The sequence below is a fragment of the Bradyrhizobium viridifuturi genome (assembly GCF_001238275.1).
Taxonomy (GTDB): domain Bacteria; phylum Pseudomonadota; class Alphaproteobacteria; order Rhizobiales; family Xanthobacteraceae; genus Bradyrhizobium; species Bradyrhizobium viridifuturi.
Genome location: NZ_LGTB01000021.1, coordinates 54,782 through 111,912 on the forward strand (window position 1 = coordinate 54,782; position 57,131 = coordinate 111,912).

Annotated in this window: 49 protein-coding genes, 1 tRNA gene and 3 pseudogenes (2 of these 53 running past the window's edge); 33 read left to right on the forward strand and 20 right to left on the reverse strand. The window is 64.3% G+C overall.

The window, feature by feature from the left end:
• Positions 1–220 carry the 5' portion of a hypothetical protein gene (locus ALC15_RS20015; protein ID WP_050628737.1) on the reverse strand. Its footprint begins 122 nt before the window's first position, so 220 of the gene's 342 nt are visible here — the first part of the coding sequence; it begins with the start codon at positions 218–220; its stop codon lies beyond the left edge, outside the window.
• A gap of 210 nt (positions 221–430) precedes the next feature.
• On the opposite strand from ALC15_RS20015, the gene ALC15_RS20020 reads away from it, so the two are divergent.
• Entirely contained in the window at positions 431–961 is a 531-nt protein-coding gene (locus ALC15_RS20020; protein WP_050628738.1) for a dienelactone hydrolase family protein, read from the forward strand.
• Positions 934–1,188, forward strand: a complete 255-nt coding sequence (locus tag ALC15_RS46360) for an alpha/beta hydrolase family protein (protein WP_050628739.1) — start codon at positions 934–936, stop codon at positions 1,186–1,188. Before ALC15_RS20020 ends, ALC15_RS46360 begins: the two co-directional genes overlap by 28 nt.
• A 3-nt stretch (positions 1,189–1,191) precedes the next feature.
• On the opposite strand, the gene ALC15_RS20030 is transcribed toward ALC15_RS46360, so the two are convergent.
• Together ALC15_RS20030 and ALC15_RS42025 are read right to left on the reverse strand one after the other, a co-directional pair.
• Complete coding sequence (locus ALC15_RS20030) at positions 1,192–2,304, reverse strand: helix-turn-helix transcriptional regulator (protein ID WP_050628740.1); 1,113 nt, start codon at positions 2,302–2,304, stop codon at positions 1,192–1,194.
• A gap of 115 nt (positions 2,305–2,419) precedes the next feature.
• On the reverse strand, positions 2,420–2,809 hold the full coding sequence (locus ALC15_RS42025; protein WP_244486167.1) for a TfoX/Sxy family protein: 390 nt from the start codon (positions 2,807–2,809) through the stop codon (positions 2,420–2,422).
• A 434-nt stretch (positions 2,810–3,243) separates the two neighbouring features.
• On the opposite strand from ALC15_RS42025, the gene ALC15_RS20040 reads away from it, so the two are divergent.
• From ALC15_RS20040 to greA, 4 genes are all read left to right on the forward strand, one after another.
• Positions 3,244–4,377 carry an alpha/beta hydrolase gene (locus tag ALC15_RS20040; RefSeq protein ID WP_050628742.1) on the forward strand — a complete coding sequence of 378 codons (1,134 nt, stop codon included), beginning with the start codon at positions 3,244–3,246 and terminating at the stop codon, positions 4,375–4,377.
• 277 nt (positions 4,378–4,654) lie between these two features.
• On the forward strand, positions 4,655–5,890 hold the full coding sequence (locus ALC15_RS20045; protein ID WP_244486168.1) for an efflux RND transporter periplasmic adaptor subunit: 1,236 nt from the start codon (positions 4,655–4,657) through the stop codon (positions 5,888–5,890).
• Positions 5,887–9,033 (forward strand): efflux RND transporter permease subunit, encoded by a 3,147-nt coding sequence (locus ALC15_RS20050; RefSeq protein ID WP_050628743.1) that lies wholly within the window; start codon positions 5,887–5,889, stop codon positions 9,031–9,033. The genes ALC15_RS20045 and ALC15_RS20050 overlap by 4 nt, the downstream gene beginning before the upstream one ends.
• Before the next feature lie 78 nt (positions 9,034–9,111).
• On the forward strand, positions 9,112–9,594 hold the full coding sequence (gene greA / locus ALC15_RS20055; protein ID WP_050628744.1) for a transcription elongation factor GreA: 483 nt from the start codon (positions 9,112–9,114) through the stop codon (positions 9,592–9,594).
• 17 nt (positions 9,595–9,611) lie between these two features.
• Here the strand turns inward: greA and ALC15_RS20060 are convergent, their stop codons facing one another.
• Positions 9,612–10,250, reverse strand: a complete 639-nt coding sequence (locus ALC15_RS20060; RefSeq protein ID WP_050628745.1) for a GntR family transcriptional regulator — start codon at positions 10,248–10,250, stop codon at positions 9,612–9,614.
• 123 nt (positions 10,251–10,373) lie between these two features.
• Between ALC15_RS20060 and bioB the strand changes: the two genes are divergently transcribed.
• The 4 genes from bioB to ALC15_RS20080 all read left to right on the forward strand — a co-directional run bounded on the left by bioB (position 10,374) and on the right by ALC15_RS20080 (position 14,478).
• Positions 10,374–11,369, forward strand: coding sequence for a biotin synthase BioB (gene bioB, locus ALC15_RS20065; RefSeq protein WP_050628746.1), 996 nt, complete (start codon positions 10,374–10,376; stop codon positions 11,367–11,369).
• 66 nt (positions 11,370–11,435) lie between these two features.
• Positions 11,436–12,590, forward strand: coding sequence for an 8-amino-7-oxononanoate synthase (locus ALC15_RS20070; RefSeq protein WP_050628747.1), 1,155 nt, complete (start codon positions 11,436–11,438; stop codon positions 12,588–12,590).
• A complete protein-coding gene (gene bioD / locus ALC15_RS20075; protein ID WP_050628748.1) occupies positions 12,587–13,219 on the forward strand; it encodes a dethiobiotin synthase in 633 nt (210 codons plus the stop codon). Before ALC15_RS20070 ends, bioD begins: the two co-directional genes overlap by 4 nt.
• Positions 13,216–14,478: an adenosylmethionine--8-amino-7-oxononanoate transaminase gene (locus ALC15_RS20080; protein WP_050628749.1), complete on the forward strand. Its 1,263-nt coding sequence runs from the start codon at positions 13,216–13,218 to the stop codon at positions 14,476–14,478. The genes bioD and ALC15_RS20080 overlap by 4 nt, the downstream gene beginning before the upstream one ends.
• Before the next feature lie 87 nt (positions 14,479–14,565).
• On the opposite strand, the gene ALC15_RS45175 is transcribed toward ALC15_RS20080, so the two are convergent.
• A complete protein-coding gene (locus ALC15_RS45175; RefSeq protein ID WP_050628750.1) occupies positions 14,566–15,894 on the reverse strand; it encodes a YXWGXW repeat-containing protein in 1,329 nt (442 codons plus the stop codon).
• 448 nt (positions 15,895–16,342) lie between these two features.
• Here ALC15_RS45175 and ALC15_RS20090 point away from each other — a divergent pair, with 448 nt between their 5' ends.
• The gene (locus ALC15_RS20090) at positions 16,343–17,752 is read left to right on the forward strand and encodes an MFS transporter (RefSeq protein ID WP_050628751.1); all 1,410 of its coding nucleotides are present in this window, start codon (positions 16,343–16,345) and stop codon (positions 17,750–17,752) included.
• On the opposite strand, the gene ALC15_RS20095 is transcribed toward ALC15_RS20090, so the two are convergent.
• Complete coding sequence (locus ALC15_RS20095; RefSeq protein WP_050628752.1) at positions 17,749–18,651, reverse strand: LysR family transcriptional regulator; 903 nt, start codon at positions 18,649–18,651, stop codon at positions 17,749–17,751. The two genes, ALC15_RS20090 and ALC15_RS20095, sit on opposite strands and share 4 nt — an antisense overlap.
• A 93-nt stretch (positions 18,652–18,744) precedes the next feature.
• Here ALC15_RS20095 and ALC15_RS20100 point away from each other — a divergent pair, with 93 nt between their 5' ends.
• From ALC15_RS20100 to ALC15_RS20115, 5 genes are all read left to right on the forward strand, one after another.
• Positions 18,745–19,446, forward strand: coding sequence for a haloacid dehalogenase type II (locus ALC15_RS20100; protein WP_050628803.1), 702 nt, complete (start codon positions 18,745–18,747; stop codon positions 19,444–19,446).
• Positions 19,433–19,723, forward strand: a complete 291-nt coding sequence (locus ALC15_RS47230; protein ID WP_283806281.1) for a CoA transferase — start codon at positions 19,433–19,435, stop codon at positions 19,721–19,723. Before ALC15_RS20100 ends, ALC15_RS47230 begins: the two co-directional genes overlap by 14 nt.
• Positions 19,720–20,670: a CaiB/BaiF CoA transferase family protein gene (locus ALC15_RS20105; RefSeq protein WP_283806282.1), complete on the forward strand. Its 951-nt coding sequence runs from the start codon at positions 19,720–19,722 to the stop codon at positions 20,668–20,670. Before ALC15_RS47230 ends, ALC15_RS20105 begins: the two co-directional genes overlap by 4 nt.
• An 8-nt stretch (positions 20,671–20,678) precedes the next feature.
• Positions 20,679–21,101 (forward strand): PaaI family thioesterase, encoded by a 423-nt coding sequence (locus ALC15_RS20110; RefSeq protein WP_063781849.1) that lies wholly within the window; start codon positions 20,679–20,681, stop codon positions 21,099–21,101.
• 169 nt (positions 21,102–21,270) lie between these two features.
• Positions 21,271–21,642 carry a hypothetical protein gene (locus tag ALC15_RS20115; protein WP_128089539.1) on the forward strand — a complete coding sequence of 124 codons (372 nt, stop codon included), beginning with the start codon at positions 21,271–21,273 and terminating at the stop codon, positions 21,640–21,642.
• 48 nt (positions 21,643–21,690) lie between these two features.
• Here the strand turns inward: ALC15_RS20115 and ALC15_RS20120 are convergent, their stop codons facing one another.
• From ALC15_RS20120 to ALC15_RS20135, 4 genes are all read right to left on the reverse strand, one after another.
• A complete protein-coding gene (locus tag ALC15_RS20120) occupies positions 21,691–23,634 on the reverse strand; it encodes a serine hydrolase domain-containing protein (RefSeq protein WP_050628754.1) in 1,944 nt (647 codons plus the stop codon).
• A 103-nt stretch (positions 23,635–23,737) separates the two neighbouring features.
• Positions 23,738–24,865 (reverse strand): helix-turn-helix domain-containing protein, encoded by a 1,128-nt coding sequence (locus ALC15_RS20125; RefSeq protein ID WP_244486169.1) that lies wholly within the window; start codon positions 24,863–24,865, stop codon positions 23,738–23,740.
• 129 nt (positions 24,866–24,994) lie between these two features.
• Positions 24,995–25,198 carry a hypothetical protein gene (locus tag ALC15_RS20130; protein WP_050628756.1) on the reverse strand — a complete coding sequence of 68 codons (204 nt, stop codon included), beginning with the start codon at positions 25,196–25,198 and terminating at the stop codon, positions 24,995–24,997.
• A gap of 269 nt (positions 25,199–25,467) precedes the next feature.
• Positions 25,468–25,544: transfer RNA gene (locus ALC15_RS20135), tRNA-Arg, on the reverse strand.
• 130 nt (positions 25,545–25,674) lie between these two features.
• Between ALC15_RS20135 and ALC15_RS20140 the strand changes: the two genes are divergently transcribed.
• The 3 genes and pseudogenes from ALC15_RS20140 to ALC15_RS20150 all read left to right on the forward strand — a co-directional run bounded on the left by ALC15_RS20140 (position 25,675) and on the right by ALC15_RS20150 (position 28,398).
• On the forward strand, positions 25,675–26,754 hold the full coding sequence (locus tag ALC15_RS20140) for an LLM class flavin-dependent oxidoreductase (RefSeq protein WP_050628757.1): 1,080 nt from the start codon (positions 25,675–25,677) through the stop codon (positions 26,752–26,754).
• A gap of 115 nt (positions 26,755–26,869) precedes the next feature.
• Positions 26,870–27,906: pseudogene (locus ALC15_RS20145) on the forward strand (alpha/beta hydrolase).
• A 234-nt stretch (positions 27,907–28,140) separates the two neighbouring features.
• The gene (locus ALC15_RS20150) at positions 28,141–28,398 is read left to right on the forward strand and encodes a GCG_CRPN prefix-to-repeats domain-containing protein (protein WP_244486170.1); all 258 of its coding nucleotides are present in this window, start codon (positions 28,141–28,143) and stop codon (positions 28,396–28,398) included.
• A gap of 82 nt (positions 28,399–28,480) precedes the next feature.
• Here ALC15_RS20150 and ALC15_RS20155 read toward each other — a convergent pair whose 3' ends face one another.
• A complete protein-coding gene (locus ALC15_RS20155; RefSeq protein ID WP_063781850.1) occupies positions 28,481–29,479 on the reverse strand; it encodes a helix-turn-helix domain-containing protein in 999 nt (332 codons plus the stop codon).
• A 300-nt stretch (positions 29,480–29,779) separates the two neighbouring features.
• Here ALC15_RS20155 and ALC15_RS20160 point away from each other — a divergent pair, with 300 nt between their 5' ends.
• From ALC15_RS20160 to ALC15_RS20170, 3 genes are all read left to right on the forward strand, one after another.
• Positions 29,780–31,483, forward strand: coding sequence for an adenylate/guanylate cyclase domain-containing protein (locus tag ALC15_RS20160; protein ID WP_050628760.1), 1,704 nt, complete (start codon positions 29,780–29,782; stop codon positions 31,481–31,483).
• A 116-nt stretch (positions 31,484–31,599) separates the two neighbouring features.
• Positions 31,600–33,393 carry a sulfatase family protein gene (locus tag ALC15_RS20165; protein ID WP_050628761.1) on the forward strand — a complete coding sequence of 598 codons (1,794 nt, stop codon included), beginning with the start codon at positions 31,600–31,602 and terminating at the stop codon, positions 33,391–33,393.
• 100 nt (positions 33,394–33,493) lie between these two features.
• Positions 33,494–34,477 (forward strand): SphA family protein, encoded by a 984-nt coding sequence (locus tag ALC15_RS20170; RefSeq protein ID WP_347336304.1) that lies wholly within the window; start codon positions 33,494–33,496, stop codon positions 34,475–34,477.
• Positions 34,478–34,522: 45 nt separating this feature from the next.
• On the opposite strand, the gene ALC15_RS20175 is transcribed toward ALC15_RS20170, so the two are convergent.
• Positions 34,523–34,927 (reverse strand): YccF domain-containing protein, encoded by a 405-nt coding sequence (locus tag ALC15_RS20175; protein WP_050628763.1) that lies wholly within the window; start codon positions 34,925–34,927, stop codon positions 34,523–34,525.
• Between the two features lie 147 nt (positions 34,928–35,074).
• Here ALC15_RS20175 and ALC15_RS20180 point away from each other — a divergent pair, with 147 nt between their 5' ends.
• Positions 35,075–35,680 (forward strand): carboxymuconolactone decarboxylase family protein, encoded by a 606-nt coding sequence (locus tag ALC15_RS20180; protein ID WP_430649182.1) that lies wholly within the window; start codon positions 35,075–35,077, stop codon positions 35,678–35,680.
• 232 nt (positions 35,681–35,912) lie between these two features.
• Here ALC15_RS20180 and ALC15_RS20185 read toward each other — a convergent pair whose 3' ends face one another.
• Both ALC15_RS20185 and ALC15_RS20190 read right to left on the reverse strand, forming a co-directional pair.
• Positions 35,913–37,685 carry an EAL domain-containing protein gene (locus ALC15_RS20185; protein ID WP_050628765.1) on the reverse strand — a complete coding sequence of 591 codons (1,773 nt, stop codon included), beginning with the start codon at positions 37,683–37,685 and terminating at the stop codon, positions 35,913–35,915.
• 204 nt (positions 37,686–37,889) lie between these two features.
• A complete protein-coding gene (locus tag ALC15_RS20190; protein ID WP_050628766.1) occupies positions 37,890–38,852 on the reverse strand; it encodes a sensor histidine kinase in 963 nt (320 codons plus the stop codon).
• Positions 38,853–39,031: 179 nt separating this feature from the next.
• On the opposite strand from ALC15_RS20190, the gene ALC15_RS20195 reads away from it, so the two are divergent.
• From ALC15_RS20195 to ALC15_RS20205, 3 genes are all read left to right on the forward strand, one after another.
• The gene (locus tag ALC15_RS20195; RefSeq protein WP_050628767.1) at positions 39,032–39,871 is read left to right on the forward strand and encodes an SDR family NAD(P)-dependent oxidoreductase; all 840 of its coding nucleotides are present in this window, start codon (positions 39,032–39,034) and stop codon (positions 39,869–39,871) included.
• Positions 39,872–40,025: 154 nt separating this feature from the next.
• Positions 40,026–41,045: an adenylate/guanylate cyclase domain-containing protein gene (locus tag ALC15_RS20200; protein ID WP_050628768.1), complete on the forward strand. Its 1,020-nt coding sequence runs from the start codon at positions 40,026–40,028 to the stop codon at positions 41,043–41,045.
• Positions 41,046–41,219: 174 nt separating this feature from the next.
• The gene (locus ALC15_RS20205; RefSeq protein ID WP_050628769.1) at positions 41,220–41,813 is read left to right on the forward strand and encodes a hypothetical protein; all 594 of its coding nucleotides are present in this window, start codon (positions 41,220–41,222) and stop codon (positions 41,811–41,813) included.
• A 183-nt stretch (positions 41,814–41,996) separates the two neighbouring features.
• Here ALC15_RS20205 and ALC15_RS20210 read toward each other — a convergent pair whose 3' ends face one another.
• Positions 41,997–43,238: an LLM class flavin-dependent oxidoreductase gene (locus ALC15_RS20210; RefSeq protein WP_050628770.1), complete on the reverse strand. Its 1,242-nt coding sequence runs from the start codon at positions 43,236–43,238 to the stop codon at positions 41,997–41,999.
• 298 nt (positions 43,239–43,536) lie between these two features.
• On the opposite strand from ALC15_RS20210, the gene ALC15_RS20215 reads away from it, so the two are divergent.
• Together ALC15_RS20215 and ALC15_RS20220 are read left to right on the forward strand one after the other, a co-directional pair.
• Positions 43,537–44,943, forward strand: coding sequence for an MFS transporter (locus ALC15_RS20215; RefSeq protein ID WP_050628771.1), 1,407 nt, complete (start codon positions 43,537–43,539; stop codon positions 44,941–44,943).
• A 220-nt stretch (positions 44,944–45,163) separates the two neighbouring features.
• Positions 45,164–46,369, forward strand: a complete 1,206-nt coding sequence (locus ALC15_RS20220; protein WP_050628805.1) for an extracellular catalytic domain type 1 short-chain-length polyhydroxyalkanoate depolymerase — start codon at positions 45,164–45,166, stop codon at positions 46,367–46,369.
• Between the two features lie 27 nt (positions 46,370–46,396).
• Here the strand turns inward: ALC15_RS20220 and ALC15_RS20225 are convergent, their stop codons facing one another.
• A complete protein-coding gene (locus tag ALC15_RS20225) occupies positions 46,397–47,062 on the reverse strand; it encodes an MBL fold metallo-hydrolase (RefSeq protein ID WP_050628772.1) in 666 nt (221 codons plus the stop codon).
• A 175-nt stretch (positions 47,063–47,237) separates the two neighbouring features.
• Here ALC15_RS20225 and ALC15_RS20230 point away from each other — a divergent pair, with 175 nt between their 5' ends.
• Positions 47,238–48,050 (forward strand): RMD1 family protein, encoded by an 813-nt coding sequence (locus ALC15_RS20230; protein WP_050628806.1) that lies wholly within the window; start codon positions 47,238–47,240, stop codon positions 48,048–48,050.
• 95 nt (positions 48,051–48,145) lie between these two features.
• A pseudogene (locus ALC15_RS20235) lies at positions 48,146–49,752 on the forward strand (alpha-amylase family glycosyl hydrolase).
• Here the strand turns inward: ALC15_RS20235 and ALC15_RS20240 are convergent.
• The gene (locus ALC15_RS20240) at positions 49,749–51,440 is read right to left on the reverse strand and encodes an alpha-amylase family protein (RefSeq protein ID WP_050628773.1); all 1,692 of its coding nucleotides are present in this window, start codon (positions 51,438–51,440) and stop codon (positions 49,749–49,751) included. The pseudogene ALC15_RS20235 and the gene ALC15_RS20240 sit on opposite strands and share 4 nt — an antisense overlap.
• 110 nt (positions 51,441–51,550) lie before the next feature.
• A complete protein-coding gene (locus ALC15_RS20245; RefSeq protein ID WP_050628774.1) occupies positions 51,551–52,669 on the reverse strand; it encodes a vWA domain-containing protein in 1,119 nt (372 codons plus the stop codon).
• 148 nt (positions 52,670–52,817) lie between these two features.
• Between ALC15_RS20245 and ALC15_RS20250 the strand changes: the two genes are divergently transcribed.
• Complete coding sequence (locus ALC15_RS20250) at positions 52,818–53,300, forward strand: MmcB family DNA repair protein (RefSeq protein ID WP_050628775.1); 483 nt, start codon at positions 52,818–52,820, stop codon at positions 53,298–53,300.
• A 176-nt stretch (positions 53,301–53,476) separates the two neighbouring features.
• Here the strand turns inward: ALC15_RS20250 and ALC15_RS20255 are convergent, their stop codons facing one another.
• Positions 53,477–54,031, reverse strand: a complete 555-nt coding sequence (locus ALC15_RS20255; protein WP_021077587.1) for an ActR/PrrA/RegA family redox response regulator transcription factor — start codon at positions 54,029–54,031, stop codon at positions 53,477–53,479.
• Between the two features lie 119 nt (positions 54,032–54,150).
• Positions 54,151–55,469 (reverse strand): annotated as a pseudogene (locus ALC15_RS20260) (ActS/PrrB/RegB family redox-sensitive histidine kinase).
• Between the two features lie 106 nt (positions 55,470–55,575).
• Between ALC15_RS20260 and ALC15_RS20265 the strand changes: the two are divergent.
• Positions 55,576–56,382, forward strand: coding sequence for an ABC transporter ATP-binding protein (locus ALC15_RS20265; protein WP_050628776.1), 807 nt, complete (start codon positions 55,576–55,578; stop codon positions 56,380–56,382).
• Positions 56,379–57,131 carry the 5' portion of an ABC transporter permease gene (locus tag ALC15_RS20270; protein WP_050628777.1) on the forward strand. It continues 72 nt past the right edge of the window, so the window shows 753 of its 825 coding nt (coding positions 1–753); the start codon lies at positions 56,379–56,381; the stop codon falls past the right edge of the window. Before ALC15_RS20265 ends, ALC15_RS20270 begins: the two co-directional genes overlap by 4 nt.

Sequence of the window (57,131 nt, forward strand, 5' to 3'; positions counted from 1 at the left end):
CGGCGTTCTCGGCCGAATTCTGCAACCGCTTGGCGGTCGCGGTCGCGTTTAGAATCGTGCTCTTGGCGAGGTGGCGGAAGCGCGCCTTGGTGTCCTTGTCCTTGGCCTTGGCCGCGCGAGCGACCCAGACGGCCTGGCGCTTCTTGGCCGCCGCCATCACGGCCTTGGTCTGCGCTCTTGCGGTTTGCCGGATGACGGCGTCGAGGTCGGCTTCGGCCATTCAGATACACTCATTGACTGGACATGCGCCTGGCGGCGCAGGGAGGGGAATTATCACTAGCGTAACCGGCGCCGTTTGAACATGCCGATCCTTTCGCGACGTTGCGCCCGGCGGCCGGCTCGCCCGGTCGAGCGCTCTACCGGGCGCGCGGTTCGGCATGATATAGCAGCGCGGCCCGGCCCGAGCCGGCGCGATCCAATCGGGGGTTCGATGCAAGCAATCAGCCGACGCAGCCTGCTGGGCGGCCTCGCCCTGCTTTCGGTATCGCCTTCGCTGGCCGCCGAGACGCTGAGCGTCGATGCCGCCGAAGGTCCGGTCAAGCTCAACCGGTTTGCCTCCGGGCGCACCGGCAAGCGGCCGGCCGTGCTTGTCCTGCACGGCTCGCGCGGCTTCGATCTCAGGCCGCAGGCCTATGAACGCTACGCCAATGCGCTGACGGCGGACGGCATCGATGCCTGTTTCGTGCGCTACTACACGCCGGCCGACGAGCAGGCATTCGAGACGCTGCAGACGCGCGAGCGCCGCGAGGCCTATGAGACCGGGCGTTTTGACGCCTGGGCCGCGCGCGTCTCATCAGTGCTGTCAGCGGTGCTGGCGGGCGCGGACAGTTCCGGCCGCATCGGACTGCTCGGCTTTTCGCTTGGCGGTTACGTCGCCGCGGCGCGGCGGCGCGGGACGCGCGGGTGTCCGCGCTGGCGGTGCTTTATGGCGGCATGCCCGACAAGATCGCACCTCAGGTGAAACATCTGCCGCCGCTGATCGAGCTGCACGGTGAGGCCGACCGCAACGTGCCGCTTGCCAGCGGTGAGGAGCTTGTCAGGCTCGGCAAATCGGTCGGCGCCGCGGCGGAGATCGTGCGATATCCAGGCAAGGCGCACGGCTTCGACTTTGCGGACAATGATCCGATGACCAATGACGCGGTCAGCCGGGTGACCGGTTTCTTCCAGGCTCGTCTGAATGCGGCTTGAAGCCTAGTCCCCGGACGAACCCGGCGGCACCTTGGCGCCGGCGAGCAGTCCGGCGAGCTCGACCTGGCGGCCGAGCCCGGTCTTCGCCAGCACGGCCTTGAGCTGGTTGCGCACCGTTTCGCGGGAGATCCCGAATGCGACGGCGATCGCCTCGACGGTTCGTCCCTCGCCGATGCCGCGCGCAACGCGTGCCTCGGCGGGCGTCAGGTCGAACAGGCCTTGCAGCACTTCAGCAGTCGGCACTTCGGCCGGCACCACCGGCGTCACGATCACGATCGCCAGCGCGCGGTCGAACAGGTCGCGCGCCGCGCCCTGGATCGGGACCAGATGCACGATCAGCGGCGGGCGATCGTTCTGTGCCGCGATCGGGACCGAGCGGACCTCCACGCTGATGAGGCCGTGATCGAGTGCGCCGACGGCCTGTGCGAACAGCGCATCGGCGGCAGGCGCCGCCAGCGTCAGGCGATCGGTACGATCCTGCATCACGTCGGGCACCAGCCGGTCGAACAGCGTGTTGGCCGCCATCAGGCGGCCGCCGCGCCGCAGCACCGCCGCGGGCAGGCCGAGCATCGCCAGCGACTCGGTTGCCGCCCTCGCGCGCTCCATCCCGAGCCGTGCCGACAGCAGCGCGGCGCGCGCCAGATGCGGGCGCAGCGCATCGAGCTGTTCGATCGCCTCGCGCTCGATCGGCCCGTGCTGGTATTCGCGCTCGACGCTGTAGATCAGCACGTCGCCGCTCGGAACCGGGATCGCAGTGCCGGCGCCCCATCCGAGCCCGCGCGGACGGAAGAACTCGCGGATCTGGAAATCCTGCTGCACTTCCTCGGGCGTATCGAACACGTCGATGTCGCGCAGGAAGCCGGCATGATTGGCCGCGAGCAGGCGGGGCAACCGCCCGTTGCGTTCGTGCCAGCCGCCTTCGACATAGGCAACCGTGTCGTCGTGCATGTCGGGGGATGCGACCCAGCGGACGTCGTGGGGGGCTGCCGTCAGCAACACGATACCGCGGGCTCGCGCGATGCTGCCGACCTGATGCAGAACGTTCGGCCACAACTCGGGGAGGACGGCGGCCTCGTAGGCCAGCTCAATCAGATGCTCGTGCAGGTCGTTCGCCATCGGCCATTCCAGAAGCGGTGTTGCCCAATAGATAAACCCATCGATCGCGGAATTATTGCCTAGAGCAATTCAGTCCGGCCCACGAGTCCGGGCTATTCCGGTGCGACCTCTCGGATCACGATGAATTCGGCGGTTTGGCCGGTCTTGCGGTCGATTTTCGCACCGGCATGTCGGGCCTTGCCCGTCTGGTGGCAACCCGGCGCGCGGCGGCCAGCGCCGCCTGCGCCCAGACCAGCAGTTCGTCTGCCTCATCGAACAGCCGTTCCGGCACGCGCCAGAACGAGAGATCGATGATCTCGCCTCGCTTGGCGTAGTTGAGCGGTAGGCTGGTCGCGGCTTCCTTGAACGTCTCGCAGTTCTGATCATCGACCCGAACGTAGAATGTATTGTCGGCGACCATCCCGAGCATCACGCCGTCAGCCTGCTGGCGCGCGATCGCCGTGACGACTATCTCAACACCGACCTGTGGAGCACCACGCTCCTCACCGGCCTCGATTTCGCGCACGATTTCGGTGACGGATATATCGGCACTGCCGGAGCCTCCGTCCGGCAGGTCCGGCGGCCGGACGAGGTGCAGCCCTGGGCGCTCAACGTGCAGATAGGCGTTCAAAAGAAGCTCGATTTCGGCGACGCGCCGAAGGCGGCCGATGCCAAGGTCACCGAGGTCAAGCCCAAGACTTGATGATCGAGACCTGACGATCGCCGCTGCTTGTGGCGAAATTGAACCCGCGCGACAGTCAGACATTCTTCTGAAGCATCTCGAAACGTAGTCGCAATGAATTGCCGCAGCGCCTAGCCCGACAGCGTCACTCGTTTGCAACGCTACGCATGATCGTTCGACCATGAACATCCTTTAATTTGTGTCCGCGCAACTTGTCGCGCCTGCTAGGCGGTCACTCGTGACATTCAGTCGAGCCAGCGCCGGCTCGAGGAGGACCGATGATCAGCCGCAGGGCGCTTTCCGGATTGCTGATGACGCTGGTCGGGCCCTCATCGGTCACCGGCAACGCGCTGATGCTGGGGCATTGCCGGGGATCGTGCGCGAATGTCGATCTGCCGGCGTTAGGCTACGATACGTTCTGCCGGTCGTTCTTCGACATCGCGGCGAGAGGAAAACTGCGTTCGACAGCAACCGGCCCGGATATCCGGCGGGAGATGCGGTCATTGTTCCTGGCGCGGCGGCTCTATCGGCCATCGCGCGACGAGATGCGGATTCTCTGGCGCGACACGGCGGACGGATTCTCGGTCGTGAAGGTCGAGTTCGATCTGGAATGCGGCGTGCCGGTGCGCGGATGTCTCGGGATCCCCGACGGCACGTTCAAGGGTTTGATCCTGCTCGCTCACGGCATGGCGAGCACGCCGGAGCGGTGCTTCGATGATGCCGACAAGGACTACATGAACGCGCTCGGCAAACGGCTTTGCCAGGACGGTTATGTCGTCTGGTGCCCCTACATCGTCCAGATCGGAAATCAGGAAAGCCAGAACAACATCGCAGCGATGCTGGCATCCCACGGTGTCTCCGCGCACAACGTGTCGTGCGCATCGCTCGATGCCGGCGAAACCGTCTGCCGGAAGCTGACCGGCGCGTCCGGTCTGAATATCGGTGTCTACGGGGTGTCGTCGGGCGCGTTTCTCGCGCTGCATCTGGAGGCCGCGATGGGGCGGATGCGGCCGACCGTCGCCTCGGGATACATGCGTGACGAGAAGAAATTTCTGATGTCACCCGCCATCAGCAAGAACCTCGGCATCGAACTTGCGGCCTATCTTCATTTCGCCAACAGCCGTGCCAAATACACCGGCGCGGAGCTGGCATACCTGCTTTCTCCCTGCCCGCTGTTCGTCGAGATCGGCAGCCGCGATAGTGCAAACGCGATCGAGCTCGGGCGGGACGAGAAGTTCGCTGAAATGCAGTCGGTCTACGCGGCGTCGGCGCATCCGCATCTGATCGAGATGGACGTCTTCGACGGTGTGCACGAGGTCAGCGGCAAGCGTGCAAGGCCGTGGCTGTACGGCCATCTGGCGTCGCCGCTCTATCAAGAGACGTCGCGCTTGAAGAACGCCATCGCGTTGTGAGCGGCGGGGGCTATTCCCGCTGCAATACATCGGCGCGTCTGCGCCGCTAGCAGCCGCGACTGGCGTCGATCACGAAGCTTCGTTTGCGCGCATCACATTCGTGGGAACGGTTGGCGTCCGTGGCATGCAACCGGCCGATCACGTTACAGGATTGTCGGATTGGGCGCGTTATGATCTCCTGTCACGCACCTTGCCTATCCCTAGCCTTCTCGGTCTGAGGGAACTCGACGTCATATCCGTCTCGCAGAGCTTGTTGATAGCCGAAGGGTTGGACCGCATGAGTGGTACGGAACGAATGCTCGGTGGATTGGCAGGGCTTCTGGTATCGGCGGGACTTGCGGTCAGTGGGATTTCAGCAGCGCGCGCCCAGGCGGGGCCGCCCGGGCCTCCTGCCGTCGGCGTGTTCGAGGCGGTGAAGCGGCCGGTCACCGAGACCAGTGAATTTCTGGGGCGCATCGAGGCCCCCAACCGCGTCAATGTGGTGGCGCGTGTCACGGCGTTCCTGGACAAGCGGAACTTCGTCGAGGGCGCCGAGGTCAAGGCCGGCGACCTCTTGTATCAACTCGAGCGCGGCCCGTTCGAGGCCGACCTCGCATCGAAGAAGGCGCAGGTCGCGCAGCTGCAGGCGACGTTGGTCAACGCCAAGCTGACCACCGACCGTGCCAAATCCCTGCTCGGTGGCCCGGCTGGGCAGCAATCGAGTGTCGATGCCGCGGTCGCCAACCAGCAGAGCCTCGAGGCACAGGTGCAGGCCGCGCAGGCGCAGGTCGACCTGTCCCAGATCAATCTCGACTACACCATGATCCGCTCGCCGATCGACGGCAGGATCGGTCGCACCGCGGTTACCGAAGGTAACGTCGTGACGCCGAGCTCGGGAACCCTGACGACCATCGTCAGCCAGGACCCGATGTATGTCACGTTCCCGGTACCGGTACGTGAGGCGCTCGATCTGCGCGAGCGCTACGCGACGCGCGGCGGCTTCAAGGCGGTGGTCATCCGCGTGCGGCTGCCGGACGGCAGGCTGTACGACAAGGTCGGCGAGCTGAACTTCGTCAACAACACCATCGCGCAGAACACCGACACGATCTCGCTGCGTGGCACGATTCCCAACCCGTCGACCTACACCTCCGTTGCGGCCGGCGGCGCGGTCCGCGAGCTCACCGACAACGAATTCGTGACCGTTCTGCTGGAAGGGGTGCAGCCGGTCGAGGTGCTGGCGATCCCGCGCTCGGCGGTGCTGTCGGACCAGCAGGGCGAATATGTTTACGTCGTCGGCGCCGACAACAAGGCCGAGCAGAAGCGGATCCAGCTCGGGCAATCGACGTCGACGATTGCGGCCGTGACGAGCGGCATCGCGCTTGGCGACAAGGTCGTCGTCGAGGGGTTGCAGAAGGTCAAGCCGGGCGAGGTGGTCGCGCCGGGGCCGGCCAGCGCGCTGATCCAGTCGAGCATGAAGGTCTCCGCGGATGGCGGCGCCGGCGGCGCGCCGAAATCGACGGGTAACAACCCATGATCTCCGCTGTCTTCGTCGATCGTCCGCGGCTTGCGATCGTCATCGCGTTCGTGATCACGATCGCGGGCGCGCTAGCACTGATGCAAATCCCGGTCGCCCAGTTCCCGGACATCGTGCCGCCGCAGGTCACGGTCTCCGCGGTATTCCCCGGCGCTTCCGCTGAAGTGGTCGAATCCAGCGTCGCCCAGCCGCTGGAAGCGCAGGTCGTCGGCGTCGACAAGATGCTCTACATGAAGTCGACCAGCGGCAATGACGGCAGCTACACGCTGACGGTCTCGTTCGCGCTCGGCACCGATCCCGATATCAACACCGTCAACGTCAACAACCGGGTGCAGAGCGCGCTCGCGCAATTGCCGACCGAGGTGCAGGCGCAGGGCCTCACCGTGCAGAAGAAGTCCTCGGCCGTGCTGCAATTCATCGTGCTGTACAGCAAGAGCGGCGAGCAGGATCCGCTGTTCATCACCAACTACGCCATCATCAACGTGCTGGACGCTATCTCGCGCACGCCGGGCGTCGGGCAGGCGTCGCTGTTCGCCAAGCTGAACTACTCGATGCGAATCTGGTTCGATACCCAGCGGCTGACCAGCCTCAATCTGGCGCCGTCGGACGTGATCGCGGCGATCCGCGCCCAGAGTGTGCAGGCGCCGGTCGGCCGCATCGGCGCGCGTCCGATCAGCAACGACCAGCAGTTCCAGTTCAACGTGCAGACCCAGGGCCGCCTGACGACATCCAAACAGTTCGGCGACATCGTGCTGCGGGCCAATCCGGACGGATCGGTGCTGCGGATCAGGGATGTCGCCCGCGTCGAGATCGGCGCGCAGAACATGGATTCGGAGTCGCGGATCGACGGCAATCCCGGCGTGCCGATGGGCATCTATCTCGCGCCCGGCGCCAATGCCGTGACCACGGCCAAGGCGGTGCAGGCCACGCTCGCCAAATTGTCGGAGCGGTTCCCGCCGGGCCTGACCTATCTCGTGCAGTACGACTCCACGACCTTCGTCTCCGATACGATCAAGGAAGTGATGAAGACGCTCGGCGAGGCCTTCGTGCTCGTCGTGGTCGTGGTGTTCCTGTTCCTCGGCAATCTGCGCGCCACCGTGATTCCGGCGGTCGCGGTTCCGGTCAGCCTGATCGGTGCCTTCGCGGTGCTGCTCGCGCTCGGCTATTCCGCCAACACGGTCTCGCTGCTGGCGATGGTGCTGGCGATCGGCATCGTGGTCGACGACGCCATCGTCGTGGTCGAGAATGTCGAACGCGTCATGGAGGAGGAGCCTGAGCTGTCGCCGGCCGACGCCACCAAGAAGGCGATGACGCAGATCACGGCGCCGATCATCGCGATCTCGCTAGTGCTGCTCTCGGTGTTCGTGCCGATCGCGTTCATCCCCGGCATTTCCGGCACCCTGTTCCGCCAGTTCGCGGTGACGATCAGCGCTGCGATGGTGATCTCGGCACTGAATGCGCTGACCTTGTCGCCGGCGCTGTGCGCGGTGTTCCTGCGTCATGGCGGACCGCGGCGCGGCATCATGGGACGGGTGCTCGACGGCATCGACTGGGTGCGCGACGGTTATGCCGGCGTGGTGCAGCGGCTGGTCCGCCTTGCGGTGCTGTCGCTGGTTGCGGTGCTGGTGTTCGCCGGCGCGGTGTTCGGGGTGTCGAAGGTCACGCCGACCGGCTTCCTGCCCGAGGAGGACCAGGGTGCCTTCTTCATCGCAGTGCAATTGCCCGACGGCGCGTCGGTGGCGCGCACCAGCGAGGTCACCAAGCAGGTCGAGGCGCTGCTGAAGAAGAACCCGGCGGTCGACCACGTGCTGTCGATCATCGGCTTCTCGCTGCTCGACGGTGCGAGCGAGCCGAACTCCGCTTTCATGGTGGCGCGCATGAAGGCGTTCGCCGATCGCAAGGCCACGACCGACTCGGTGCAGGCCGCGATCGGGCAGACCTTCGTCGGCGGTTCGCAGATCCGTCAGGCCTCGGTGCTGCCGTTCAACCTGCCGCCGATCATCGGGTTGTCGACATCAGGCGGCTTCGAGTATCAGCTCGAGGCGCTGGAAGGGCAGGACCCGGCTTCGCTCAGCAGCGTGATGGGCGGATTGATCGGTGCGGCGAACCGCAATCCGAACCTGGCCCGCGTGTTCTCGACCTTCACCGCGACCAATCCGTCCGTCTATCTCGACATCGATCGCGCCAAGGCGCAGGCGCTCGGTCTCAACATGGCCGACGTCTTCACCGCGCTGCAAGCCACGCTCGGCGGCATCTATGTCAACAACTTCAACCTGTTTGGCCGCACCTGGCAGGTCAACGTGCAGGGCGATGCGGCGGACCGCCGCGACATCCCCGACATCTGGCAGATCTATGTGCGCAATACCGGCGGCGAGATGGTGCCGATCCGCTCGATCGCAAGCTTGCGGATCGTCACCGGCCCGCAGGTGATCACGCGCTACAACAATTATCGCTCGGTCACGGTGAACGGCAGCCCGGCGGCGGGCGTGTCGTCGGGTACCGCGATTGCGACGATGGCCGACCTCTCGAAGACGACGCTGCCGGCCGGCTACTCGTATGAATGGACCGGCACCGCCTATCAGGAGCAGGCGGCTTCCGGCCAGACCGGCATCATCCTCGCGCTCGCGGTGCTGTTTGCCTATCTGTTCCTGGTGGCGCTGTATGAGAGCTGGACGATCCCGATTCCCGTGCTGCTGTCGGTCACGGTCGGCGTGTTCGGCTCCTATCTCGCGATCAAGCTCGCAGGGCTCAACCTCGATCTCTACGGCCAGATCGGCCTCGTGGTGCTGATCGCGCTCGCCGCCAAGAACGGCATCCTGATCGTGGAATTCGCCAAGGAGCAGCGCGAGGCCGGCAAGCCGATCATCGAAGCCGCGACGACGGGCGCGCAGATGCGCTTCCGCGCCGTCATGATGACCTCGATCGCCTTCATCCTCGGCCTGGTGCCGCTGGTGGTCGCGACGGGTGCTGCGGAGATCAGCCGCCGCGCAGTCGGCACCGCGGTGTTCGGCGGCATGCTGGCCGCGAGCTCGATCGGCATCTTCCTGGTGCCGATGCTCTTTGTCACCTTCCAGGGCTGGCGCGAAGGGGTGAAGAACCGCTTCGGCAGGCGGAGCAAGGCGGAACAGCCGGCGTCGCATTGATTCAGCCTAATCCCATCGCGCATTAGCGGGGCGCGTGAGGCGGCGCTATACTGGCTGCCTCATCGAGGGAGTTCCAGATTGAGCGTTGCCTTCACCAAGGAAGAAAGTGCCGAGACCGCGTCCGAAACGCTGTTGCCGGATCGTCCGATCTCGCCGCATCCCAACCTGGTGACCGAAGCGGGACGCAAGGCGCTGGAGCGCCAGCTTCAGGAGGCGCGCGCCGCCTTTGAGGCCGCGCAGCAACTGGAGGACGTCAACGAGCGTCGGCGGCAGTCGGCGGTTCCGTTGCGTGACACGCGCTATCTCACCGAGCGGCTCCGCACCGCGCAGGTCGTCGCAGATCCGACCTCGACCGAAACCGTCGCCTTCGGCAGCACGGTGACCTTCAGCCGCGCCGACGGACGCGTGCAGACCTACCGCATCGTCGGTGAGGACGAAGCCGATCCGAAGGCGGGCTCGATCTCCTTCGTTTCCCCGGTAGCAAGGTCGCTGATGGGCAAGGCGCTGGGCGACGTCGTCGGGTCAGGCGATCAGGAGCTGGAGATCGTGGCGATCGCGTAGCGGATCGCAGATTTCTGTCACGCCGCCGGCAGCGCAAGCCGCTCGATCGTCTGGATATGCCGCGCCAGAAGACTGCAGGCCTGCTCGATGTTGCGGGCGCGCAGCGCCTGCAGGATCACGCGATGATCCTGGCTCGGCCGCGGCCGCCAGCCGGCGTTGCGCGCCATCGCGAATACCAGGCGTGAATTCGCCAGCTGCAGGCCGTCGAGGCTGGCGAGCAGCCGCGGCATCGCGCAAGGCGCCACCAGCGCGTGATGAAAGGCGCGATTGGCCATCTCGAATTCCTCGACCGTCTCGGCATTGTCGCCTTCGACCAGCGCGACCTCGATCCGTGCCAGATGCGCCGACGTGAATTTCGGCGCCGCGTTGCGCAACGCGACCACCTCCAGCGCGGCGCGCATCTCGGCGATCTCCTTCACCGATTTGGTGTCGAGCGGCGCCACCCGCACGCCGCGGCGCGGCACCGCAACGACGAGATGCTGCGCCTCCAACTGCCTGAAGGCCTCGCGTACCGGGACGTGGCTGGAGTGGAATTCGTGCGCGACATGGTCCTGCCGGAGCGGCGCATCCGGCGGCAATGTGCCGCTGATGATGCGCTCGCCGATCGCCTCGGCGATGCGCCCGGCAGTTGTCGTGTTCTGGCCTTCGTCCATCATAGATTATCTATCATAAAAACGGGTGCGCTCACGCGGAGCCTCGGCTAGCATCATTCTAAGTCCGAAATCATAGATAATATACCAGATTATCTATGATTTGCAACAAGCGAGAAGGTTAGCCCGATGGTTGATGTCGTTGAGATCGAACGCACCGAACACCGCGCCGGCGCGGCGCCGCGCAAGACCTGGCAGCGCGCCGAGGCCGAGGCGCTCTACAATCTGCCGTTCGCGGACCTGATGTTTCAGGCGCAGGGCGTCCATCGCGCCAACTTCAATCCGAACCACGTCGAAACCGCGAGCCTGCTCAGCATCAAGACCGGCGGCTGCCCGGAAGACTGCGGTTACTGCTCCCAGAGCGCGCATTACGATACCGGCCTGAAAGCCACCCGCCTGATGCCCCGCGATGAGGTGGTCGCGGTCGCGCAGCGCGCCAAGGACGCCGGTGCCACACGCTTCTGCATGGCCGCGGCCTGGCGCAGTCCCAAGGACCGCGATCTCGATCAGGTCTGCGACATGGTCAGCGCGGTGAAGGGGCTCGGCATGGAGACCTGCGTCACGCTCGGCATGCTGACGCCGAAGCAGGCCGAGCGCCTCTCTGAGGCCGGGCTCGATTTCTACAACCACAATGTCGATACCTCGCCGGAATTCTACGACAAGATCATCACCACCCGCACCTTGCAGGAGCGCATCGATACGCTGGCGCATGTGCGCGACGCCGGCATCAAGGTCTGCTGCGGCGGCATCATCGGCATGGGTGAACAGGTCGAGGACCGGCTCGGCATGCTGATGCTGCTCGCCAATCTCCCCAGCCATCCGGAAAGCGTGCCGATCAATCTGTGGAACGAGGTCAAGGGCGTGCCGGTCAACGACACCGCGGAGCGTCCCGATCCGATCGCGCTGGTGCGGCTGGTCGCAACCGCGCGGATCATGATGCCGCAGAGCGTGGTGCGGCTGTCGGCCGGGCGGCAATACATGACCGATGAGCTGCAGGCGATGTGCTTCCTCGCCGGCGCGAACTCGATCTTCATCGGCGATGTGCTGCTGACCACCAAGAATCCGCAGCGCGACCGCGACGCCGATTTGCTGGATCGGCTCGGCATCACCTCCCGCCTCGCCTGATCGCAATCTTCCGCGAGCGCGCGGCCACAGTCCGCGCGTGACCAACCTTGCATCTGAGAGAGAAGCATGAGCGCAATCCATGCGGCCAAGGCCGCTGATTACGCCGCGGCCTTGCACGCCCTGAGCAAGGACGATCGGCTGCGCGGCCTCAAGCCGCGCGCAGGCATCGATTTCGTCTCGAACGACTATCTGGCGCTAGCGACCGCGCCGCGCATCAAGCAGGCGGTTGCGGCCGCGCTCGAAGCCGGCACGCCGATCGGCGCCGGCGGCTCGCGGCTCTTGCGCGGCAATTGCGAGGAGCATGAGTGGCTGGAGACCGAAGCCGCCACGTTCTTCCGTGCCGAGACTGCCTTGTTCTTCGGCGGCGGCTATGTCGCCAATTTCGCCGTGCTGACGACGCTGCCGCAGCGCGGCGATCTGCTGGTGCTCGATGCCCTGGTGCATGCGAGCATCCATGAGGGTGCGCGGGCCGGCCGGGCGGAATTCAGGTTCAGCGCCCACAATGATCCGCAATCGGTCGAGGATACCATTCGCGGCTGGCGCGGCGAGGGCGGAACGGGCCGGGTCTGGATCGTGGTCGAGAGTGTCTACAGCATGGATGGCGACGTCGCGCCGCTCGACGATCTCGTCGTCATCGCGGATCGGCACGACGCGTTCCTGATGGTGGACGAGGCGCATGGCACCGGTGTCTATGGCGAGCAGGGGCGCGGCCTGACGGCGCCCTATGAGGGCCGCGACAACCTCGTGATCGTTCATACCTGCGGCAAGGCGCTGGGCGCGGCGGGCGCGCTGGTCACGGCCCCGACCGTGCTGCGCGACTTCATGGTCAATCGCTGCCGCCCGTTCATCTTCGCCACCGCGCCATCGCCGCTGACCGCGGTTGCCGTGCGCGAGGCGCTGCTGATCCTGCAACAGGAGCCCCAGCATCAACAGCGTCTGGCAAACCTGGTCGCGTTCACCCATCGCGAGCTTGATCTGCGCGGCTGGCGCAGTCCGTCGCGCTCGCAGATCGTGCCCTATATCGTCGGCGACAATGCACGCGCGATGCAGCTTGCGTCCGCACTGCAGTCACGCGGCTTCGACGTCAGGGGCATCCGGCCGCCGACCGTGCCGGCGGGCACCGCGCGCCTGCGGATTGCGATCACCCTCAATGTCGACGAGGACGACGTGCGCGCGCTGCTCGACACGCTGGTCGCGGAGACCAACGGATGGCCACAATGAGCAGCGCGATCGTGGTGACCGGCACCGATACCGGAATTGGAAAGACCGTCTTCTCGGCGGGTCTCTCCAGCTTCCTCGGCGCGAACTACTGGAAGCCGGTTCAGTCGGGCCTCGACGAGGAGACCGACGCGCAACTGGTGGCTCGGCTAGGCGGCATCCCGGCCGACCGCATCGTGCCGGAACGCTACCGGCTTCGAACGCCGGCATCGCCGCATCAGGCCGCCGCGATCGACGGCGTGCGCATCGATCCCGGCGCGCTCGATGTGCCCGCGACTTCGAACCGGCCGCTGGTGATCGAAGGCGCCGGCGGGCTGATGGTGCCGCTGAATGACGACACGCTTTACATCGACATCTTCGAGCGATGGCGGTTGCCGGTCGTGCTCTGCGCCCGGACGGCACTTGGCACCATCAATCATTCGCTGCTGTCGGTCGAGGCGCTGCGCAAGCGCCGGATCGACATCGTCGGAGTGGCCTTCATCGGCGAGAGCAATCCCGAGAGCGAGCGCGCTATCTGCGCGTTAGGGCAGGTGCGCCGACTGGGCCGGTTGCCGCTGCTGTCGCCGCTTGCGCCGGACACGCTGCAGGCGGCATTCAGGGATTCATTCCGGCGCGAAGATTTCAATCCATGATGCCCGCACGCAAGTCACCGATCTGGCACCCGTTCACGCAGCATGCGCTGCATGGCGAGATGACGAGGATCGTGCGCGGCGAGGGCGCCTATCTCTACACCGCGGATGATCGCCGCATCATCGATGCGATCGCGTCCTGGTGGGTCGTGACACATGGCCATTGCCATCCGCACATCGTGCGCGCGATCCAGGATCAGGCGGAGCAGCTCAACCAGATCATTTTTGCCGGGCATACCCACGAACCGGCCGAAGCGGTCGCAGCGCAGCTCGTCAAGCTTGCGCCGGATGGGCTGGACCATGTGTTCTTTTCCGACTCCGGCTCGACCAGCGTGGAAGTGGCGCTGAAGATGGCGCTCGGCTATTGGCACAATATCGGCGTGCCGCGCACGCGGATCATCGTCATGGAGCACTCCTACCATGGCGACACCGTAGGGACGATGTCGGTCGGCGCGCGCGGTGTCTTCAACAAGGCTTACGAGCCGCTGCTGTTCGACGTCGCGTCTATCCCGTTTCCGGCTGTTGGCCACGAGCAGACAACGCTCGATGCGCTCGAAGCCGCGTGCAAGGACGAGAGCGCGGCAGCGTTCATCGTCGAGCCGCTGATCCTCGGCGCGGGCGGGATGCTGATGTATTTGCCCCGAGTGCTGAAGGAAATGAAGCGCATCTGCGAAGCGGCGGATGTGCTGTTCATTGCCGACGAAGTGATGACCGGCTGGGGCCGCACCGGCACCTTGTTCGCGTGCGAGCAGGCCGACGTCAGGCCGGATATCGCCTGCTACTCCAAGGGGCTCACCGGCGGATCGCTGCCGCTCGCGGTGACGCTGTGCCGCGCCGAGATCTACGACGCGCACTATTCAAGCGATCGTTCGCGAACCTTCTTCCATTCCAGTTCCTATACGGCGAATCCGGTCGCCTGCGCCGCCGCAAGGGCCAACCTCGAGCTCTGGCAACACGGCGCGGACGCGCGCGTCGCCGCGCTCGCCGCGATGCAGGAGCGGATGCTTGCGCCGTTCCGCGCCGATCCACGTTTCGAAAACGTCCGCCGCACCGGGACCATCACCGCACTCGACCTGAAGGCAAGTGACGCCGGTTATCTCGCCGGCATCGGCCCAAAACTTCAAGCGTTCTTCGCGCATCGAAATCTGTTGCTGCGCCCGCTCGGCAACACGATCTACCTCATGCCGCCCTACTGCGCGACGGAAGCGGACCTTGAGGAAATCTACGCCGCGATCAGAGACGCGGCCGACGCGTTGGCTTGACGGCGGCACCTCGCGCGCCGCCGCTTTGTCCGCGATGGGCCCTCATGTGAAATCGGCGTGCCCTTGCAGGCACGCCGACGAGCGCGATCATGCGTGTTTGTGTGGCGCGGGTCGCGCAGCGGGATGCTGCGGCCGTGGCGCAGGATGAGGCCGCGGGGCCGGCCGCGACACGTGCGGCGCTGCAGGCCGGGGCGGCGGGGCACGATGTACGGCCGCTTGCGCGACGTGCGGGGCCGGCGGATGCGCAGCCGGGCGTGACGCAGGCGGTGCATGCTGTGCGACCTGCGGCCTTGGCGCATGCACGGCTGGCGCGGCGACATGTGGCGCCGGCGAGGGGTGGTTGCCAGCGCCGGGCAGCGCGTGGGCTGTCGGCAACGTATGTCCTGTCGCTTGAGCGTGTTCCGCCGGTGCAGCGCGCGCGGCCGGCAGTGCGTTTCCTGTCGGCAGAGCGTGTCCTGCCGGCGGAGCGTTCCCGGCCGGTTGCGTGTGTCCTGCCGGCAGAGCATTTCCTGACGGCAGCGCGTGACCCGTCGTTTGAGCGTGCTCTGCCGGTGCGGCGTGCACTGGCGGCAGCGCGTTTCCGGTCGGCAAAGCGTGTCCAGGCGGCACGGCATTCCCCGTCGGCAGAGCGTGCTCGGCCGTCGGCTGCGCATGCCGGGGCGGCGGCGCCGCGATCGGCTTGCCCGGTCGCGCGGCGATCACGCCCGCGCCGCTGAATTGTGCGGCGTGTGCCGTCGCGGCGACCGCCGGATGACCATGGTTGTTGGCGAGCGTCAGCGCCGGATCCTTCATCGCCGCTTCCGCGTGCCGCGTCTGCTCGGCGGTCGCAGCCACGTGGTGCCCGTTCGCGGCCGCGACCTGCTGCGGCGTCGGCCTCACCGTGGTGCCGCCGGTGCCGCCATTGTAGCTGACGTTGGTCGTGTTGTTGATGACGGTCTTGTTGTAGACGTTGGTGACCGAGACGTTGGAGATGTTGTTGACCGAGCTGTTGTAGAAGAAGCTGCCGCCGCGCCAGTAGCCGCCCTCATAGCCGACGCCGGTGTAGCCGAAGCCATAGGAGATGCCGCCGTAGAAGCCGACGGTCGCTCCCCAATATCCGGCGTGGAAAGCGTAGACGCCATCGTTCCAGCCCCAATAGCCGGGTGTCCATAGCAGCTCGGGCGCGGGCGGCTGCACCCATGTGCCGGGCACCCAGTAGTAGCCGATATCGTCGCTCCAGGCCCAATAGCCCGGGGTCCAGATGTAGCCGACCGCGGGCATCGGCGGCTGCACATAGACCGGCAATGGCGGCGGCGCCGCATTCACGGTGATGCCGATGCCGACACCGATGGCGAGCTGTGCGTGTGCAGCGTTGGGCGACGAGAGACAGCAGAGGCTGAGAGCTAAGGCGAGAGGCAGTCCGGCGATGCGGCGCATGGCACATACTCCAATCTTCTTCCCCCAGCGTTGGAATCGAATAGTGGCGGCGACATGAACCCGTTGTGAATGTTTGCGCCGACACCGTGATTTCGAGATCGCGCGACGCGTGATCGTTAATGGCGACGGATGCAAGTCAGCTTGGTGTCAGGATGGAACGCGATTGTGCAGTCGAAGTGGGAACGTGAGCCAGGCGACTCGCACGAAAGATGCAAGTGCCGCGTGTCTACCTCGTGCTCTGCCGTCGCGGTGTCTTCGTTGCCGATAGCTGCGTAGCTTCGACGCGCGGCTGAGCAACATTGCGCGGACATCGCGGGCTGCAAGGCGCGCGCTTCATCACTGCGCCAAATAGTCGAATTCTCGTTTTGAATTGGACGGCGACCCCCTGCGCATCATCAATCGGTGACCGGAGCATCGAGTTCCCACAAAGACGACAGGGAGGTTTGGCATGGCGCGATCCGCCGACATCGACATCAACGCGGGCGCACGCCTCGACCGGCTTCCGATCTGCGGATTCCACTGGCGCATCCTGGCCCTGATCGGTGCCGGCATGTTCCTCGACGCATTCGATATCTATCTGGCCGGCGGCGTGCTGGGTGCGGTGCTGAAGGATGGCTGGTCGACGCTCGAGCTCAATGCTGCCTTCGTCTCCGCGACCTTTGTCGGAATGACGATCGGCGCCTGGTTCTCCGGCATCCTCGGCGACCGCTTCGGCCGCCGCTTCTCCTACCAGATGAACCTTGCGATCTTTGGCCTCGCGTCGATCGCGGCGGCCTTCGCACCCAGCATGACGGTGCTGATCGGCCTGCGTTTCATCATCGGCATCGGGCTCGGTGCGGAGATCGTGGTCGGCTACGCGACCTTGACGGAGTTCGTGCCGGCATCATCGCGTGGCCGCTGGATCGGGCTCTTGGCTGTCATCACCAACTTCTCGCTGTTCGCGTCCTCCATGATCGGCCTGTGGGTGATCCCGACGCTTGGATGGCGCTACATGTTCGGCCTTGTCGGCCTGCTTGCGATGATCGTCTGGATCTTGCGCAAGTCGATGCCGGAATCGCCGCGCTGGTTGGCCGCCAACGGACGCGCCGATGAAGCCGAGAAGATCCTGGCGGCGATCGAGGCGGAGGCCGCGCGCAAGGGGACGCTGCCTCCTGTCGTCGCCGGCGCCCCGGCGCAGGACCCTCCCGGTTCGGTCTGGCGTTTGTTCCAGCCGCCGTATCTGGCGCGCACGCTGCTCGGCAGCCTGCTGCACATCGTCGTCGGGTTCAGTCTCTACGGATTCATCGGCTGGCTGCCGAGCTTCATGGTCAAGGGCGGCCACAGCGTGGTGTCCTCGCTGGGCTACATCACCGTGATGGCGCTGGGCGGGCCGGTCGGATCGCTGATCGGGCTGGTGTTGGCGGACCGGCTCGGACGCAGGCTGTCGATCGTCTGCTCGTCGATTGCGGCTGCGATCCTCGGTATCGCCTATCCACACATGCCGGATGGTGCGGCGCTCGCCGGCGTGGGCTTCCTGCTCGTCACGGCGATCTATGTCATGCTGGCGACCGGGTTCGCGATGCACGTCCCCGAATTGTTCCCGACGCGCTATCGGCTTCGCGGCACCGCGATCTGCGCCACGTCCGGCCGCATCGCGACCGCGCTGGTCCAGTACGTCGTGGTCGCGATCTTCGCCTGGCAAGGATTGACCGGCGTGCTGACGACCCTGGCCGGCATCCTCGTGTTCCAGGCCGTGGTCTTCCTCATGTTCGGGTTCGAGACCAAGGGACGCTCGCTGGAGGATGCGTCGGCCGTGGCGGAGGCCACAGCGGGAAGCCAGCCGTCGATCGCGCGGAGGCCGGCGGATATCGGTGTCTAATCCAAGCCGGAGCAGGCTGCCTTGATCCGGTCGCGGAGCCAGCCGTTCGCGTTGCTCTGATCGTATCGGCGATGCCAATACAGCATCCAGTCGAACGGGGCGGACTCGAACGGCAGGTCCTCCATCCGCAGGCCGTCATCCATCAGCACGGCGGCTAGATGCCTCGGCATCACGGCGAGCAGATCGGTCTGCTTCAGAACATGCGGCACCACCAGCCAATGCGGTACATTCAGCGCGATGCGTCTGCGGTGGCCGCGCTCAGCGAGCACGTCGTCGACGAAACGAAGATCGGCCGGGCTGATCGAGACTTTCATGTGCTCCTGCGCGATGAAGCGCTCGAAGGTCAGCCGTCCGTGCTTGATCTGGTGGCTGCTCCGCATCAGGCAGACCATGCGGTCGCGCAGCAGCGTCTCCGAACGGATCGATGCGGAATGGTCGAGCCCCATGCTGACCGCGACGTCGATCTCGTCCCGCTCCAGCGCATCGATCGTCAGCGCAGGCGGCAGGTGGATGACGTTGTAGGAGATCCGCGCGTCCGGCGGTCGTGCCGCCGCGAGCCTCGGCAGCAGCAGGCAGGCGAGAATGTCCGACATCCTGATCGTGAAGGTGCGCTCCGTCCGGCTCGGGTCGAAGCCGGCATCGCTTGCCATCACGCGCTCGACCTGGCGCAGCACCTGGCGCAGCGGCTCCGCCAGTTCGGTGGCGCGCGGCGTCGGCTTCATGCCGCTCGTCGTCCGCACCAGCAGCTCGTCCTCGAACATCGCGCGCAACCGGTTGAGCGCGTTGCTCATCGCCGGTTGACTGAGGCCGACGCGGTCCGCCGCCTTGGTGACGTGACGCTCGGCCAGCAGTGCGTCCAGCGCGACGAGCAGGTTGAGGTCGATGGATCGAAGGTTCATCGGTCATTCATATCGTGAATACTGACAGATAACAAATCCATTTCATCCATGACGGCGCAGGGCGTATCAATCGATCCGACCAAGGAGGCATCAATGAGCTTTGAGACGATCAAGCGCGACGTGAAGGTCTGCATGTTCGATCAGTACGGGACCGTCGTCGACATGCAGGGCGGCCTGACAAAAATCGCGGCACCGTTCCTTCAGAACAAGGGCTGGAAGGGCGATCCGAATTCCTTCGTCACCTGGTGGCGCCGCACCCATTTCGAGAACTCGATGATCGATGCGCTGCTGCATCGCGAGCACACGCCCTATCGCGAAATCGGGCACCGCGCGGTTGCCCACGTGATGGACCGCGCCAAGATCGACTACACGATGGACGACGTGCGCTATCTCGTCGGCGAGATCGAGAAGCTGGTGCCGTTTCCGGAAGTGCCGGAGGCGCTCGCGCGGCTGCAAAGCAAGTACAAGCTCGTCGTGCTGTCGAACGGCGATTCCGACATGCTCGAGACCGCGAAGCAGTATCACAAGATCCCGTTCGATCGCGTGATCTCTGTGGCTGAGGCCAATTCGTTCAAGCCGCATGTCGCGACCTACACCAAGGCGGCCGAGATCATGGGCGTGAAGCCCGACCAGGTGCTGTTCGTGGCCAATCATGCCTTCGACTGCATCGGCGCCAAGTCCGCCGGCATGCGCACGGCCTTCATCGACCGCCGCAGCCGTCCGTTCGGCGTCACGCCGCACCAGCCCGATATCCTGGTGCCGTCGATGAAAGACCTCGCCGATGCGATCGTCTGATCGCGAGCCGCTGTCGGGCATCAGGGTCCTCGATCTCTGCCGGGTGGTCTCGGGTCCCTTTGCCACCATGCAGCTTGGCGATCTCGGCGCCGACATCGTCAAGATCGAGGATCCCAGGCAAGGCGATGAGAGCCGCCGCTATGGGCCGCCCTTCGTCGGCGGCGAGAGCGCGTATTTCCTGTCGGTGAACCGCAACAAGCGCAGCTGCGCCGTCGATCTGAAGTCGCCGGCGGGACGCGACGCGGTGCTCGATCTCGCATCCGCCGCCGAGTCGTGATCGAGAATTTCCGTCCCGGCACGCTCGACAGATGGGGGCTCGGCTTCGACGCGCTGCGAGCCCGCCGGCCTGACATCATCCTGTGCAGCATCACCGGGTTCGGCCGCACAGGTGCGGATGCCGGACGCCCCGGCTACGATCTGATCCTTCAGGGCGAGTGCGGCGTGATGGACATCACCGGCGATCCCAAGGGGCCGCCGACCAAGGTCGGCACGTCGATCGCCGATCTCGTCACCGGTCTCTACGCGTCGCATTCGGTGCTGGCGGCATTGATGCGGAAGAGCCGGACCGGTGAGGGCGGCCGGGTCGACGTCTCCATGCTCGACGCGATGGCGTCACTCCTGACATTCAATGCCGGCATGTACTTCGCCACGGGACAAAGCCCTGTGCGCCGCGGCAACGTCCATCCGACCATCAGTCCGTATGAAACGTTTGAAACCGGCGATGGCTGGATCAATGTCGGCGTCGCGAACGACAAGTTCTGGGTGGCGTTTTGCGACGTGATCGGCCGTCCGGATCTGCGCGAAGACGTCCGCTTCGAAACCGCCCCGAAGCGCGCGGCAAGCCGCAACGAGCTGGTCGCGATCCTCATCCCGATCTTCGCGCAAGGCAGCCGCGCCGATTGGCTGCAAGCACTGGGCGCGGCCGGCATTCCCTGCGGCGCGATCAAGTCGGTCGGCGAAGTCTGCGAAACGCCGCAACTGACGCAGCGCGGCATGGTCCAGAGCGTCCGCCATCCGGCGGCGGGTGACGTCAGGTTCATCGCGAGGCCGACGCGGTTCGGCGACGAACCGCCGGCGCCGTCGACTCCGCCGCCAATGCTCGGCGAACACACGCGCGAGGTGCTTGCGGAATGGCTTGGCTGGACCGACGATCGGCTGGAGAGATTCGCGGTCGAAGGCGCGTTCGGAGATCATGGACGGAGCTTCGTGCGATCGCCCATGTGAGTGTTGTCATGAGAGATATTGCCGAGCAGATGCTGCGCCGCGCCGTCGAGGACGAGCGGCAGGAATTCGGATCGTTCTTCCTGTCGCGCTTCCTCGGACTTGATATCGCCTACCAGGGCGAGGCGTGCACCGTGTCCTTTCACGTCGTGCGACCGCTGTTCAACCCGCAGGGCACACTGCACGGCGGGATACTCGCGACCGCGCTCGATATTTCAATGGGGCATCTCGTCAACCATGTCGCGGGCGCCGGCACCACGCTCGAGATGAAGGTGCAATATCTCGCCGCGGTCCGCGAAGGGCGCGTGACCTGCCACGCGACCTTCCTGAAGCGCGGCCGCAAGACCTTCTTCGTCCAATCCGAGGCATCGAACGCGACCGGCGAGCCGATCGCGTTCGCCACATCGACCTGGCAGCTGCTGAACCGAAGCTGAGGGCGGGGAAGCGAGGGGCCGGCGGGCTGGTGCTTCCGTGATTTTACGGTAGAGAACACCGGACGAGCGTCACCCTTGGAAGCCATTCCGTCCTCGTGGGGCGCTCGCCTCGGTTGCGCCGAGCGGCTATGTTGCGGGGTCACTCATTGGAAGCTTTGAGGGGTATTACGTGCAAGTCATACGAAATGGGTTTTTATCACTTCTTGCCTTGGGAGCGTTGACCCTGGAAGGTCACGCACAAAACACGGTCGCAGCGCTGGAGTGCGATTTTCCGCTTGCTTCAACTGACGACTGGAACATGGCCGCGTCGACCCTGCAATATTACATCGATACAGCCGGAGGCTGGAAAGTGAGCCAGGATTCCTTCGCCTTCGATGGCCCGACCAAGGTTACGATCGATGGCAAGGAGCAAGCAGCTTCGCTTTCGATCACTATTTCCCGGCAGTCGGGCAAGGCGACCAAGACCCTTTCGTCAGGAGGAAAATCCCTGACGATCAGCGGGGAATGCAAAAAAATGGAATCCAGCGGACGGAAATTCTAGGCGCATGTGAATGGCGATGGCCGCGGGAGCGCCAGCTGTCAGTGTGTCCTATTGGACGCGTGCGCCGCGTTGCTCCCAGGGTCCCGGATTGAGAACCGCGCGGTTGACTATGCCGGCGGCGTCGCGCGTGAAAGCGATCCGCGTATGATCGCCACCGTCGACGTAGAATTCATCCTTCGAAAGAACCGCCACGGGCATCGGCTCGCTCTTGTCGAAATCAAGGATCGACCAACCGCCCGTGGCTTCAACGACAAGCTTTCCGTCCGCGACACTGACTTGAAGCGCGACACTGTGCGAAGGGACCGCTTCCCGGGCAAAGGCGATCACGATCAGATCGTTCTGCCGCTCGCGGATGATCTTGAGCCTGATGGTCGCGTTGACCGGGCCGGAAATCCGGCGAAAGGCCGCTTCCAGGGTCAGGCCCTTGATCGATCTATCGCCGATAGCGGTGATAATATCTCCCGCCAGGACGCCCGCTCTTGCGGCGGGGCCGCCGTCGGCCAGCTTGATCACCTTGAGGCCACCGCTGTCCGCAACAACCGATTCAAGCCCGGTCCAACTATTCCCGTCAGCGACCGAGGTCTGTCTGTCCAGCGAGCTTGCAGACCCGCCGAAAACATAACGTCCAACGTATCCGGTGAGGGCGCCGGCATTTCGTTGCTCGGCTGCGACCGGCGCCGGCGCTTCAGGCACCTTCAACGCCGCATAGGGTAGGCGACGGATGGCGTTGAAATAGAAGCCGTTATCATTGCCCTGGTTTCGCTGCATCATCATGATCAGGATCAGCTTCTGTACCGGGTCGACCGAGAAGAATGTGCCCCAGCTTCCCTGCCAGTTGAAGCTTCCGACCGCGCCCGGGATTAAGCTGAAGTTCGGATTGGTGCGAATGGCGAAGCCCAGACCCCAACCCGTCCCATAGGCCGGACCGGCTTCGTGTCCCGCGAAGTGGATATCGGGCGGCATCGAATTTGTCAGCATGAGCCGGACCGTTTCCGGCTTCAAAATGCGCACGCCATCGAGTTCGCCGCCATTGAGCAGCATCTGGCAGAAACGCAGGAAATCGGGGACCGTCGAGACGATCCCTCCGCCGCCCGAAAAGAACGTTTGCGGTTTGCCGACGTCCCCATCCCAAAAAAGGACTGAGGGTTGCGCACCCGGCACAGCGACGAGACGGTCGAGTTTATCCGGGGGCACCGAGAAGCCGCTGTCGACCATATGGAGCGGCGCGAACAGGCGGCTTTGCAGAAACTGATCGAAATTCTGGCCCGATACGACTTCGATGACGCGGCCGAGAACATCGTAGCCGACAGCATATTCCCAGACTTCGCCTGGCTGATGCAGCAGCGGAAGTGTGCCGAGGCTCGCGACAAGGGACGAAATAGGCTTGTCGCGGCGGAACGGCGCCTTGACGCCGTAGAGTACGTGAATCGCGGCATTGCCAAATCCGGGATCGGCAAAGTCGGGGGACGCATAGACCAGACCGGACGTATTGCGCAGAAGGTCGCGGATGGTCATCGCCCGTTTGGCCGGTTCAAGCTCAAGGAGGATCGCGTCTCCGGTCGCCGGATCGGTCTTGACGACCTGCATATCCTTGAGCTCCGGCAAATACTGCGCCACGGGAGCGTCAAGCTCGAGCTTGCCGTCATCGACCAGCATCATGGTGGCGACGCTGGTGATCTGCTTGGACATCGATCCAATGCGGAAGATCGAATCCGGCCGCATCGGAATTTTCTTGTCGTGGTCCTCAAAGCCGGTGGGCTGCAAATAGGCGAGCTTGCCGTCCTTTACGATTCCAACGACAAAGCCTGAGGGATCGCCCTTTTGGCTCTGCGCCTCGAACCAGGAAGTCATGCGCGCCAGCCGTTTCGCCGAAAAGCCGAGACTGTCCGGATCGCCGACGGTCTGTAAATCATCGGCAAGCGCCACACCCCCCATACAGAGCGTGAGTGCCACCAGCGAAGTCAATGAAACGGCGAATCGGCGATATCGCATGGGCCAGCCCCGTTGTCGCAGCTATTGCGAGGAGATCGCCATCAGTCTGTCAAATACTTTCGATTTCTTCTTGCCGATTTCTGCAATCCGGCTGGCCGATTCTTTAACCTGACTGGCCGATTTTTAATCGGTCGCTTCCCGGCACAGCATTTTCCGTCATTGCAAGGCGACGGAACTCGGTTGGGGTCAGATCTGTCGCAGCCTTGAAGGCGCGATTGAACGGCCCGATCGACTGGAAACCAGCGTCCATCGCGATTGTCAGCACCGGGACTTGCACTTGTCCGGGGTCGACCAGTGCTGCCTTGACTTCCACAATCCGGTAATGATTGAGAAACGCGTTGAAATTGCGGTAACCAAGGCCCTCATTGATGAGCTGCCGCATCCGGTACTCCGCCACGCCAAGCTCGGCGGATAGCGATCCAATGGTTAGCCCCTCACGCCGATAGATGCGCTCGTCGGTCATCAGCTTTTTCAACCGACCCAGGATAGCCGGTTCAATCGCGGCAGGCTGGCTCCGTTCGTCGGATGCCTTGGCTGGCGCGCCCAAGGGCAGATTTGGCGCGGGCGGCAGAATCGAACCTTTCCGCGCCTCCAGCAGATTCCAGACGCTTATGCCTGCCAACGCAAACAGAACAAAGACATTGGCGATGCCGGAAATGGAAAAAGTGCGAATCGAAGGCTGCTGCAACAAGCTCAAGTAAGAGTTGACAACGGTTTGGGCCGACGCCCCGATCAAGACGACCAGCCGGAGCCGGCGCCGGCCCTCCACCAGATCCGCCCGCCAGGTGAGAAGCGTCTGCGCCACCGCCAACAACGCGAAGCCGAGAAAGGCAAGCGATAGCGCACGCTCGATCGCGACCTCGAGCGCGGCCGACCGGGTGACGCCGCTGGCGTCCAGCCATTGCGCGGCGGCGACGGCCGCCCAGAGGGCGCCATGCCAGGGACGCGACACGAAATCGTCATCGAAGGCGGCACGTGCCCATAGCCAGAACATGACAGAGTTCGCGCTGGACAACGCCAGCAGCAACAAACCCCACCACGCATATGGTCGCGGGAACGTCGGTGCCGTACAGATCATCGAAGCCGCGGCGCCGATCGCGAGCGCGGCGCCCAGTAGCGCGGCCGTGCTATCTCGACGATCGCGCAGCGCCATGGCTGCGATCAGCAGGCACAATGCGACGACGGCGCCCCGTAACCCCAGATCGATCGACATCAAACCGCTGGTGTCCACGACCGGAAATACTCCGATGCCATTGTTGGCGCGAAAACCACGCAGGTTCGCTGATACGCCCCTGACGCGGCCGATGTCGAGTCGGCGGATGATCTTGAAGCGGCTCCGAACCGGACGGGAGGTGCTGCCTCAACCAGGAGGCAATGTGTCCAACCGCCACGCCGAAAAACCGAGACTGTCCGAATTGCCGACGGTCTGCAAATCGTCGGCAAGCGCCACACCCGCCAGACAGAGCGTCAGCGCCGCCATGCATGATGACCGGACTTTGCCGATCACAACGCCCCCATGTTGCGCGAACGGGTCGATGCCCTCCGCCTCCAGCGCATCGAGCATGAAACCGCCATCGCTCAGCTTGGACGCCGCAAATCAATCAACCCAATCGTATTGAACCCGGTCGAACTTGGTCAGTCTTCTGATGCGATCAGGTCGCGGCTGCGCGGCGCCGATCCAGCTTTCGTCGCCAGTGGCTTCGCCTTTTCGTTGCCGAGGTCGTCTGCATTGGACCCCGAGCAAATCCGCATTACGGGGCCGAACGACGCGATTTGCGATCTCAACGAGCGCCACGACAAGATGGGGCCATGGTGCCCAATTTTGACCGAGAATGGCGCACCCGACACGATTCGAACGTGTGACCTTTGCCTTCGGAGGGCAACGCTCTATCCAGCTGAGCTACGGGTGCGTGCAGGGGTTGATTTAGCTGATTGGTCCGTTGTCGGCAACGGCCTTGGCGGGGCCGGGCCAGGCTGTAAACTGCCTGCGTTAATATGACAGGTCCAAGCAAAAAGGCCGTCTTTCGAGGGAGTTTGCCTATGCGTCCGCTGGAATTCGGCTGGTATCTGCCCACGCATGGCGACACCACGGCCTATGGGCTGATGGACGCGCAGGTTGCCGGGTCGCCGGAACTCTGCGAGCGCGTGGTTCAGGCGGCCGAGGATGCCGGCTTCGAGTATCTGCTGATCCCGGTCGGCTCGGTGTGCTGGGAGGCCTGGATCACGGGTGCCTTCATGGCGGCGCGCTCGGCGCGGATCAAGCCGCTGATCGCAGCGAGGCCCGGCTACATCAACCCGGTGCTGATGGCCAAGATGATCTCGACCTTCGACCAGATGTCGGGCGGGCGGATCTGCGTCAACCTGATCGCCGGCCAGAACGAGAGCGAGGTCGAGGCCGAAGGCGTGCGCTACGCGAAAGAGGAACGCTACGCGCTGATGGAGGAGGAGGTCTCGATCCTGAAGGCGCTGTGGACGACGCGCGGGCCGGTGACCTTCCAGGGCAAGTTTCACACCATCTCCGGCGCGCATATCCGGCCGCGTCCGTTGCAGCAGCCGTTTCCGAAATTCTATCTCGGCGGCGGCTCGCGGCAGGCCTGGGAGGTCTCGGCCAGGCATTCCGACGTCCATCTGTTCTGGGGCGACCTGCCGGAGCGGATCGCGGAGAATATCGCCGAGATCCGGCGGATGGCGCGGGCGCATGATCGCGAGGATGCGATCGGCTTCGGCATGCGGCTGCAGGTGATCTGCCGCGAGAGCGAGGCGGACGCCTGGGAGGCGGCCGACCAGCTGGTGCGCCACGCCACCGAGCGGCAGAAGCAGGAGATGAAGACGCTCTACGTCAGGTCGGAGGCCAACCAGCGCGTGCAGCAGCTCGCGCGCGACTATGGCGATCTCTTGATGCCGCATCTGTGGACCGGAATCACCAAGGTGCGGCCCGGCGCCGGGATTGCCGTGGTCGGCAATCCCGAGCAGTGCGCCGCGACCTTGCAGCAGTTCATCGACGCCGGCTGCCACTCTTTCTGCCTTTCCGGCTATCTGCACGACGAGGAGGCCGAGCGGTTCGGCCGCCTGATCCGCCCGATCCTTGCCGCGAATAATCGCGGACGGCTCGCGGCTTGAGCGTCGTCCGGAAGAAACGAGGCGGCTTACTGAAAATTCATGCTCGAACCGACGCGAAACGCGCCATGATCGCGGCCGATCGCATCGCTGCCGGCGGCGCCAACGGAGTTGAACCATGCATCATCGAGCCTGGCTCGCGGCCTTGGCGTTGGTCGTCGTGACGGCCGCGCACGCACCGATCGCGGCGGCAACGCAGGCGCAGATCGAGCGTGACAAGAAGCCGGTCAAGCAGGTCGCGAGCGGGCGGATCACGGTCGGCAGCGCGACCTTTCCGGTCTACCTCTCGGCCGATTGGTCCAACCCGCTGCCTGACGTTACCCGCGCGGTGCTCGTGCTGCATGGCGTGCTGCGCAATGCCGACGATTATTTTCGCGCGGCGCTGAGCGCACAGGCTGCGGCCGGCGACGCCGGCAAGAGCGCGCTGATGATCGCGCCGTCCTGATCGAGCCCGACGTCGAGGCGTTCAAGCTGCCGGCGGACACGCTGCGCTGGAGCCTTTATGGCTGGCAGGGCGGCGAGCCCGCGCTCGCGCCCGATCCGGCGAGCTCGTTCCAGGCGCTCGATGCGATCCTGGCGAAGCTCGCCGACCGCAAGCTGTTTCCGAACCTGAAGCAGGTCGTCGTGTTCGGCCATTCCGGCGGCGGCCAGGTGGTGCAGCGCTATGCGATCGCGGTGAAGGGCGATCAGGTGCTGCTGCGCGAGGGCGTCGGCGTACGCTATGTGGTCGCAAATCCGTCCTCCTACGCCTATTTCACCAAGGAGCGGCCGGAGCCCGCGATCGCGGCGACATGCGAAGGCTATAACAGCTGGAAGTTCGGCATGGACGATCGTCCGCCCTATCTCGCCGCGCCTTCGCCGGCTGCGCTGGAGCAGGCCTATGTCGCGCGCCGCGTGATCTATCTGCTGGGCACGCTCGACACCAACCCCGATCATCCCGCGCTCGACAAATCCTGCATGGCGGAGGCCGAAGGACCGTATCGCTACGCGCGCGGGCATTCCTACGTCACGGCGATGCAGGCACGCGACCACGGCGCGCCGAACCACAGCGTGTGGGACGTGCAAGGCGTCGGTCATCAGGGCGGCAAGATGCTCAACTCGCCCTGCGGCCTGACCGCGGTGTTCGACATTCCCGGCTGCGCGGTGGCGCGCTGAGCGTGATCCGGAAAAGTGGAAACCGGTTTTCCCTCGCGACAAACGCGGAACGCATTTGCGCGGAGATCATGCTCAAACAATGAGATGGATCATGGTGCGATGCAGTGGAATTGCATCATGATCGCATCACGCACACCGGAATGTGTGCGTCGGGTCAGTGGCAAGCCGCGTCGAGATCGCCTACGCTTAGGTCGCGAATGAAGCATCACGACCAAAAGCTCGATGGAGATCATCATGAGAGCATGTTTGTTCGCGGTTCTGACGACAGGTGCGTTCCTGGGCCTGACTCCGGCCAACGCCGCGGAGGGATGCGGCGACGGCTGCCACAGGACCTCGGGAGGCGCCTGCGTGATCGACGGCTGGGGCACCAGTGCGCGGGTCAGGAACGAATGTCCCGCCACCACGCGCCCACGTCCGCCGTGCGGCGGCCATGGATTTGTCTGGCGGCGCGACTACCAGGCTTGCTCCCAGACGACCAAGGATTGGCTCTAGCTTTCCGCGCGCCGACTGGTCCGCCTTACGCCAGCACGTTTTGCTCATCAACGCGATCGACCCACGGCAGGCCGTCGCCGGGCTACGCCCTCAATGCGTGCCGCAGGGTTGCTGATGGCGGCTCGCCGAATGCGCGTCGATAGTATCCGGAGAAGTGGCCGAGATTGCCGAATCCGCATGTGAAGGCGACGTCGGTTACCGAGGTCGCGTTGCGCGTGTCTTGCAGCATCCGTCGGGCGTGGTTCAGTCGAACTCGCTTCACGAAATCCATTGGCGAATAGCCGCGGCTCTTCCTGAATGAATGGAATAACGTACGTGCGCTCACGCCGGTTACCGCCGCGAGTGCCTCGATCGTCAGAGGCTGCTGCCAATTTGCCTCGATATAGGCCTCGGCGCGATGGACTTGCCAGGAAGCCGCAGACGGGAGGCTGCGACGCAGCAGAACGCTGTAATTGTTATCGTTCGCCCTCAGGAACGACACGATCATTGCCTGCTCGAATTCAGCCGATGCCAGTGGATGAAGGGGGTAATTGCCGCGGTCGAGCTGGTCGACAAGAAACGTGAATAGTCTTCGGAGATTCTCAGTGTCAGGACGCTGGAAATCCGCAGCCGGTGCAAACACCGGAGGAGCCTTCAAGGGGGCTCCGGTCAACGCTTCCAGCTTCGCGCACAGCGCCCGGGGGTTCACGCTGAGGAGGAAGTGTTCAAATTCTGCACCATAGTCGAGATGGGCGCGCTCGAAGGGGGAGCCGATCAGGCCCCGATCGGCATCAATATCGACGCTGCCGCGGCCGATCACCCCTCGCGCGCTGCCCTTGAACGCGAACAGCAGGGCGTAGACTTCGAGCGAAGGGATTTCGATCCGCAATCGTGCGCGATTCCTGGCATAGGCCAGCGCGATGCTGCCGAGCTGGCAGCGATTGGCGACGGCGTCGAGGGTCCTGTCGCGGTCGTTGATATCGAACTTCGCGCCGGGGTAGTGCCGCCAAACGGCCGCTTCCAGTGCGCCGACGTGGCTGGTTCGCACGTGCTGAAACGATTGCAGCGGAGTGCGGTCACAGTCTGTTGCAGGACCTGCCATGGACCCCCTCGGCTCCAGGAAAGTTCAACGCCGCTGCAATTGCGCAATTTGAGCAACGGTTTCTCAGACTAGAGTGGGCGGGGTTGGCCGTACATTCCGGAACAATACTGAATTCGGGCTGCTGCGAAGACACCCACGCGGCGGCGCGTGTCGGCTGCTGCGATCCGAACCGTCCGTGAGATGGGTGGGCGCCGATTGCGCAAACTGAGTAGCGAAACGCGGCCGCTGCCCGATTAGATGGTTGGTATATCCGTCAGATAGTTGGATTTCCCCGTACCCAAGGGGCATGGAGTCCCGGCAATGACAATCCGCAAGAAGTTCTTTTTGCTTGCCGGCATTCTGCTCGGACTGTTCGGTGCCGTCGTCGGAGTGCTCGCTTTTGTCCAGAAGCTCGATCGGGACCAACTCGCCAACATCAACGAATACGAGTTGCCCCTGATGCAGTTGGTCGCGGATTTTGACGTCAATACCGACAGATATGAGCTTGAGATCCTGCGCGAGGTGCGATCGGATCACGATGCGGCAAGCCGTCGGGCTGCGGCCGGCGCCGCAAAGGCGCTGGCCGACGAGTTGCGCAACACGGTGGCGGCAGGGCGTACGATTCTGCAAAGAGCGATCCGCGACCCCGGCTACGAAACCGAGGACCGCGTCGAACTCGCGCGGATCACCGGTGTATTGCAGTATCTAAGCCGCAATCTCGAGGAGTTCATTGCAGTCGGCGAGTCGACGCTTGCGGCGCTCGCCGATGGCCGTCGCGACGATGCGCGTCAGGCATCGTTCGGATTTGGCAAGTTCGCGCAGGCGTTCGGTTCGGACCTCTCTCAAATCCGTCACGAGCTTGCCGATCTGACCAGCCGATCGACCCGTTCCGTTCTCGCCCGGCAGAAGCTGGACACCTATCTGAGCTTCGGCCTGTTCATTGCCGCCTGTGGCATCGGCCTCGGCGTCAGCGCGATCGGGTCGACCCGCGTGGTGTCGGGGTTGCGCCAGCTGGTTGCCAGCACCAAGGCCATTGAATCCGGCAAGGATATCGTGCCGGTCTCGATCCGCAGCCGCGACGAGGTCGGCGAGCTTGCGCTTGCATTCAACCGGATGTTGGAGGAACTGCGTGAGCGGGATCGCCTGAAGGACACGTTCGGCAAGTTTGTCGATCCGAGGCTGGTGAGCCGCCTGATTGCCAGCGGCGCCGATCAGGCCGAGCGGCGCAGCCTGACCGTCTTTTTCTCCGACATCAAGCAGTTCACCGGCATCAGCGAGCAACTGACGGCGAGCGCAGTGGTCCATCTGTTGAACAACTATTTCGGCGCCGTCGCCGACGTCATTCACCGCCATCGTGGCATCATCGACAAGTATATCGGTGACGCCGTCATGGCATTCTGGGTGCCGCCGTTTTCGGCCGGCGACGATCACGCTAGCGATGCCTGCCGTGCCGCGCTGGCGCAGCAGCAGGCGATCGCAGCGCTGCGCGCACATCTGCCCGAGATCACCGGCATCAGGCGCAATACACCCGACGTCGTGATCCGGATGGGCATCGCCACGGGGGAAGCGATTGTCGGAACCATCGGCTCGGAAGCGGCGCGCTCTTATACTGTGATTGGCGATACCGTGAATCTCGCCTCGCGTCTGGAGAGCATCAACAAAGTCTATGGGACGTTGATTCTGATCACCGAGGAAACCCACCGCCTGGCACAAGGCGCAGTCGAGGCGCGCGAGGTCGACCAGATCATCGTGGCAGGCAAGACAGAGCCGGTCCGGATCTACGAGCTGATGGCGTTTGCCGGAGAGCTCGATGCCTCGCAGAATGAGCTTCGAACGGCCTTCGCCGACGGGCTCGAAGCCTATCGCAGGCAGGATTGGGACGACGCCCAAGCCCGGTTCGAGGAGTGTCAGCGTTGCGCACCGAACGACGGGCCGACGAAGCTGTTCCTCGAACGCATCAGCCTCATGCGCAAGACGCCGCCGCAGCCGGATTGGAACGGCGTCTGGCAGCATCTCGAAAAATAGCCAGCCGGCGTGTCAGCTGCCGCCGGTAGGCTTGCGCTATTTGAGTAGCCGGCCCATCGGCTGTTTGGTTCCATGCAGAGGAGGCGGCGCGTCACGCCTTGTTCGGAGCTGCTGAAATGCATAGGGGCAACAAGGGCGAAGGAGGCGGGTCGCGGCGGGCGTTTCTTGCGCTGACGACCGCGGCGGCCGCCAGTATCGGCGCGCCGACATTCGGCCTTGGTGGACGGCATGCCGCGGCGCAGCAACGACCGGCCGCCGATCTGCCCCGCAAGCCGCCTGGCAGTCGAAAGCCCAACATCCTCTTCATCTTCACGGACCAGGAACGCTATCAGGCCAGCTGGCCGAAGGGCCTGTCGCTGCCCGCCCATGAACGCCTGCAGAAGACGGGCGTGACATTGCACAATCATTATTGTCCAGCGGTGATGTGCACGTCCTCGCGCGCCGTTCTTCTGACCGGCCTGCAAACAGCCGACAACCGGATGTTCGAGAACTGCGACGTCCCGTGGGTGAGGAGCCTGTCCACTAAGGTCCCGACCATTGGTCACATGCTGCGCAAGGCCGGATACTACACGGCCTACAAGGGCAAGTGGCACCTCAATCGCAAGTTCGACAGCGAGGATCCGGACCGGCTGTTCACCAAGGAAATGGATGCGTACGGCTTCTCGGATTATTTCTCCCCGGGCGACATCATCGGTCATACGCTCGGCGGTTATCAATTCGACCCGCTGATCGCCAGCAGCGCGATCACCTGGCTGCGGCGCAACGGGCGTCCGCTCAGCGACGACGGGAAACCGTGGGCCCTGTTCGTCAGCCTAGTCAACCCGCACGACGTGATGTACTTCAACACCGATCGCCCCGGGCAGAAAGTGCAGGACACCGGAAGCCTGATCAAGCATGCAGCGCGTGCGCCCGAGCACCAGCTGTTCAAAGCCAGCTGGGACGTTTCCCTTCCGAAGAATATCACCGAGGCGTTCGACAGTCCGGCGCGCCCGCCAGCTCATGGTGAGTTCCTGAAAGTTTGGGATTACGTGCTTGGGCACATCCCGCCCGAGGAGGAGCGCTGGCGGCGCTTCAACGACTACTACATCAACTGCATCCGTTCCGTGGATTCGCAGGTCGACCGAATCCTGCAGGAGATCGATGCGCTCGGCCTGACCGACAACACCGTGATCTGCTTCACGTCGGATCACGGCGAAATGGCGGGAGCGCACGGATTGCACGGCAAGGGCCCGTTTGCCTACGAGGAAACGACGCATCTGCCGTTCTACGTGGTTCACCCCGATGTCCGCGGCGGGCAGGACTGCCGGGCCCTGAGCGGACACATCGACGTTGTGCCGACGCTGCTCTCGATCGCGGGAGTTCCGCCAGAGAAATCCGGCGAAATCGCCGGCCGCGCGCTGCCCGGCAAGGACATGACCAAGCTGCTGACAAATCCCGGCGCCGCCGACGTTCACGCCATCCGCGAGGCGATCCTCTTCACCTATAGCGGGCTCGGCGCCAACGACAGCACCCTCTGGCAGGTCGTCGGAGAGGCGCGAGCAGCGGGCAAGAATCCGGTCGTCGCGATCCTCAAGAAGGGCTTCAAGCCCGACATGAAGAAGCGCGGCAGCCTGCGCACGACATTCGACGGACGTTACAAGTTCACACGCTATTTTGCTCCGGGAGAGCGCAATCGTCCGGTCAACCTCGCCGATCTGTACAAGCACAACGACGTCGAGCTGTTCGATCTCAAGGAAGATCCCGCCGAGATGAAGAACCTGGCGGCCGACAGGGCAGGCAAGGACGAACTGATCACCACCATGAGCGACAAGCTGGAGCGCATGATCAAGGCGGAGATTGGGGTCGATGACGGTCGCGAAATGCCGAATCTTCCTCGCATCGAGTGGACCATCGATCGAGTCGATCTCTAGGCGAATCAATCACCTTACGGGGGCGCAGATGGCAGGTAGCGGAAGCCGACTGGCAGCGAACTTCAGACGCGGCGGATGGTGGCTGATAGCCGGGGCCGTCGTGCTTGCCGGAACACCCGCCTGGTCCGACGAAGCCGGTGTCAGCGCCTGGCTTCCCGGCACATTCGGATCGATGTCGGCGGTGCCGACCGCGCCAGGATGGTCGGCCGCTGCGGTCTACTATCACACGTCGGTCAATGCAGGCGCCAATGTGGCCGCCGCGCGCGAGGTCGAGATCGGGAGATTCACCCCGACCGCCACCGCCAGCCTGTCGGCCAGCCTGAACGCCAACGCCGATCTCTTCTTCCTGGCGCCGACCTACACCTTTGCAACGCCGGTGCTGGGCGGCCAGGCCTCGGTCGGCTTCACAAGCGTTTTCGGCCGCGCCAATGCCGGCCTGAACGGGACGCTGACGGCATCGATACCACCGTTCACCTTGATCCGCTCCGACTCGATCAACGACGCCGTGACCGGTGTGGGCGACCTGTATCCGATGGCGACGCTGAAATGGAATCAGGGAGTCAACAACTGGATGGTGTATGCGAGCGGCGACGCGCCGGTCGGCGCATACGAGCGCACGCGCATCATCAATCTCGGTATCGGCCACGGATCGATCGATGGCGGCGGCGGCTACACTTATTTCAATCCAAAGACGGGCACGGAATTTTCCGCGATCGCCGGCTTCACCTACAACTTCAAGAACACCGTCACCGACTATCAGAATGGTATCGATTTTCACCTCGACTGGGCGACCTCGCAGTTCGTGACCAAGCAGCTGTTCGTCGGCGCGGTCGGCTACGCCTACGAGCAGGTCACCGGTGACAGCGGATCTGGCGCCAGGCTCGGGCCGTTCAGATCCCGCGTCGAATCGATCGGCCCGCAGATCGGCTACGTGTTTCCACTCGGAACGATGCAGGGCGTTCTCAACGCCAAAGGCTATTGGGAGTTCGACGCCGAAAATCGGCCCAAGGGGTGGAATACCTGGCTGACATTTGCGATCTCCAATCCGCCGCCCCCGCCGCCTGGAAAGCCGATCGCCAAATAGGTGGTCTTGCAGGCCTCTGCAAACGATGGCGAATGCGCGCCGGCGTCACGCCGGCACGATCACCTTGCCGATCGGCCACAGCGCGATGCCGGCGAGCTTGAGATGCGCCCAGGCAAAGGGGATGCCGATGATGGTCACCGCCAGCAGGATGGCCGTGATCACGTGGCCGATCGCGAGCCACCAGCCCGCCAGGATGAGCCAGATCAGATTGCCGATCACGCCGAGCGGCCCGGTCCCGATGTCGGACATGCCGGTGACCTCATCGCGGCGCACCGCACGCGAGCCGAACGGCAGCAGCGTATAGACCGCGATGTTGAAGGCGGCGCGCGCCCAGGGCAGTCCGATGATGGTGACCGCCATGATGACGGCGGCGACCAGCCAGCCGAACGCCATCCACGCGCCGCCGATCAGGATCCAGAGGATGTTCAGGAGGATAGACACAGGCTGCATGGCTGACACCTTCGCGTAACACCGGCCTCAATATAGGCCGGCGCGCGGCGCCGCGGTAGGGTGGGGCCGGGCGCGTTGCGCCCCAAAGGGAGAACGACAATGAGAAAAAGATCTGGGGCAGGGATTCTTTCGGTTGGGAGTTTGGTGTTGCTGGCATTTTCAGTGCAGGCCGCGCGAGCCGATGACGCCGTGCGCTTCGCGCCGCTCAAGGCCGAGGAGCTGTCGCCGCCGCAAAGGGCCTGGGCCGACATGATCAGCGCGCCGCCGCGCAACGCCAAATTCACCGCACCGCCCTACCGGGCGTATATCCGCAATCCCGATTTGGCGCCGAAGCTGTCGAACCTGTCGGAGTATCTGCGCTGGAACACCTCGCTGCCGGCGCGGCTCAGCGAGATGGCGATCCTGATCACGGCGCGGCACTGGACCGCGCAATATGAATGGTCGGCGCATTATCCGCTGGCGATGAAGGGCGGGCTCGATCCGAAGATCGCGGACGCGATCGCCAAGGGCACGCGGCCCGAGGGCATGAAGGACGACGAAGCCGCGCTCTACGATCTCGGCAGCGCGCTCTATCGCGACAGGAAGGTCTCGGACGCCGTCTACAAGGCCGCGCGGGAGAAGTTCGGCGAGCGCGGCATCATGGATATCATCGGCATCATGGGCTACTACGACCTGGTCTCGATGACGCTGATCACGATGCAGGCCGGAGCCGCGAACAACGGCGTCGCGCCGTTGCCGGTGCTGGAGAAGTAGACGGACTTCTCCCTCTCCCCGTTCTGATGGAGAGAGGGTTGGGTGTGCGCACAATTTCGGGATAATAGAATTATATTGCTGATTTGCCCGACATGTCAATGTGCATGTCGAAGGCCGGCGCGCCGCCGGCTACTTTGCATGAGGTTGTTTTCGATGTTTTGGCAGTGCGTCCCTGCGGAGGCAGGCCATATGCGATGGCCCTGCCACAAATGGCCGAGGTGAGTAGGATTGCCTACCGCCGAAAACCGTTGGCGCGCGAATAGCTCTGGCGGCTGTCCTGGGAGGGGCGCGCCGCCATGCTGGCGCGGCTCTCGCTGGCGACCGGCGTCGCGGGCTTCAGGTCCTCGAGGAAGATCGGCTTGGCGAAATAATAGCCCTGGGCATAGCGGATCTTGGTCGCCGCCTGCAGATAGGTGAGCTCCTCATAGGACTCGATGCCCTCGGCGATCACCGTCATGCCGAGCGCCTCGCTCAGCGATTCGATCGCGCGCAGGATGCCCTGGCTGCGCGGCCGTTGATGGATGTCGGTGATGAAGGATCGGTCGATCTTGATCTCGTCGGCGGTGATGTCGGCGAGCGCCGACAGCGACGAATAGCCGATGCCGAAATCGTCGATCGAGATGCCGACGCCGATGCCGCGCAGGATCGGCAGGATCTGGTCCTGGAAATGCGACCGGGTCACGAAGGCGTCTTCGGTAACCTCGATCATGAAGCGCTTCGGGAAGCCGGTTTCCTCGAGTGCGCGCGCGAAGCGGCGCATGAATTCGAGATTGCCGGCCTGCTTGGCGGCGACATTGATGCTGATCGTCGCGGTCGGGCCGAACGTGTCGTTGATCAGGTCGATCGACTTGACGATTTCCGCCAGCACCAGAAATGTCAGCTCGTCGATCAGGCCGAGCTCCACGGCGAGGTTGATGAAGGTGCCGGGCGCCTGGATCACGCCGTCATCGTCGCGCAGCCGCACCAATGCCTCGATGCCCTTGACCTCGTGGGTGCGGATATCGACCTTGGCCTGGAACGCGCAGCAGAAGCGCTTTTCCAGGATCGCCAGCCGCAGCGACTGCTCGATCTTCATCCGCGCCAGCGCCTCGCGCTCCATGCTGTTGTCGAAGAACGCGGTCGAGCCCTTGCCGTTGTTCTTGACGCGGTACATCGCGATATCGGCGTTCTGGCGCAGCGCCTCGTAGCTCCTGCCATGCATCGGGTAGAGGCTGACGCCGATCGAGGTCGAGGCGAAGATCTCGGATTCCTCGATGAAGAACGGCGCCTTCAGCCGCTCCTGCATGACGTGGATGAATTCGGCAACCTCGTCATTGCTGCTGATCGGGTTCAGTAGCAGCAGGAACTCGTCGCCGGAGATCCGCGACAGGATATCGGTGTCGCGCAGCGCGTGGCCGAGCCGCTTGGACAGTTCGACCAGCAGCGCATCGCCGATCGCGTGGCCGTAATAGTCGTTGATGTGCTTGAAGTTGTCGACGTCGAGGAAGGCGAGCGCGAAATGGCTCTGCGCGGCGTCGCGGATCAGGCCGTTGACCCGATGCTCGATCACCCGCCGGGTCGGCAGGCCGGTCAGTTCATCGTAATAGGCCGAGCGGAACAGCTGGTCCTCGAACGCCTTCTGCTCGCTGATGTCGGTCGAGGTCGAGACCAGGAGGTTGCGGCCGGCGATCCGGACCGGCCGGTGCGAGGTGAGAAACACGTATTTGGCTGCACCGCAGGAGAGCACCTCCTCGAGGACGACGGGACGGCCGCTGCGCAGGAGGTCAAGGTTGGCGGTATGACGGTCGTCGACCGGCGCCGGCTGGCTCGCGTTCGCAGCCAGCTGCAACTGGCTCGCTGCCGCTTCGTTCACCAGGATGAACTGGCCCTGCTCGTCCTGGACCGTCACGCCCGCCGGCAGCAGCTGGAGCAGATCGCGCAAAATGCGCAGTTCATTTCCGAAAATGTCGTCTTGGCCGGTCGCTGCCGCGCCCGCCTGAAAATCGTTCTTGGTGAAACTATGCATGTGCCGACCTTGGCAAAGTCCGTTGTAGTTTTGGTTAAGCGGACTTGCGAAATGCCGTGACAGAATGAGACCCGGGCTGCTTTCGCAAGCCGTCGCGGCAATCGTCATTAACAGAGTATCAATGACGGATTCGGCTGCCGGTGAAAGCGATTGCGGCGCGCGCGGTTGCACCGGAAAACGCGCCTGTGCCGGAAAGCCCAGTTATCAACAGTTGGGAAGCTTGCACTGCATAGTGCAGTGAACGCCGGTCTTCAGGTAACTGATCTCGGTCTTGCCGTCGAACGGCCGCAGCGCCGACTTCAACAGCTTGGTGCCGAAGCCGGGTTCGCCGAGCACCTCGACCACCGGTCCCTCGGTTTCGTCCCAGATCACATTGAGACGTCCGTCGTCCACCGTCCACGACACCTGCAGAAATCCGCGCGGCGAGGAGAAGGCGCCGTACTTTCCTGCGTTGGTTGCGAGCTCGTGGAAGATCAGCGCCAACGAGACTGCGAGCTTGGCGGGCAGGAACAATTGCTCGCCGTTGAGATTGAACCGCACGTGGCCGTAGGGGCCGAGCTCCGAGCGCAGCAAATCCTTGATATCGCAGCCATAGCCGTCGACCCGCGCGATCAGATCGTCGGTCGCCGAGAGCGCGCGGATGCGATGGTCGATGCGCTGCCAGACATCGGGCCGGTCCTGCAGCGCCTGATGCAGCACGGCGTGAATGGTCGAGGACTTGTTCTTCAGCCGGTGCTGCAATTCGTCGACCACGATCTTGCGGTACTGCTCCTCCTCGATCAGTCGCTTCGACACCTCGCGCTGCTGGGCGACCAGGGAACGGTAGTGCTCCACGCCCCAGATCGCGATGCCGCACACCACCCAGAAGATCATCAGCAGGGCAAAGCGCGCCGGATCGGCGTGCCCGCTGCTGAAATTGATGACGACGCCGAGCAAGCCGCTGGCCAGCGCGGTCGCGATCCCGATCCGGAAGCCGCCAAGGGCGGTCGCGAAGAACACCGCCGGGAAATAGGGCGTGAAGAACACATCCGGCCTGATCTGGGCGAGCCCGAAGCGCGCCGCAGTGGCCAAAACGAGACAGAGGACGGCGAAGCTCGCCGCAAGCCGCATCGAAGGCTGGGAATCGCCCCGCCAACCCGCCCTGAATTCGTCGATCCATTTCGCCATCGGTCGTTCCAGTTCACGTGAACAGGCGAACCAAAATAAGGCCGTTGCGACCGAAAAACCGCAGTTGTGGCCTTCTGGCCACAGATGGACCTCGCCGTACGGTCACCGCGCCCGTGCTTGCGTTGTCGGGAGCGGCTGGGGAATATCCGCAACATCAGACGTAAGTTGAGGGGACCGGCATGGGACGACTGGACGGCAAGGTCGCGGTGATTACCGGGGCGACGAGCGGCATCGGGTTACGCACGGCGGAGGTCTTCGTCGCGGAGGGCGCGCGGATCGTGATCGCGGGACGCCGCGCCGCGGAGGGCGAGGCGCTGGCGCAGCAGCTCGGCGGCAATTGCCTGTTTCGGCAGACCGACGTCACGGTCGAGGAGCAGATGCAGGCGCTGATCGCGCTCGCGGTCGAGAAGTTCGGCCGCATCGACTGCCTGTTCAACAATGCCGGCGGCCCGGCGCAGACCGGCGGCATCGAGGGCCTCGACGTCGAGCGGTTCGACGCCGCGATGGCAACCCTGGTGCGCAGCGTCATGCTCGGCATGAAGCATGCGGCGTCGTACATGCGCAAACAGGGCTCCGGCAGCATCATCAACAATGGCAGCATTGCCGGACGGCTCGCCGGTTTTTCCTCGTCGATGGTCTATGGCGCGGCGAAGGCCGCGGTGATTCATCTCACCAAATGCGTGGCGATGGAGCTCGGCGAATCCGGTATTCGCGTCAACTCGATCTCGCCCGGTGCGATCGCCACCGGCATTTTCGGCAAGGCGCTCGGGCTGTCGACCGATGCGGCCGAGAAGACCGCTTCCGTGATGCGCGAAGTCTACAAGGCGGCGCAGCCGATCCCGCGCGCCGGCCTGCCCGACGACATCGCCCATGCCGCGGTGTTCCTGGCGAGCGACGAATCGAGCTTCATCAACGGCCATGACCTCGTCGTCGACGGCGCCATCACCGGCGGCCGCAACTGGAGCCAGCAGCAGGCCGGCTACGTCACGCTGCGCAAGGCGTTCGATCAGGGGGGCTAGTTCGTATTGCAGCGTCATTGCGAAGAGCGATAGCGACGAAGCAAGCCACCTTCCTTCGTGCGGCATGATGGATTGCTTTGGAGGAGCCTATCATCCGGCGACGCTTCGCGCCGACCGGATGGCTCGCAAATGACGTGGGAAGGAGCAGTCTCGCGTGAACGCCAAACTCGAGCGGAAGCTGCGCACTCTCGGCGCCGTCATCGTGGCCGGTGTCGTCGCGAGTGTCGTGATCAATGTCGCGCAAGGCCGTCATTCGCTGACGGCGTTCCTGGTGGGGTTTGTTTACGCATTCGTATCCTGCGTGGCGCTCGGCGGGATCGAGTTGTTCGTGTTTCAGGGCCCGCTGTCGGAGCGCCTCAATCGCTTGTCCTTTGCCGGCCTTCTGACGGTGCGCAGCGCGGTCTACGCCGTCATCATCATCGCGATCCAGCTGCTGCAGCCGGGCGAGCGCTTCGCAGGATTGTCACTCGAGGTCTCCTATGAGGACTTCTGGCGCTCCATCGCCTATTCCGCCGTGATCTCGCTGGTGCTGAATTTCGGCTTCAGCATCGCCATCTTGATCGGCCCGCGCGTCTTCATGAATTTCGTGACCGGGCGCTACCATTCCCCGGTCGAGGAGAACCGCTTCGTGCTGTTCGTCGACATCGCGGGTTCGACCGGGCTGGCCGAACGGCTCGGCGGCATCGGCATTCATCGCTTTCTCGATCGCACCTTTCGCCTGCTCACCGAATCGGTCGTCGATCATCGCGGCGAGGTGCTGAACTATATCGGCGATGAAATCATCGTGACGTGGCCGGAACGCAGTGGCGCGATCGATTGCCGGCCGCTGCGCTGCTTCGTGGCGATGCGCAGCGCGCTGCAGAAGGCCGCGTCGCAGTTCGAGCGCGAATTCGATGCGGTGCCGCAGATCCGCGGCAGCCTGCATTTCGGTTCGGTGATCGTCGGTGAGATCGGCGACGTCAAGCCGGCGATCGTGTTCAACGGCGATGTCATGAACACCGCGGCGCGGCTGGAGGAGTTGAGCCGCAAGGTCGATGGCGGCTTCCTCGCCTCACGCGCGGCGATGGCCCGCTTCGCCGCGCCGCCGCCATTTCCGGTGAGCGATCTCGGCACCTTGCCGATCCGCGGCCGCGTCGACGGCATCGACGTCGTCGGGATCGGAGCGGTGGCGTAGCCTTTCGTCGCCCTGGCAAGCGCAGCGGCGGCGCCGTCTCCGCCTTCGGCGGATGTCCGATCAACCTCCGAGCAGGCCAAACCGCCAGACGGGTTGATGACTGGGATTTGGACAACCCTTGAGATATGGTGTCAATGTAGTGCATTGACAGGGCAAATTGCTCGGGATTGTCCAATGAGCCAGGATCGCAGCTTTGCGGTAAATCGTCTTTGGGCGACCGTCGCGCTGGCCGCGCTCCTGATCGCCATCCTGATTTTTGCTTTCATGTTCCTGGCGTGCGGCGCGGCTTCATTGGGCTTGGCTATGGAGTTCCCGCGCCACGTCGGCGAATCTGCCATGTTCTTCGTGGTGGCCGTGATCTGCGGTGCCGCCCTGCTTTGCCTGTGCGCGGCCTTTGGGAGTCTGTTCAAGACACTAAGGGCAGGCGGTCCTGCTCTGACGATATCGCCTGAAGGGTTCCGATACAGCTTCGCCTCCGACGATTTGATTCCGTGGAAGGAGATCAGGGACATCAGCCCTGACGGTGGTTTGGGGAGAGGAAAGTCCGCGACGGGGCTGCGTTTTCAACTGGACTCTGGTTTTGCCGACACTTTGCATTGGCGCAGCAAAATCGCAAACTCCTTCAAGTCACAAGTCATCGCAGTGCGTTTCGCGTTTATCAAAGCTCCAAAGGCAGAGCTGCGGGAGGCGCTGATCCGGCCGCTGCAATCGAAGTCCGTGCAAGCTTCGTCCGCTCTACTCGCGAAGGCGAACTGGCTGCTCGGCTGAATTACCAAGGGTGCGAAAGCTATGTCTGCTCAGCCTGGCGATCCAGCATTCGCATTTGCGGGTGATGACACCGCGTATTTGATATCTTGAAGCGCGAGCAATCCTCAGCGTCGTCCCGGCCTTCGCCGGGACGACAGTTGTGGACGTGGCGCGAGCTGGTGTTCCTGCAAGGCGCCCGTGCTCTCACACCTTCTGCTTCGCGGCTTCCCTCGCAAGATCAGGCGCGTTCACGGCCGGGATCGCGACGCGGCCTGTGCCGGTATGCTGGAGTGCGGCGGCGGCCTTGTCGTTCTGCATGATCTTGGCCATCACGGCCTGGCCGGCGCGTTCGAACACGGCGCGGTTATCGATCAGGAACTGGCGCGACTTGCGCAGGCCGTCGATATAGCCGTTGATCTCCGGGATCACGTAGCGCGCCACCAGGTCCCAGCTGCGGCGGGTGTTTTCGATGTTGGCCCAGTCATGCGCGAAGCCGATGATCGAGCCGACGCCGCCGGAGACGTCGACCAGGTTCTTGATCATCTTGATCAGGTCATCCGGCGTGCCGATGGTGGACGCCGCACCCTCGATGAAGGCGGTCTTGTCGACCGCCTCGTCCGGCGAGCCGAACGCAGTCAGGCCCGGTCGCATCAAGGTGCCGACGTTATATTCGTTGTGCCAGCGCATCAGCCCGGCGCCGGCCTCGCGCCGCGCCTGCTCGCGGGTCTCGGCGATGTGCCAGGACAGCAGCACGCGCCAGTTGGCGCGGCTCACAGTGGTGCCGGCCTTCGCGGCGGCGTCCTCGGCGAACTGCCATTGCTGCGGCAGCGCCATCAGGCCCTGGGTCGACATCGAGCCCAGCGAGATGATGCCGATGCCGTATTTGCCGGCGAGCGTCATGCCCGACGGCGAGATCTGCGAGGCCACCACGAACGGCATATCCTCCTGCAGCGGCAGGATCTGCAACGCGGCGTCGTGCATCTCGAACCAGTCGGTCTTGGCGGTGACGCGCTCGCCGTTGAACAGGCGGCGGATCACCGCGATCGCCTCGTCCTGGCGGTCGCGCTGGGTCATCGGGTCGATGCCGAGCGTATGGGCGTCGGAGGCGAGCGCGCCGGGCCCGGAGCCGAAGATGGCGCGGCCGCCGGTCATGTGGTCGAGCTGCACCATGCGCTGCGCGACGTTGAAGGGATGGTGATAGGGCAGCGAGATCACGCCGGTGCCGAGCTTGATGCGCTTGGTGCGCTCGCCGGCGGCGGCCAGGAACATTTCCGGCGAGGCGATCGTCTCCCAGCCCGAGGAATGGTGCTCGCCGCACCAGAATTCGTCATAGCCGAGGTTGTCGAGCTGTTCGACGAAATCGAGGTCGCGGCGGAATTGCAGCATCGGATGCTCGCCGATCGGGTGATGCGGGGCGAGGAAGGCTCCGAACTTGAGGCGCGCCATTGGTCGTTCTCTCCAACTTATTGTTATCGGGGGCTTTCCGCCAACCTACGGGGTGCCTCGGGGCAACGCAATGCTCCGAGCCTGCGGCGCCCGCATGGTTGTTGCGCAAATCGGCGGCGATTGCCGCGCTCCGGAATGTTTCCCAGCGCATCAACGCAAATTGCGCGGCGGAGCGCGGGCAGGTGGGGGATGGCGATGGATGACGCACCCGTGAACCAACGCTTACGTCCGAGGTAATCGAAGGGATGACCGGAATCTGTTGATGTCGGCCGTAACGTCATTTCGGGCAGGACAGGGCATGCACCAGATCGTTGCGACGCGCGCGGAGACCTCCCGCCGCTGGTGGGTGCTGGCGATCGTCGTCGCCGCCCAGTTCATGTTCGGCGTCGATGCCTTCATCGTCAACGTCGCGATCCCGACGATCGCAGCCGAGCTGCACGCAACGCCGGCGCAGATCGAGGCCGTGATCGCGATCTATCTGATCGCCTATGCCACGCTGGTGGTCACCGGCGGCCGGCTCGGCGATATCCACGGCACCAGGAACGTGTTCGTCGCCGGCGTCGCGGGCTTCTCGGTGACGTCGCTATGGTGTGGTCTGGCGCAATCCGGACCCGAGCTGATCATCGCACGGCTTGCGCAGGGCGCGACCGCGGCGCTGATGGTGCCGCAGGTGCTGGCGACGCTGCATCTGTTGTTCTCCGACGCCGCCCGTGCACGGGCCTTCGCAATCTACGGCATCGTGCTGGGGCTCGCCGGCGCCGCCGGATTCATGCTTGGCGGCGTGCTGGTGACGCTCGATCTCGCCGGCCTCGGCTGGCGCGCGGTGTTTTTCGTCAACGTGCCGTTTGGCGTCGTCATCATCGCCGCCGCGCTGAGGATCATGCCGACGGTGCCGCGCCGTGCCGGCACGCGGCTCGATATTCCCGGCGCGATCGTGCTGTTCGTGGGCCTGTTGTGCCTGATCGGCCCGCTGTTGTTTGGCCACGATCTCGGCTGGACGGCGTGGGTCTGGCTGGTGATGGCCGCGGGTGTCGCCGTGATTGCGGCCTTCGTGCAGCTCGAGCGCAGCGTTGCGCGCCGCGACGGCATGCCGCTGATCGACCTGTCGCTGCTGTCGGATGCTGCCTTCATGCGCGGGCTGGTCGCGGTGTTTTTCTTCTTCTTCGCGAACCTGTCGTTCTACCTCGTCATGACCATGTTCATGCAGAAGGGCCTGCAGATTCCGCCTTTGCAGGCCGGACTGGTGTTCGTGCCGCTGGCGCTGACCTTCGTGATTGCCTCGCGGCACAGCGGCATCCGCGCCAGGCATCGCGGCACCCTGGTGCTGATCGAGGGCTGCGCGCTGCAGATCGTCGGTCTCGGCGTGCTGGTCGCGACGGTTCAGGCGATCGCAGCGCCGTCGGCGCCGCTGCTCGCGCTGGTGCTGATGATCTTCGGCTACGGCCAGGGCCTGGTGATGGCGCCGCTGTCGAGCGCGGTGCTGTCGAGCGTGAAGCCTGCGAGCGCCGGAGCCGGCTCCGGCATGTACGGCACCACGACGCAGATCGGCAATGCGGCCGGCGTTGCCGCGATCGGCGCGGTCTTCTTCGCCATCGAGAGCGCGAGATCGGCACATCTGGCGTTGTTTGCGGCATGCGCATTGTTTGTGCTGTCGATATCAATTTCAGCCGTATTTCTGTCATGGATGCGCCGCGCCAGCGCATGAATCCGCAGGCAACGGTGCGCTATTTTCGAAAAGTTCATGCTCAAACAAGGTGCTGAGGCAGCTATTTCGAGCGATCCGCACCTTTGGCCGGTTCCGATCGCGCGTTAACGCCGAATCTCACTATTCCGCGGGGAAAGACAGCACACGGCCTTTTTATTTCGCAGTGCAGCAATTATCTGATCGGGTGACACCCAAGAATAAATCACCTCAGGAGTTGCTGTTGTCGCTGGTCAACAACATCGAATTTCTGCGTCATCTGCCGAAGATCAGCGCGTTCAACGGCCTCGGTGCGCTTGCGCCGGCCGTGCCGACGCCGCTCGTCGAGACGACCGAATTCGGCGCCAATCCCGGCGCGCTGAAGATGTTCTCATACGTGCCCGAGCAGCTGGCGCGATCGCCCGCGCTCGTCGTCGTGCTGCATGGCTGCGGCCAGACCGCCGCGTCCTACGATCTCGGCGCCGGCTGGTCGACATTGGCGAAGCATTACGGCTTCGCGCTGTTGATGGCGGAGCAGCAGTCCGCCAACAACGCCAACACCTGCTTCAACTGGTTCGATCCGGACGACATCGCGCGCGGCCAGGGCGAAGCCGCATCGATCAGGGAGATGGTCGGGTACATCGCGGGGGCGCACAAGATCGATCCGCGCCGGATCTTCGTGACGGGCCTCTCCGCCGGTGGCGCGATGGCGACCGTCATGCTCGCGACCTATCCGGATGTGTTTGCGGCCGGCGCCGTCATCGCCGGGCTGCCGTTCGGCGCTGCCGGCAATCTGCGCGAGGCGCTCGGCGCCATGATGCAGGGAAGCGCATTGTCGGCGCCGGAGCTCGGCGACCTCGTGCGCGCGGCGTCCAGTCACAAGGGCGATTGGCCGAGGATCTCGGTGTGGCACGGCAGCGCCGATCGCACCGTGCATCCGGGCAATGCCGATGCGATCGTCCGGCAGTGGCTCGACCTGCACGACCTGCCGCTTGCGGCGATGTCGAAAGCCGACGTCGACGGCCATCCGCGCGAGGTGTGGTGGAATGCCGACGGCGAGACGCTGGTCGAATCCTACTCGATCACCGACATGGCGCACGGCACGCCGCTCGGCCTCGCCGGCAATGATGAGCGTTACGGCGTCGAGGGCGCGTTCCTGATCGAGGCCGGGATCTCCTCGTCCTATCACATCGCGAGCTTCTTCGGCCTGACCGACAAGGTCCGGCAGCCGCAGATCGCGCCGACCGGAGTGCCGCGCGAGAACGCCGACACGATCTCGATGACCATACCCGTGCCTGCGGACAAGCCCGAGCCTGCAAGCGCTCGCAGCAGCGGCCGACCGGGAAAGAGGCAAGCCAAGCAGCAGGGCAAGCCGCAGAGCAACGGCGTCAATATCAGCCGCGTCATCACGCGGGCGCTGACCGCCGCGGGGCTGATGAAGCAGCCCTGAGATCAAGCTCAAACAGGAAGCGCGCGGCTACATCTCGCCGGTCAGGAACGGGTTCGTCATCCGCTCCTGGCCGATGCTCGATCCAGCGCCGTGGCCGCAGATGAAGCCGACATCGTCGCCGAGCGGCAGCAGCTTCCGCTTGATCGACTGGATCAGCGTCGGGTGGCTGCCGCCGGGTAGGTCGGTGCGCCCGACCGAGCCGGCGAACAGCACGTCGCCGACATGGGCGAAGCGCAGCTCCTTGTTGAAGAACACCACGCTGCCCGGCGAATGGCCGGGGCAGTGCAGGATGTCGAAAGTCAGATCGCCGATCGAGACCTGATCGCCCTCGTCGAGCCAGCGGTCCGGACCGAAATTGCGTACCCCGGTCATGCCGAAGCGTTCGCCGCTCGAGACGACGTTGTCGAGCAGATATTTGTCGGCGATATGCGGGCCCTCGATCTTGACCTGCAACGCATCGCGCAGATCGGCGGCGCCGCCGACATGGTCGATATGGCCGTGGGTCAGCCAGATCTTCTCGACCGTCACGCCGGTCTGCTTGATCGCGGCCTGAATCTTCGGCACGTCGCCGCCTGGGTCGATCACCACGGCCTTCTTGGTCGGCTCGTGCCAGATGATGGTGCAGTTCTGTTCGAACAGCGTCACCGGCACGATGATCGCGCCGGCCTTCGGGGTGTCGGTTGTCTCGGTCATGGGCGCACCATAGGCTTCCGGGCAGTGCCGTCAACACGCACGGGAAATGCGCCGGACCCGGCGTGTGATCCCAAAACGGACCGTGATAAGGTCGCCCGCAGCAGAACAGGATCGTGAGCAGGCCGGTCGGCGGATGCTCTCGATCATGCGTCAAGTCCTCGCAGTCCGGAATTTCATGACCCAGGCTCCCAACTCACCGCTCGGCGGACCCCGGACCACCGCCCGCGCCTTCTTCGTCGCGGACCGCATCAACACGTCCGGCCTCGAGCGCGGCGACGTGCTGGCCACGACGCCGCTGGCGTTTCGCGTCAATGAAAATGGTGTGGCGATCCTGTTCCGCTACGGCGTCGTCGTCCTGATCGGCCTCAATGCGCTGGAGGAGGATGAATTCCTCCGCAGCCTGCAATCGCGCATGACCGGCCTGTTCACGCGGCGCGAAGAGGAGATCGCGATCATCGAGCTCGCCGCCGAACGGGAAGACCAGATACCGCCGGGCGGTCCGATCTATCTGCAAAGCCTGTCGCCGGAGCGCTTGATCCTGGTCGGCGAGGCGCTGGCCAAGAGCGTGGTGCTGGCGCGGCACGAGCGCGAGGTCCGCGCCGTCTTCGACACCACCGAGCCGCTTGCGCGCGAGCTGGCCAAGGGCGGCCGTGTGCATGGCGGCCGCGTTGCGATCCTCAAGCACATCGGCAACGCGCTGCTGGTGCGGCATCGCGTGGCCGGTCCGGTCGAGGTCTCGGAGAAGCCCGATATCCTCTGGGACAAGCCGCAGCTCGAGCGGCTCTATGCCCGGCTCGAGGACGAGTACGAGTTGAAGGAGCGTGCGGAATCGCTGAACCGCAAACTCGCAGTCGTGGCCGAGACCGCGCAGGTGCTGACCGATATCATCGACACCAGCCGCTCGCTGCGGCTTGAGCTGATCATCGTCTTCCTGATTCTGTTCGAGGTGCTGATCACCATCTATCAGCTGGCGATGGCCCGCCACTGACGCGCTGCAGCGCCATCTTTCTGTCCCGAATTGTGCGTCATCCCTGAACGCGGACAACCCCCGGGGACACGGGGTCACGAGCGAGGGGGAATGGGATGGATCAGGACGAGCGGGACTGGTGGCGGCGCGGCATCTTCTATCAGGTCTATCCACGCTCGTTTCAGGACAGCAACGGCGACGGCGTCGGCGATCTCAGGGGCATCATCTCGCGGTTGCCTTATCTGACCCGGCTCGGCGTCGACGCGGTCTGGCTGTCGCCGATCTTCACCTCGCCGATGGCCGATTTCGGCTACGACATCTCCGATTACACCGGCGTCGATCCGCTGTTCGGCACGATGGAGGATTTCGACGCGCTGGTCGCGGCCGCGCACGATAGCGGCCTCAAGCTGATCCTCGATCTCGTGCCGAACCACACCTCCGACCAACATCCCTGGTTCATCGAGGCGAGGAGCTCGCGCGACAACCCGAAGCGCGACTGGTACATCTGGCGCGATGGAGCGCCGGATGGCGGTCCGCCGAACAACTGGCTGTCGGAGTTCGGCGGCAGCGCCTGGGCCTATGACGAGGCCTCGGGCCAATATTACTATCACGCCTTCCTGGCGCAGCAGCCCGATCTGAATTGGCGCAATCGCGAGGTCAGGGATGCGATCTACGACGTGATGCGCGTCTGGCTACGCAAGGGCGTCGACGGCTTCCGTGTCGATGTGATCTGGCACCTGATCAAGGACGCCGAATTCCGCGACAACCCGCCGAACCCGCATTACCGCGAGGGCCGGCCGCCGCACGAGAAGGTGCTGACGCAATATTCGACCGATCAGCTCGAAGTGCACGCCGTCATCACCGAGATGCGCCGCGTCACCGAGGAGTTCGACAACCGCGTGCTGATCGGCGAGATCTATCTGCCGCTGCACCGGCTGGTGGCCTATTACGGCAACGATCTGCGCGGCGCGCAGATGCCGTTCAATTTCGCTCTGCTGTCGACCTTGTGGAGCGCGCGTGCGGTCGAGCAGATCATCGCCGATTACGAAAAGGCGCTGCCGCCCGGTGCATGGCCGAACTGGGTGCTCGGCAATCACGACCGGCCACGGGTGGCGAGCCGGGTGGGACCGGCGCAGGCACCGGTGGCGGCGATGCTGTTGCTGACGCTGCGCGGCACGCCGACGCTGTATTACGGCGACGAGATCGGCATGCACCAGGTGGCGATTGCGCCGGACCAGGTGCGCGATCCCTTCGAGAAGAACGTGCCCGGTCTCGGCGTCGGCCGCGACGGCTGCCGCACGCCAATGCAATGGAGCGCCGAGCCTCACGCCGGGTTCTCGACGCTACGCCATGGCTGCCGCTCGCGCGGGATTTCGCAAGTGACAATGTCGCAAGCCTGGAGGCGGAGCGGAGCTCGATCCTCAACCTCTACAAGGCGCTGATCGCGCTGCGGCGCAGGCTGCCGCAACTCATCCATGGCAGCTACGAGCCTGTGGCGGCCCATGGCGATGTGCTGCTGTTCCGGCGCCGCAGCGCGGAGGGCGTGGCCGTGATCGCGCTGAATTTCGGCGCAGCTCCCGCGTCGGTCTCCTCCAGTGCGATCGGCTTCAGCAACGAGGTGCTGCTGTCGACTTTCATGGACCGGCAAGGCGAGAAGGTCGAAGGCGTCCTCGATCTGCGCGCCAACGAGGGCGTGATCCTCGGGCCGCATCAGGATGACTAGCGCGACGTGCGGGGCGTCTTGGTGTCGATGTCACTGCGCTTGAGCAGGTAGTCGAGCCCGCCGACCCTGTACCAGCGATAGCCGTAGGCTTCGATCAGGAGCTTGTGACGACCGCCATCATCGGCGCGGCTGTGATCCTCGGTCAGGAGATTGACCAGCAGCTTGCCGGCGTCGTCAGGCAGCCCCACGTTGAACGATATTTCGAGCGGCTTTTCCGCGAAATTGTGCACGAACAATACCGAGTTGTTGCGCCAGTCGTATCGAATGACCAGCACGGCAGGGTTTCGGGTACTAATGACCTTGAAGTCTCCCCAGCCGATCTCGGGGACTTCCTTGCGCATACGGATGATGCGCTCGGTCCAGTTCAGCATTGAATTCGGATCGCGCCGCTGCTTGGCTGCGTTGACGTGTTCATAGCCATAGGGACCCTCGTCGATCACGGGCACACATGGCCGGTCGCTCTCGGTAAAGCCGCCGTGAGGCTCGGTCGACCATTGCATCGGCGTGCGCGCGCAAGTGCGCTCCGGCAAGTCGAGATTATCGCCCATGCCGAGCTCATCGCCGTAGCGGATCACGGGCGTGCCGGGAAGAGTGCACATCAGACTGTAAGCGAGCTCCAGGCGCCGCCGGTCGCCGCCCAGCATGGGCGCAAGGCGCCGCCGGATGCCACGGCCGTAGAGCTGCATGCTCTTGTCGGGACCGAACGCCTTGAACACCGTGTCGCGCTGCGCCTTGGTGAGGCGGCCGAGGTCGAGCTCGTCGTGATTGCGCAGGAACAAGCCCCATTGCGCGGTCGCCGGCCGCGGCTTGGTCGCCGTCAACGCCTTCGCCAGCGGCTTCGTATCGGCCGATGCCAGCGCGTAGAACAGATGTTGATTGACGTGGAAGTTGAACATCATCTGCATGCGGTCGCCGTCGCGCCCGAAGTACTCCATATCCGTTTCTGGCAGCACATTGGCCTCAGCGAGGATGATCGCGTTGCCCTGACGCCATTGCAGGAATTCGCGAAACGATCGCAGCATGTCATATTGCTCGACCGGCTTGCGCACCGATGCGCCCTTGGTCGCGATCACGAAAGGCACGGCGTCCATGCGGAAGCCGGAGACGCCGAGCTGGATCCAGAACCCCATGATCTTGAGGATCTCGGCCTGCACGTGCGGGTTCGATGTATTGAGGTCCGGCTGGAAATCGTAGAAGCGATGGAAGTACCAGGCGCCCGCCTGCTTGTCGTGCGTCCAGGTCGTTTTCTGAACGCCGGGAAACACCATGCCCGTGTTGGCGTTGGCCGGTTTCCTGTCCGACCAGACATACCAGTCGCGGAAGGGCGAGTCCTTCGAACTCCGTGCCGACTTGAACCAGGCGTGCTGATCCGAGGTGTGATTGACGACGAGATCGATGATCACGCGAATGCCGCGTTGCTGGCAGCCATGGGTGAACTCGACAAAATCGCCCAGCGTGCCGTAGCGCGGATCGACGCCGTAATAGTCCGAAATGTCGTAGCCGCCGTCCTTGTTGGGCGAAGTCTGAAATGGCATCAACCAGATCGTGGTGATGCCGAGCCCGTCCAGGTAATCCAGGCGCCGCAGCAGGCCGCTGAAGTCGCCGACGCCATCGCCGTTGGCATCCATGTAGGTGCCAACGGACAGGCAATAGATCACGCCGTTCTTGTACCAGAGGTCGTCGATCACCAGGCTTTATCCTCTCCGGTCAGGGCCGGAAGATAAGCGGCGAGGCGGCGACGGGTTCCTGCCCAGAGTGTGGTCCCGCAAGCTGCGGGACCACACTCCTCGCCCTGTTGCTACCGCTTGATCTGCGCCTTCAGCGTATCCTCGACCACGCGATCGAACGACGATGCCTTCGGCGCGCTCTTGCGGTGCTCGACGACATATTTGTCGCGCTTGGCGACCAGGGCGGCGAGCTTCTCGTTCAGCGCCTTGCGCTGGGTGATCTGCTTGTCGATCTCGGCGCTGCGTGCCTCCGGTTTCATGGCCCGGAGATTATCGGGCAGGTCCTCGTCCTTGACCTTGGCGATCTCGTTGCGGCCGGCCGCGATGTCGGCAACCAGGTCGCCGTCGCCGGTGACCGCCTCCGACGTCACCTTGGCGCGCTTGTTGATGAAGCTCGCCATCTCCGAGGCGCGCGCCGGCGAAGCCGCGGCGACGCTCGCAAGCTGGTGGGTCTTGGATTCCGTGCGCTTCTGCTGCGCGCGGGGGCCATAAGGGATCACCGTGCCGTTGATCTCGCGCTGCAGGATGATGATGTCCTCGTCGAACGGCGTCTCGATGGTGACGATCTGGCCGCCGTCCTGCGGGATCGGGATGAACTCGCCGTTGCCGTTCTGCGCGATATCGCGCCAGACGCGCTCGGTATCCTGTGCGTTGCCGGCGAGCACGGCGTTGACGATGATGTCGCGCTGCTTCGCGACCGCGAGCGTCACCGGGTACTTGGTATCCTGGGCATAGTCCATGTGCGGCGGGGCGTCGCCGACCAGGAATACGATGCGAGTGCCGTCGCGTTCCTGGGTCCACTGCATCTTGTTGACGGCGACGTCGAGCGCCTCATTGACGCTCTCCGGCCAGTCGCCGCCGCCGCGCGCCTTCAATTCCAGCAGATTGGCGTAGAGGTCCTGGATGTCGCGGGTCAGCTCGACCTTTTTCGTCACATAGTCATCGCCGATGTCGCGATAGGCGACCAGGCCCATCCTGATGTCGGCGTCGGGATTGGAATCGACGATCGCGGTCGCGATCGACCAGATCTTGCGCTTGGCGCCCTCGATCAATCCGCCCATCGAGCCCGTGGTATCGAGCACGAAGGCGACCTCGACCACGGGCTTGGCGATGGCCGAGGACAGTCCGGCTGACAGCGGAAGGGTTGCGAGAGCGAAGACGAACGAGCGAAGTGTGATGCGTGACCGCATGGGTCTCTCCTCCAGTGGTTTCGTCCCTCGGAACCGAGGTTCCACCGGCTTCGCGGTGGCTTGAGGCCGGAATCAAGGCGCGATCCTCGCGAATTTACGGCCGATTCCGGCGCTGCCGCTGGATGATGGAATCGGCTAATCTTCTTGGATGGAGTCACCCGCCCGCCAGATCGCACTTGTGCCCGTGCCCGACCGACGCCAGTCGGAGACCGCGCTTGCGATCGCCCGCGGCACCGCGCGGCTTCTGCGATCGCTGGGATTTTCCTGCATCAGCGAATTGCCGCTGCCGTCCGGCCGCAGGGCCGATCTCGTCGCGCTGAACGAACGCGGCGAGATCTGGATCGTCGAGATCAAGTCATCGATCGAGGATCTGCGCGCCGACCAGAAATGGCAGGACTACCGGATGCATTGCGACCGGCTGTTCTTCGCCTTCACGCAGGACCTGCCGTGCGAGATATTCCCGGTCGACACCGGCCTGATCATCGCCGACGCCTATGGCGCGCATCTGCACTGCGAGGCGCCGGAGCACCGCCTGCCGGCGGCCACCCGCAAGGCGATGACGGTACGGTTTGCGATGGCGGCGGCACAGCGGATCAACCGCCTCGTCGATCCGCAGGGGCATGAGTTTTAAATGCGAGCACTCGATCCGTCATTGCGGTTGGTCGAGTAGGATGGGTAGAGCGCAGCGAAACCCATCATGTCTCCGTGCGGGGGAAAGTTGATGGGTTTCGCTGCGCTCTACCCATCCTACAAAAGCAAATGGCCGGGGCTGAGCCCGGCCATCGCGAAAACAGATGAAGCGATCGCTTAGCGCGGCGCGCGCTTGGCGAGGATGCGCTGCAGGGTGCGACGGTGCATGTTGAGACGGCGCGCGGTCTCCGAGACGTTGCGGTTGCACATCTCGTAGATGCGCTGAATGTGTTCCCAGCGCACGCGGTCCGCCGACATCGGATTGGCCGGCAGCTCGGATTTCTCGGTGCCGGTCGCCAGCAGCGCGGCGACGACGTCGTCGGCATCGGCGGGCTTCGAGAGATAGTCGACGGCGCCCATCTTCACTGCGGTGACGGCGGTCGCGATGTTGCCGTAACCGGTCAGCACGATGGCGCGCGCCTCGGGGCGCTTGCGCTTCAAGGCCGAGACGACGTCGAGGCCGTTGCCGTCGCCGAGGCGGAGGTCGACGACCGCGAATGCGGGGGCGGCGCGGCCGATCTCGGCGATGCCGTCAGACACTGTATCGCATGACTTCACTGAGAAGCCTCGCGTCTCCATCGCGCGCGACAGACGTTCCAGGAACGGCTTGTCGTCCTCGACGATGAGGAGCGATTTGTCAGCATGGTCATTCAGTTCAGCGATTGCGTTCACGATCCATTTTTCCCTGTGATAGACCCGCTAAATATGGGGTTGCACTGGGGCGCTGCCAAGGCAGCCGAAAGTCGCGGTGGCTGCATCCGGTATGCCAGAGGTGCGATTAAGAACCGTTCTTAAGATGACGTCTCCGTGTCTCCCGCTGCTTCCTCGAAGCGCTCGCGCGGCCAAACGATCTGCACCACGCGCCGTGATCGGGGAAGGGCCGATTGGTAAACGAGACCTTGGCTCCGGTGCGTTCCAGCAATGTCCTTGCGATGAAAACCCCCAAGCCCAAGCCGCCACGTGCATTTTGGGCCTCATCGGCGCCCCGGCGGCGCGACAGATACGGCTCGCCGATCCGCTTCAGCATGTCCGGCGCGATGCCCGGGCCATCGTCGGAGACGACGATTTCGATGGTTTCGGCGTTCCACCACGCGTTCACCTCGACCGTCTGGTGCGCGAAATCGACCGCATTTTCGAGAATGTTTCCGACGCCGTAGAGGATCGCGGGATTGCGCGCGGCGACTGGTTCGCGCGTTGCTGCGACAGCAAGCCGCACCTTGATATTGATGCCGAAATCTCGATGAGGCGCCACCGCCTCCTCGATCAGGGTCGACAGCTTCATGGTGTCGAACGGCGCGCCGCTCGATGACAATTGCGCAATCTTGCTCAGGATGTCGCGGCAGCGCTGCGCCTGTTCGCGCACGGTCTTGAGGTCGCCGGCGATCACCGGGTCATGCACCGTCTTCTCGAGCTCGCGCGAGATCAGGAAGATCGTCGACAGCGGCGTGCCGAGTTCGTGCGCGGCGGCGGCGGCGAGGCCGTCGAGCTGGGTCAGATGCTGTTCGCGCGTCAGCACCAGCTCGGTTGCGGCGAGCGCATCGGAGAGCTGGCGGGCCTCCTCGGTCACCTGGAACGCATAGAGGCTGGTGACGCCGATCGCGAGCAGGATCGAAAGCCAGACGCCGATCAGATAGATCGGCGGCAGCACCAGGGGATCGTCGCCGTCCCAGGGCAGCGGCAGATGATAGAAGAACAGCGCCGAGGCGCAGGCGACCGCAAGGCAGCCAAGCGCGATCGTCAGCCGGATCGGCAGCACCGTGGCCGAGATCAGCACCGGCGCCAGGAACAGGAACGAGAACGGGTTCTGCAGACCCCCGGTGAAGTACAGGAGACCGCCGAGCTCGACGATGTTGAAGGCGAGCAGGGCCGCGGCATAGGCCGGCTCCAGCCGCTGCATCGGATTGAACGCGATCTGCAGCGCCAGATTGAGCAGCGCCGAGAACGTCACGATGATGACGCAGGGCACGATCGGAACGTCGAATTCCAGCCCTTGGGCGACGACGAAGATCGCGACGAGCTGGCCGAGCGCGGCGAGCCAGCGCAGCCGCAGGATCGTATCCAGGCGGACATAGCGGCGGGGTTGGCGGAAATCGGAGACGACGTCGGTCATGTCAGGGACTTTAGCTTTGCCGTGGGCGGCGCACAAATTCGCGACTTAGCGCAAGGATGCGGGCCAAGCCTTGCGCTTATTGTCGCAATGGCTCAATGACGCCCATATGCAACAGCGCGGGACAGGTCAGGCGCAAGCGCCCAATCAGCCGCCTGCGGCCGATCAGGGCGGGTCGGCCGCGATCGACGTTGCGCACCTGGTCAAGGTCTACAAGACCACCCGCGCGGTCGACGATATCTCCTTCCGCATCGCGCGCGGCAGCATCACCGGCCTGCTCGGCGGCAACGGCGCCGGCAAGACCACGACGATCGCGATGATCATGGGGCTGGTGCTGCCGACCTCGGGCCGCGTCAGCGTGCTGGGCGCGAAAATCCCCGAGCAGCGCTACGACGTGCTCGGCCGGATGAATTTCGAGAGTCCCTATGTCGACATGCCGATGCGGCTCACGGTGCGGCAGAACCTGACGATTTTCGGCCGTCTCTATGCCGTGCAGCAGCTGCGCGAGCGGATCGACCAGCTCGCCGCCGATCTCGATCTCAAGGAATTTTTGGACCGCTCCAACGGCAAGCTCTCGGCCGGGCAGAAGACCCGCGTCGCACTGGCGAAGGCGCTGATCAACGAGCCGGACCTGCTGCTGCTCGACGAGCCGACCGCCTCGCTCGACCCGGATACCGCCGACTGGGTGCGACAGCATCTCGAGACCTACCGCAAGACCCATAACGCGACCATCCTGCTGGCGTCGCACAACATGCTGGAGGTCGAGCGGCTCTGCGACCGCGTCATCATCATGAAGCGCGGCAAGATCCAGGACGACGACAGCCCGGAAGCGATCATGGCGCGCTACAATCGCGACACGCTGGAGGAGGTGTTTCTCGACGTGGCGCGCGGCCGGGTACGGGAAGAGACACCATGAGCGAGATCGTCAGCCATCAGCCGCGCGCCATTTCACTGCAACGCATCAACGCGATGGTGCTGCGCTATTGGTACCTCCTGATGTCGTCATGGCCGCGGCTCCTGGAGCTGATCTATTGGCCGGCCTTGCAGATCATCACCTGGGGCTTCCTGCAGAACTACATCTCGCAGGCGTCGGGCTTTTTCGCCAAGGCGGGCGGCACGCTGATCGGCGCGGTGATCCTGTGGGACATCCTGTTCCGCGGCCAGCTCGGCTTCTCGATCTCGTTCCTGGAAGAGATGTGGGCGCGCAATCTCGGCAACCTGATGATGAGCCCGCTGAAGCCGATCGAATTCCTGCTCTCGCTGATGATCATGAGCCTGATCCGGCTTGCCATCGGCGTGATCCCGATGACGCTGATGGCGCTGTTCTTTTTCGGTTTCAACTTCTACGCCATCGGGCTGCCGCTGATCGCGTTCTTCTGCAACCTGATCTTCACGAGCTGGTCGGTCGGGGTGTTCGCCTCGGGCCTCGTGCTGCGCAATGGGCTCGGGGCCGAGAGCATCGTCTGGACGCTGATGTTCGCGGTGATGCCGCTCGCCTGCATCTACTATCCGGTAGAGGTGCTGCCGGCCTGGCTGCAGGTGGTCGCCTGGACGCTGCCGCCGACCTATGTGTTCGAAGGCATGCGCGCGCTCTTGATCGACCACGTCTTCCGCGCCGACCTGATGGCGTGGGCGCTGGTCATCAACGCCATCCTGTTCGCTGCC

What these genes read in the sequence shown, in the direction of transcription:
- ALC15_RS20020 (WP_050628738.1), top strand. Translation starts at nt 431, where the DNA reads ATGCAAGCAATCAGCCGACGCAGCCTGCTGGGCGGCCTCGCCCTGCTT.
- ALC15_RS46360 (WP_050628739.1), top strand. Translation starts at nt 934, where the DNA reads ATGCCCGACAAGATCGCACCTCAGGTGAAACATCTGCCGCCGCTGATC.
- ALC15_RS20030 (WP_050628740.1), bottom strand. Translation starts at nt 2,304, where the DNA reads ATGGCGAACGACCTGCACGAGCATCTGATTGAGCTGGCCTACGAGGCC.
- ALC15_RS20040 (WP_050628742.1), top strand. Translation starts at nt 3,244, where the DNA reads ATGATCAGCCGCAGGGCGCTTTCCGGATTGCTGATGACGCTGGTCGGG.
- ALC15_RS20045 (WP_244486168.1), top strand. Translation starts at nt 4,655, where the DNA reads ATGAGTGGTACGGAACGAATGCTCGGTGGATTGGCAGGGCTTCTGGTA.
- ALC15_RS20050 (WP_050628743.1), top strand. Translation starts at nt 5,887, where the DNA reads ATGATCTCCGCTGTCTTCGTCGATCGTCCGCGGCTTGCGATCGTCATC.
- ALC15_RS20060 (WP_050628745.1), bottom strand. Translation starts at nt 10,250, where the DNA reads ATGATGGACGAAGGCCAGAACACGACAACTGCCGGGCGCATCGCCGAG.
- bioB (WP_050628746.1), top strand. Translation starts at nt 10,374, where the DNA reads ATGGTTGATGTCGTTGAGATCGAACGCACCGAACACCGCGCCGGCGCG.
- ALC15_RS20070 (WP_050628747.1), top strand. Translation starts at nt 11,436, where the DNA reads ATGAGCGCAATCCATGCGGCCAAGGCCGCTGATTACGCCGCGGCCTTG.
- bioD (WP_050628748.1), top strand. Translation starts at nt 12,587, where the DNA reads ATGAGCAGCGCGATCGTGGTGACCGGCACCGATACCGGAATTGGAAAG.
- ALC15_RS20080 (WP_050628749.1), top strand. Translation starts at nt 13,216, where the DNA reads ATGATGCCCGCACGCAAGTCACCGATCTGGCACCCGTTCACGCAGCAT.
- ALC15_RS45175 (WP_050628750.1), bottom strand. Translation starts at nt 15,894, where the DNA reads ATGCGCCGCATCGCCGGACTGCCTCTCGCCTTAGCTCTCAGCCTCTGC.
- ALC15_RS20090 (WP_050628751.1), top strand. Translation starts at nt 16,343, where the DNA reads ATGGCGCGATCCGCCGACATCGACATCAACGCGGGCGCACGCCTCGAC.
- ALC15_RS20095 (WP_050628752.1), bottom strand. Translation starts at nt 18,651, where the DNA reads ATGAACCTTCGATCCATCGACCTCAACCTGCTCGTCGCGCTGGACGCA.
- ALC15_RS20100 (WP_050628803.1), top strand. Translation starts at nt 18,745, where the DNA reads ATGAGCTTTGAGACGATCAAGCGCGACGTGAAGGTCTGCATGTTCGAT.
- ALC15_RS47230 (WP_283806281.1), top strand. Translation starts at nt 19,433, where the DNA reads ATGCGATCGTCTGATCGCGAGCCGCTGTCGGGCATCAGGGTCCTCGAT.
- ALC15_RS20110 (WP_063781849.1), top strand. Translation starts at nt 20,679, where the DNA reads ATGAGAGATATTGCCGAGCAGATGCTGCGCCGCGCCGTCGAGGACGAG.
- ALC15_RS20120 (WP_050628754.1), bottom strand. Translation starts at nt 23,634, where the DNA reads ATGCGATATCGCCGATTCGCCGTTTCATTGACTTCGCTGGTGGCACTC.
- ALC15_RS20130 (WP_050628756.1), bottom strand. Translation starts at nt 25,198, where the DNA reads ATGCTCGATGCGCTGGAGGCGGAGGGCATCGACCCGTTCGCGCAACAT.
- ALC15_RS20140 (WP_050628757.1), top strand. Translation starts at nt 25,675, where the DNA reads ATGCGTCCGCTGGAATTCGGCTGGTATCTGCCCACGCATGGCGACACC.
- ALC15_RS20150 (WP_244486170.1), top strand. Translation starts at nt 28,141, where the DNA reads ATGAGAGCATGTTTGTTCGCGGTTCTGACGACAGGTGCGTTCCTGGGC.
- ALC15_RS20155 (WP_063781850.1), bottom strand. Translation starts at nt 29,479, where the DNA reads ATGGCAGGTCCTGCAACAGACTGTGACCGCACTCCGCTGCAATCGTTT.
- ALC15_RS20160 (WP_050628760.1), top strand. Translation starts at nt 29,780, where the DNA reads ATGACAATCCGCAAGAAGTTCTTTTTGCTTGCCGGCATTCTGCTCGGA.
- ALC15_RS20165 (WP_050628761.1), top strand. Translation starts at nt 31,600, where the DNA reads ATGCATAGGGGCAACAAGGGCGAAGGAGGCGGGTCGCGGCGGGCGTTT.
- ALC15_RS20175 (WP_050628763.1), bottom strand. Translation starts at nt 34,927, where the DNA reads ATGCAGCCTGTGTCTATCCTCCTGAACATCCTCTGGATCCTGATCGGC.
- ALC15_RS20185 (WP_050628765.1), bottom strand. Translation starts at nt 37,685, where the DNA reads ATGCATAGTTTCACCAAGAACGATTTTCAGGCGGGCGCGGCAGCGACC.
- ALC15_RS20190 (WP_050628766.1), bottom strand. Translation starts at nt 38,852, where the DNA reads ATGGCGAAATGGATCGACGAATTCAGGGCGGGTTGGCGGGGCGATTCC.
- ALC15_RS20195 (WP_050628767.1), top strand. Translation starts at nt 39,032, where the DNA reads ATGGGACGACTGGACGGCAAGGTCGCGGTGATTACCGGGGCGACGAGC.
- ALC15_RS20205 (WP_050628769.1), top strand. Translation starts at nt 41,220, where the DNA reads ATGAGCCAGGATCGCAGCTTTGCGGTAAATCGTCTTTGGGCGACCGTC.
- ALC15_RS20210 (WP_050628770.1), bottom strand. Translation starts at nt 43,238, where the DNA reads ATGGCGCGCCTCAAGTTCGGAGCCTTCCTCGCCCCGCATCACCCGATC.
- ALC15_RS20215 (WP_050628771.1), top strand. Translation starts at nt 43,537, where the DNA reads ATGCACCAGATCGTTGCGACGCGCGCGGAGACCTCCCGCCGCTGGTGG.
- ALC15_RS20225 (WP_050628772.1), bottom strand. Translation starts at nt 47,062, where the DNA reads ATGACCGAGACAACCGACACCCCGAAGGCCGGCGCGATCATCGTGCCG.
- ALC15_RS20230 (WP_050628806.1), top strand. Translation starts at nt 47,238, where the DNA reads ATGACCCAGGCTCCCAACTCACCGCTCGGCGGACCCCGGACCACCGCC.
- ALC15_RS20245 (WP_050628774.1), bottom strand. Translation starts at nt 52,669, where the DNA reads ATGCGGTCACGCATCACACTTCGCTCGTTCGTCTTCGCTCTCGCAACC.
- ALC15_RS20250 (WP_050628775.1), top strand. Translation starts at nt 52,818, where the DNA reads ATGGAGTCACCCGCCCGCCAGATCGCACTTGTGCCCGTGCCCGACCGA.
- ALC15_RS20265 (WP_050628776.1), top strand. Translation starts at nt 55,576, where the DNA reads ATGCAACAGCGCGGGACAGGTCAGGCGCAAGCGCCCAATCAGCCGCCT.